51 protein-coding genes (2 of these 51 running past the window's edge) are annotated in these 56,999 nt (G+C 64.5%); 24 read left to right on the top strand and 27 right to left on the bottom strand.

Going from position 1 to position 56,999, the window contains the following annotated elements; genetic code table 11:
• Together risS and risA are read right to left on the bottom strand one after the other, a co-directional pair.
• Positions 1-1,011 carry the 5' portion of a sensor histidine kinase RisS gene (risS, locus tag V6F88_RS16280; RefSeq protein WP_006217983.1) on the bottom strand. Its footprint begins 384 nt before the window's first position, so only the first 1,011 of its 1,395 coding nucleotides appear in the window; its start codon is at positions 1,009-1,011; its stop codon lies off the left edge, out of view.
• Between the two features lie 34 nt (positions 1,012-1,045).
• Positions 1,046-1,780, bottom strand: coding sequence for a response regulator transcription factor RisA (gene risA / locus V6F88_RS16275; protein WP_003813882.1), 735 nt, complete (start codon positions 1,778-1,780; stop codon positions 1,046-1,048).
• 130 nt (positions 1,781-1,910) lie between these two features.
• Here risA and tsaB point away from each other — a divergent pair, with 130 nt between their 5' ends.
• Together tsaB and V6F88_RS16265 are read left to right on the top strand one after the other, a co-directional pair.
• Positions 1,911-3,305: a tRNA (adenosine(37)-N6)-threonylcarbamoyltransferase complex dimerization subunit type 1 TsaB gene (gene tsaB, locus V6F88_RS16270; protein ID WP_332610721.1), complete on the top strand. Its 1,395-nt coding sequence runs from the start codon at positions 1,911-1,913 to the stop codon at positions 3,303-3,305.
• On the top strand, positions 3,302-4,318 hold the full coding sequence (locus tag V6F88_RS16265; protein ID WP_332610719.1) for a uracil-DNA glycosylase: 1,017 nt from the start codon (positions 3,302-3,304) through the stop codon (positions 4,316-4,318). The genes tsaB and V6F88_RS16265 overlap by 4 nt, the downstream gene beginning before the upstream one ends.
• Before the next feature lie 140 nt (positions 4,319-4,458).
• Here the strand turns inward: V6F88_RS16265 and lplT are convergent, their stop codons facing one another.
• Positions 4,459-5,775 (bottom strand): lysophospholipid transporter LplT, encoded by a 1,317-nt coding sequence (lplT, locus tag V6F88_RS16260; protein ID WP_046802555.1) that lies wholly within the window; start codon positions 5,773-5,775, stop codon positions 4,459-4,461.
• Positions 5,776-6,038: 263 nt separating this feature from the next.
• Between lplT and smc the strand changes: the two genes are divergently transcribed.
• The 3 genes from smc to ligA are packed head-to-tail and all read left to right on the top strand — an operon-like array spanning position 6,039 to position 12,801.
• Positions 6,039-9,572 (top strand): chromosome segregation protein SMC, encoded by a 3,534-nt coding sequence (gene smc, locus V6F88_RS16255; protein ID WP_332610717.1) that lies wholly within the window; start codon positions 6,039-6,041, stop codon positions 9,570-9,572.
• A gap of 46 nt (positions 9,573-9,618) precedes the next feature.
• Positions 9,619-10,698, top strand: coding sequence for a cell division protein ZipA C-terminal FtsZ-binding domain-containing protein (locus tag V6F88_RS16250; RefSeq protein ID WP_104142985.1), 1,080 nt, complete (start codon positions 9,619-9,621; stop codon positions 10,696-10,698).
• Positions 10,699-12,801, top strand: coding sequence for an NAD-dependent DNA ligase LigA (ligA, locus tag V6F88_RS16245; protein ID WP_332610715.1), 2,103 nt, complete (start codon positions 10,699-10,701; stop codon positions 12,799-12,801).
• A 55-nt stretch (positions 12,802-12,856) separates the two neighbouring features.
• Here the strand turns inward: ligA and V6F88_RS16240 are convergent, their stop codons facing one another.
• The 4 genes from V6F88_RS16240 to msrB all read right to left on the bottom strand — a co-directional run bounded on the left by V6F88_RS16240 (position 12,857) and on the right by msrB (position 14,975).
• Positions 12,857-13,633, bottom strand: a complete 777-nt coding sequence (locus tag V6F88_RS16240; protein ID WP_054424114.1) for a peptidylprolyl isomerase — start codon at positions 13,631-13,633, stop codon at positions 12,857-12,859.
• 17 nt (positions 13,634-13,650) lie between these two features.
• Entirely contained in the window at positions 13,651-13,920 is a 270-nt protein-coding gene (locus V6F88_RS16235) for a BolA family protein (RefSeq protein ID WP_319303386.1), read from the bottom strand.
• Between the two features lie 80 nt (positions 13,921-14,000).
• Positions 14,001-14,576, bottom strand: a complete 576-nt coding sequence (locus tag V6F88_RS16230; RefSeq protein WP_332610713.1) for a septation protein A — start codon at positions 14,574-14,576, stop codon at positions 14,001-14,003.
• Complete coding sequence (msrB, locus tag V6F88_RS16225) at positions 14,577-14,975, bottom strand: peptide-methionine (R)-S-oxide reductase MsrB (protein ID WP_046802562.1); 399 nt, start codon at positions 14,973-14,975, stop codon at positions 14,577-14,579.
• A gap of 52 nt (positions 14,976-15,027) precedes the next feature.
• Between msrB and V6F88_RS16220 the strand changes: the two genes are divergently transcribed.
• From V6F88_RS16220 to V6F88_RS16190, 7 genes are all read left to right on the top strand, one after another.
• A complete protein-coding gene (locus V6F88_RS16220; RefSeq protein WP_332610711.1) occupies positions 15,028-15,705 on the top strand; it encodes an energy-coupling factor ABC transporter ATP-binding protein in 678 nt (225 codons plus the stop codon).
• Positions 15,702-16,298 (top strand): energy-coupling factor transporter transmembrane component T family protein, encoded by a 597-nt coding sequence (locus tag V6F88_RS16215; RefSeq protein WP_332610710.1) that lies wholly within the window; start codon positions 15,702-15,704, stop codon positions 16,296-16,298. Before V6F88_RS16220 ends, V6F88_RS16215 begins: the two co-directional genes overlap by 4 nt.
• 35 nt (positions 16,299-16,333) lie before the next feature.
• The gene (locus tag V6F88_RS16210) at positions 16,334-16,891 is read left to right on the top strand and encodes a biotin transporter BioY (protein ID WP_332610708.1); all 558 of its coding nucleotides are present in this window, start codon (positions 16,334-16,336) and stop codon (positions 16,889-16,891) included.
• A gap of 323 nt (positions 16,892-17,214) precedes the next feature.
• Complete coding sequence (locus tag V6F88_RS16205; protein WP_046802566.1) at positions 17,215-18,378, top strand: ABC transporter substrate-binding protein; 1,164 nt, start codon at positions 17,215-17,217, stop codon at positions 18,376-18,378.
• A gap of 166 nt (positions 18,379-18,544) precedes the next feature.
• Positions 18,545-19,582 carry a branched-chain amino acid ABC transporter permease gene (locus V6F88_RS16200; protein WP_332610706.1) on the top strand — a complete coding sequence of 346 codons (1,038 nt, stop codon included), beginning with the start codon at positions 18,545-18,547 and terminating at the stop codon, positions 19,580-19,582.
• Between the two features lie 5 nt (positions 19,583-19,587).
• Positions 19,588-21,426, top strand: a complete 1,839-nt coding sequence (locus V6F88_RS16195) for a branched-chain amino acid ABC transporter ATP-binding protein/permease (protein WP_332610705.1) — start codon at positions 19,588-19,590, stop codon at positions 21,424-21,426.
• Positions 21,423-22,184, top strand: coding sequence for an ABC transporter ATP-binding protein (locus tag V6F88_RS16190; protein WP_046802568.1), 762 nt, complete (start codon positions 21,423-21,425; stop codon positions 22,182-22,184). The genes V6F88_RS16195 and V6F88_RS16190 overlap by 4 nt, the downstream gene beginning before the upstream one ends.
• A 90-nt stretch (positions 22,185-22,274) precedes the next feature.
• On the opposite strand, the gene V6F88_RS16185 is transcribed toward V6F88_RS16190, so the two are convergent.
• From V6F88_RS16185 to fdxA, 13 genes are all read right to left on the bottom strand, one after another.
• A complete protein-coding gene (locus V6F88_RS16185) occupies positions 22,275-24,431 on the bottom strand; it encodes a phosphocholine-specific phospholipase C (RefSeq protein ID WP_332610703.1) in 2,157 nt (718 codons plus the stop codon).
• Positions 24,432-24,523: 92 nt separating this feature from the next.
• A complete protein-coding gene (locus V6F88_RS16180; protein WP_332610702.1) occupies positions 24,524-25,369 on the bottom strand; it encodes a branched-chain amino acid aminotransferase in 846 nt (281 codons plus the stop codon).
• A gap of 86 nt (positions 25,370-25,455) precedes the next feature.
• Positions 25,456-26,499, bottom strand: a complete 1,044-nt coding sequence (locus V6F88_RS16175) for an ABC transporter substrate-binding protein (RefSeq protein ID WP_332610701.1) — start codon at positions 26,497-26,499, stop codon at positions 25,456-25,458.
• A gap of 113 nt (positions 26,500-26,612) precedes the next feature.
• Entirely contained in the window at positions 26,613-27,596 is a 984-nt protein-coding gene (locus V6F88_RS16170) for a branched-chain amino acid ABC transporter permease (protein ID WP_332610700.1), read from the bottom strand.
• Positions 27,593-28,480, bottom strand: coding sequence for a branched-chain amino acid ABC transporter permease (locus V6F88_RS16165; RefSeq protein ID WP_104142996.1), 888 nt, complete (start codon positions 28,478-28,480; stop codon positions 27,593-27,595). The genes V6F88_RS16170 and V6F88_RS16165 overlap by 4 nt, the downstream gene beginning before the upstream one ends.
• Positions 28,481-28,576: 96 nt before the next feature.
• Positions 28,577-29,791 (bottom strand): ABC transporter substrate-binding protein, encoded by a 1,215-nt coding sequence (locus V6F88_RS16160; RefSeq protein WP_332610699.1) that lies wholly within the window; start codon positions 29,789-29,791, stop codon positions 28,577-28,579.
• Positions 29,792-29,852: 61 nt separating this feature from the next.
• On the bottom strand, positions 29,853-30,563 hold the full coding sequence (locus V6F88_RS16155; RefSeq protein ID WP_332610698.1) for an ABC transporter ATP-binding protein: 711 nt from the start codon (positions 30,561-30,563) through the stop codon (positions 29,853-29,855).
• A complete protein-coding gene (locus V6F88_RS16150; RefSeq protein WP_046802574.1) occupies positions 30,560-31,333 on the bottom strand; it encodes an ABC transporter ATP-binding protein in 774 nt (257 codons plus the stop codon). The genes V6F88_RS16155 and V6F88_RS16150 overlap by 4 nt, the downstream gene beginning before the upstream one ends.
• Positions 31,334-31,674: 341 nt before the next feature.
• Positions 31,675-32,310 carry an endonuclease III gene (gene nth, locus V6F88_RS16145; RefSeq protein ID WP_104142999.1) on the bottom strand — a complete coding sequence of 212 codons (636 nt, stop codon included), beginning with the start codon at positions 32,308-32,310 and terminating at the stop codon, positions 31,675-31,677.
• Positions 32,307-32,954, bottom strand: coding sequence for an electron transport complex subunit RsxB (gene rsxB, locus V6F88_RS16140; RefSeq protein ID WP_332610694.1), 648 nt, complete (start codon positions 32,952-32,954; stop codon positions 32,307-32,309). Before rsxB ends, nth begins: the two co-directional genes overlap by 4 nt.
• A gap of 112 nt (positions 32,955-33,066) precedes the next feature.
• Complete coding sequence (locus V6F88_RS16135; protein WP_332610693.1) at positions 33,067-34,293, bottom strand: polyhydroxyalkanoate depolymerase; 1,227 nt, start codon at positions 34,291-34,293, stop codon at positions 33,067-33,069.
• Between the two features lie 212 nt (positions 34,294-34,505).
• Positions 34,506-35,306 carry a ferredoxin--NADP reductase gene (locus V6F88_RS16130; protein ID WP_332610692.1) on the bottom strand — a complete coding sequence of 267 codons (801 nt, stop codon included), beginning with the start codon at positions 35,304-35,306 and terminating at the stop codon, positions 34,506-34,508.
• A gap of 49 nt (positions 35,307-35,355) precedes the next feature.
• On the bottom strand, positions 35,356-35,679 hold the full coding sequence (gene fdxA / locus V6F88_RS16125) for a ferredoxin FdxA (RefSeq protein ID WP_006389264.1): 324 nt from the start codon (positions 35,677-35,679) through the stop codon (positions 35,356-35,358).
• 123 nt (positions 35,680-35,802) lie between these two features.
• Here fdxA and pncB point away from each other — a divergent pair, with 123 nt between their 5' ends.
• Together pncB and V6F88_RS16115 are read left to right on the top strand one after the other, a co-directional pair.
• Positions 35,803-37,011 carry a nicotinate phosphoribosyltransferase gene (pncB, locus tag V6F88_RS16120; RefSeq protein ID WP_332610691.1) on the top strand — a complete coding sequence of 403 codons (1,209 nt, stop codon included), beginning with the start codon at positions 35,803-35,805 and terminating at the stop codon, positions 37,009-37,011.
• A 71-nt stretch (positions 37,012-37,082) separates the two neighbouring features.
• Complete coding sequence (locus tag V6F88_RS16115) at positions 37,083-37,433, top strand: RidA family protein (RefSeq protein WP_006218017.1); 351 nt, start codon at positions 37,083-37,085, stop codon at positions 37,431-37,433.
• A 68-nt stretch (positions 37,434-37,501) separates the two neighbouring features.
• Here V6F88_RS16115 and V6F88_RS16110 read toward each other — a convergent pair whose 3' ends face one another.
• Both V6F88_RS16110 and V6F88_RS16105 read right to left on the bottom strand, forming a co-directional pair.
• Positions 37,502-38,011, bottom strand: a complete 510-nt coding sequence (locus V6F88_RS16110) for an NAD(P)H-dependent oxidoreductase (RefSeq protein ID WP_332610690.1) — start codon at positions 38,009-38,011, stop codon at positions 37,502-37,504.
• On the bottom strand, positions 38,008-38,841 hold the full coding sequence (locus V6F88_RS16105; protein WP_332610689.1) for a zinc-dependent peptidase: 834 nt from the start codon (positions 38,839-38,841) through the stop codon (positions 38,008-38,010). Before V6F88_RS16105 ends, V6F88_RS16110 begins: the two co-directional genes overlap by 4 nt.
• Before the next feature lie 104 nt (positions 38,842-38,945).
• Here V6F88_RS16105 and V6F88_RS16100 point away from each other — a divergent pair, with 104 nt between their 5' ends.
• A complete protein-coding gene (locus tag V6F88_RS16100) occupies positions 38,946-41,255 on the top strand; it encodes a RelA/SpoT family protein (RefSeq protein WP_332610687.1) in 2,310 nt (769 codons plus the stop codon).
• Between the two features lie 37 nt (positions 41,256-41,292).
• Here V6F88_RS16100 and V6F88_RS16095 read toward each other — a convergent pair whose 3' ends face one another.
• Positions 41,293-42,606, bottom strand: a complete 1,314-nt coding sequence (locus tag V6F88_RS16095; protein ID WP_332610685.1) for an MFS transporter — start codon at positions 42,604-42,606, stop codon at positions 41,293-41,295.
• Positions 42,607-42,739: 133 nt separating this feature from the next.
• Here V6F88_RS16095 and argE point away from each other — a divergent pair, with 133 nt between their 5' ends.
• The 5 genes from argE (at position 42,740) to V6F88_RS16070 (ending at position 47,779) form a co-directional block, all read left to right on the top strand.
• A complete protein-coding gene (gene argE, locus V6F88_RS16090) occupies positions 42,740-43,891 on the top strand; it encodes an acetylornithine deacetylase (protein WP_332610684.1) in 1,152 nt (383 codons plus the stop codon).
• A 126-nt stretch (positions 43,892-44,017) separates the two neighbouring features.
• Positions 44,018-45,217 (top strand): tryptophan synthase subunit beta, encoded by a 1,200-nt coding sequence (trpB, locus tag V6F88_RS16085; RefSeq protein WP_332610682.1) that lies wholly within the window; start codon positions 44,018-44,020, stop codon positions 45,215-45,217.
• 4 nt (positions 45,218-45,221) lie between these two features.
• On the top strand, positions 45,222-46,085 hold the full coding sequence (gene trpA / locus V6F88_RS16080; RefSeq protein WP_332610680.1) for a tryptophan synthase subunit alpha: 864 nt from the start codon (positions 45,222-45,224) through the stop codon (positions 46,083-46,085).
• Between the two features lie 36 nt (positions 46,086-46,121).
• The gene (accD, locus tag V6F88_RS16075) at positions 46,122-46,997 is read left to right on the top strand and encodes an acetyl-CoA carboxylase, carboxyltransferase subunit beta (RefSeq protein WP_332610679.1); all 876 of its coding nucleotides are present in this window, start codon (positions 46,122-46,124) and stop codon (positions 46,995-46,997) included.
• Between the two features lie 233 nt (positions 46,998-47,230).
• Positions 47,231-47,779, top strand: coding sequence for an acyloxyacyl hydrolase (locus V6F88_RS16070; protein WP_332610678.1), 549 nt, complete (start codon positions 47,231-47,233; stop codon positions 47,777-47,779).
• 136 nt (positions 47,780-47,915) lie between these two features.
• Here the strand turns inward: V6F88_RS16070 and V6F88_RS16065 are convergent, their stop codons facing one another.
• Positions 47,916-51,113 (bottom strand): Rne/Rng family ribonuclease, encoded by a 3,198-nt coding sequence (locus V6F88_RS16065; protein ID WP_332610676.1) that lies wholly within the window; start codon positions 51,111-51,113, stop codon positions 47,916-47,918.
• A 524-nt stretch (positions 51,114-51,637) separates the two neighbouring features.
• On the opposite strand from V6F88_RS16065, the gene V6F88_RS16060 reads away from it, so the two are divergent.
• From V6F88_RS16060 to msrQ, 4 genes are all read left to right on the top strand, one after another.
• On the top strand, positions 51,638-52,600 hold the full coding sequence (locus V6F88_RS16060) for an RluA family pseudouridine synthase (protein ID WP_332610674.1): 963 nt from the start codon (positions 51,638-51,640) through the stop codon (positions 52,598-52,600).
• A 2-nt stretch (positions 52,601-52,602) separates the two neighbouring features.
• Positions 52,603-53,268: an HAD family hydrolase gene (locus V6F88_RS16055; RefSeq protein WP_319309263.1), complete on the top strand. Its 666-nt coding sequence runs from the start codon at positions 52,603-52,605 to the stop codon at positions 53,266-53,268.
• 112 nt (positions 53,269-53,380) lie between these two features.
• The gene (msrP, locus tag V6F88_RS16050) at positions 53,381-54,343 is read left to right on the top strand and encodes a protein-methionine-sulfoxide reductase catalytic subunit MsrP (RefSeq protein ID WP_332610673.1); all 963 of its coding nucleotides are present in this window, start codon (positions 53,381-53,383) and stop codon (positions 54,341-54,343) included.
• An 8-nt stretch (positions 54,344-54,351) separates the two neighbouring features.
• A complete protein-coding gene (msrQ, locus tag V6F88_RS16045) occupies positions 54,352-55,002 on the top strand; it encodes a protein-methionine-sulfoxide reductase heme-binding subunit MsrQ (RefSeq protein ID WP_332610672.1) in 651 nt (216 codons plus the stop codon).
• A 5-nt stretch (positions 55,003-55,007) separates the two neighbouring features.
• Here the strand turns inward: msrQ and V6F88_RS16040 are convergent, their stop codons facing one another.
• The 3 genes in view from V6F88_RS16040 to V6F88_RS16030 are tightly spaced (at most 3 nt apart) and all read right to left on the bottom strand, a layout consistent with a single transcriptional unit that may run on beyond the window.
• Positions 55,008-55,793, bottom strand: coding sequence for an N-acetylmuramoyl-L-alanine amidase (locus V6F88_RS16040; protein ID WP_332610671.1), 786 nt, complete (start codon positions 55,791-55,793; stop codon positions 55,008-55,010).
• Between the two features lie 3 nt (positions 55,794-55,796).
• Positions 55,797-56,507 (bottom strand): SAM-dependent methyltransferase, encoded by a 711-nt coding sequence (locus tag V6F88_RS16035; protein WP_332610670.1) that lies wholly within the window; start codon positions 56,505-56,507, stop codon positions 55,797-55,799.
• Positions 56,504-56,999, bottom strand: partial view of a Maf-like protein gene (locus tag V6F88_RS16030; protein WP_332610669.1) — the 3' portion only. Its footprint extends 107 nt past the window's final position; 496 of the gene's 603 nt are visible here — the last part of the coding sequence; the start codon falls outside the window, past its right edge; it ends in the stop codon at positions 56,504-56,506. Before V6F88_RS16030 ends, V6F88_RS16035 begins: the two co-directional genes overlap by 4 nt.

The following is a 56,999-nucleotide window of genomic DNA, read 5'->3' as shown; positions in this document are numbered from 1 at the left end:
CGCGCGCAGCCCGGGTTCCAGCGACGCTTCCAGTTCGCCGCCCAACGACGCGGTGTGGCTGCGTTCACGTTCATAGAGTTCGGCCAGCACAGCCGATATGTCGGTGGCCAACTGCGGCAGGGTGCCGGCCGGCCGCGCGTATTCCATTAGCTGGCCGATGCTGTGATCGATCTGGCCCAGGTCTTCGTCGATGGCCTGGCGGGCGTCTTCCGACACGCCGCTAAGCTCGATTTCCAGCCGCATGCGGGCCAGCGGGGTACGCAGGTCGTGCGAGATCCCGGCCAGCATCAACTCTCGGTCGGCCTCGGCCTGCCGCAGGTCTTTGGCCATGCGGTTGAACGAGGCGTTCAGATCGCGAATTTCCAAAGGACCCTGTTCGGGCAGTGGCGCGGGCGTCTCGCCGCGCGACAACACCTGCGCGGCGCGGGCAAGCCGGGACAGGGGCCGGTTCACGAACCCCACGCTGACCGCCGCGCCGACAAGGGAAAGCAGCAACGCCGTGGCGCCCCATCCCAGCCATTCGATACCGCCCGTCAAGCCAATCTGTTCTCGCTCGAACACCAGCCAGTACAGATCTTTTTCGATCTGGAAGCTGACCCAGAAGCCGGGCACCTGGTTGACGCCCCAGGCGATCTGCGTCTCGGGGCCAAAGCGCGTGCGGATGTGCTGCGCCACACGCTGCCAGTAGTCGTCGTCGGGAAGGGCTTCGGCGAAGTCGGTGACTTCGCGCGGGTAGACCTGAATGCCCTCGTTGGTGGCCAGGTCAAGCAGCAGCTTGCTGCGTTCGCCGTTATGAGAGTAGATCAGGGCCGTGCGCGTGATATTGACGGCCGTGATCACCCGCTGCGCCATTTGATTGGCGCGCGGTCCCAGCTCCATGCTGAAAAATACTTGTAGCCACGCGCCCAGGCTGACCAGCATCAGCGCTGCGAGCAGCAGGAACGTGCGGCCGAACAAGCCGAGCCGCAAACGTGAAGTCAGGTTCCTGAAGGTTCTGCGCAAGCGGGGCACGAGGCTGCGCTCCTGCCCAGGGCGGGCGAGCCGATCAGCTACCACCGTCCGGCACAAACACGTATCCGAGACCCCAAACGGTCTGGATGAACACGGGCTTGGACGGATTGGGTTCGATCAATTTGCGCAGGCGCGAGATCTGTACGTCGAGGCTGCGATCGAAAGCTTCGTATTCGCGGCCGCGAGCCAGTTCCATGAGCTTGTCGCGGGACAGGGGAATCTTCGGATGGCGCGCGAACACCTTGAGCACCGAGAATTCGCCGGTAGTGATCGGCACTTGTTCGCCGTTGCGCGTCAGCGTACGGGTGGACAAGTTCAGCACATAGGGGCCGAAGGCGATCGACTCGTTTTCCTGGCTGGGAGCGCCCGGATGTTCTTCGGTGCCGCGACGGCGTAGGATCGCGTTGATCCGTGCCAGCAGTTCGCGGGGGTTGAAGGGTTTGGACAGGTAGTCGTCCGCGCCCATTTCAAGGCCCACGATGCGGTCGATTTCTTCCGCCTTGGCCGTGAGCATGATGATGGGCGTATTGTCGTGGCCACCGCGCAGCCGACGACAGATGGACAGACCATCTTCGCCGGGCAGCATCAGATCCAGCACGAGCAGGTCAAAATGCTCGCGTTGCCAGAGTTTGCCCATCTCTTTGGCGTCTTCGGCAACGAAAACGTTGAATCCCTGCTCGGACAAATACCGGCGCAGCAAATCGCGCAAGCGCGGATCATCGTCAACGACGAGGATTTTTCGGGTGGGGGTGGTGTTTTGCGTATTCATGGCCGGAAATGTAACAGTGACAAGAACCAGCGGCTAGTGGGCGTTCACAAGATATTACACATTGCGAACCATGGTTGAAATCCCCCTTACAACCGGGGGCAGAGCCGCGTATTTCGTACAATCTGCACCTATGGAACTAAACCTGCTGGCTTTGGAAACGTCTTCGTCCCGTTGCGGGGTGGCTTTGCTGCGAACGGTCGATGGCCGTTTGCAGGTGATTACCCGCGAGCACGAGGGGTCCCAAGAGCATGCGGAACGACTCTTGCCGATGGCCAACGAACTGCTTGCCGAGTCGGGCATTGCGCCCACGGCCCTGCACGCCGTGGCGTTTGGCCAGGGGCCGGGCGGTTTCACCGGCCTGCGTGTAGCCTGCGGCGTGGCGCAAGGCATGGGCCTCGGGCTGGGCATTCCGGTGCTGCCCGTGGTGTCTCATCAGGCGGTCGCGGCGCAGGTGGCCGGGGCCACGCCCGTGGACGCCATCGTGGTGGCGCTGGATGCGCGCATGAACGAGGTCTATCTGGCGGTTTATCGCCCGGTGGCCGCGCAGGGGGCTGAGGACGCCGGTTGGGAGGTCCTGCAAGCGCCGCTGCTGATCGCGGCCGCCGAGGTCGTGCCCTGGACGGCGCACCACCTTGCCCGATGGTCGGAAACCGCGGGCCAGGCTTTGCGCCCGCTGCTGGCGGGCGATGCGTGGGATGCCTACGCGTCCGACATGATTCCGCGGGATGGCTGGACCCGAGCCGCAAACGCGTTGCGCCCTGAAGCCGCCAGCGTGGCGCGTCTGGCGCGCCAAGGCTGGCTGCGTGGCGAGGCCCTGCCACCGGAAGCGGCCGCGCCGCTTTATGTGCGCGACAAGGTCGCATTCACCACTGCCGAGCGCATGCGCGGGGAAGGCGGCAACCCGAAGGCAGAGCCGTCGCTGGCGCCAGAGGCCACGCAATCGCAGCCCAACGACCGATCCCAGCCCACCAAGCCATCGCAATCCGGTGCACGGCCACAGCACGCTAAGCAGCCGGAGCTTGGCCGCGTACCGCAACCTTCCGACCCGCTGGCGCCCGCCGAACAACCCCAGCCCTTGACGCACGACGACCTGGACGAGGTCGCCGCGCTGGAGGCCCACGTGCAGGCGTTTCCCTGGACGCGTGGCAATTTCGTGGACGCTCTGGCGGCGGGCTACGGCGCGTGGGTACTGCGCCGCGACGGCAAAGTCGCTGCCTTTTGCATTTTGATGTTTGCACCGGACGTCGCGCATCTGCTGGTCATCGCCGTGTCCAAGCACCTGCACCGGCAGGGGTTGGGCGGCATCCTGCTGCAATGGTGCGAGGCGCAGGCGCGGGCACGGGGGCTTGAAGGCGTGCTGCTGGAAGTGCGCCCGTCCAACGTGTCGGCCGTCAACTTCTACCGGCACCACGGCTATTTGCAGATCGGCGTGCGCCGGGGGTATTACCCGGCCGAAAGAGGCACGCGCGAAGACGCGCTGGTGATGCAGAAACGCTTTGATGCCACGCTGGAGGTGGCCGCATGAGCCTGCCGACGCCCACCGCGGCGCCCCGCGTCAATCCGCTTCAACGCATCTGGCTGCGCGAAATCGGCATGGAAAGGCTGTGGCTGCGCCCGGCTCCGGCCGATGCACGCGCGCCCGTTGCGCCGCAAGCCCCTGTTTCCAAACCGGTTTTGCCGGGTTCCGGAGTGCCGCTCCGTGCCCCGGATGCGCCGATCGCGCCCGTGAACCTGTCGCGGGAGCCTGCCGCTGGGCAGATGCCGGCGGCCGCCGCGCCGCCCGCCGCAGCCCCTTCGGAGCCGGCTGCTGCACCGGCCGCTGCCCCGACCGTCGTCGCAACCGAACGCAGTTCCGGACGCCCGGGCATTCCCGCTTCCATCCTGAACCGCACCGGCCCACCGCCGCGTCCTGTACCCAAGACGGCCGAAGAAGAAACCGTCGAGGCGCCTCGCATCCCCGTGGCCGAAGCGGTGAAAAACGCCAATCTGGACGAACTGCGCGAGCAGGTGGTGGCATGCACGGCCTGTGGGCTGTGCCAGGGCCGCCGCCACGCCGTCTTTGGCCATGGGGCAACGCCTACTCGCTGGCTGGTCGTCGGCGAGGCCCCGGGTGAGCAGGAGGATCGGCAGGGCCATCCGTTTGTCGGCCGTTCCGGCCAGTTGCTGGACGCGATGCTGGCCGCCGTGGGCATGAGCCGCGACACCGACGTCTTCATCACCAACGTCATCAAATGCCGCCCGCCGGGCAACCGCAACCCGAAGCCCGAGGAAATTGCCGCTTGCAGCCCGTATCTGATGCGCCAGATCGCGTTGCTCAAGCCGGAGCGCATCCTGGTTCTGGGTCGGTTTGCCGCCCAGACGCTGCTGGGCACGGACGCCACCATCGGCAGCCTGCGCGGCCGCGTGCATACGCTTAAGACGGAAGACGGCAGCCAGATTCCGCTGATTGTCAGCTATCACCCCGCCTACCTGCTGCGCAGCCCGTCCGAAAAGGCGCGCGCCTGGCAGGATCTGAAGCTGGCGTCCCGCCAGATCTGACCGCCCGGCTTGCCGCTGGCGGCGGACGATAAAAAGCCGGGCCCGGGCCCGGCTTTTTATCGTCCGTCTTTTATCGCCTATCTTTTTTATCGCCCGCCCTGGATTGCCCGTTTTTCGTTGCCGATCAACGGCTTGCCGTCTTAGTGGGTATTTGAATCCAGCGCACGCCCATGGCCTTCCTGCCCGATCTGGTCGTGCAGATCCGGGTTGGCCTGCATGTTGCGCTTGCTCCAGCGCATGAACACCACCATCAGCACCGCGACCACCGAGCCAAAAATCACGATGATGATGTTGATCGGCAGTTGCAGCCACAGCAGCAGCGTGTACATCGCCACCATCAGCAGGATGTTGAGCTGTTCATTGAAATTTTGCACCGCGATGGAATGGCCCGCCGACAGCAGCACGTGGCCGCGATGTTGCAGCAGCGCGTTCATCGGCACCACGAAGAAACCGGCCAGCCCGCCCGTGATCAGCAGCAGCAGGTAGACGCTCCAGGGCGAATAGACCAGCGGCATCAGCAGCACGACCAGCCCCATGGCGGCGCCCACCGGCAGCACGGCCAGCGCGCGGCGCAGCGGGATGCGGCCGGCCAGGATGGAACCCACGACCGTACCCAGCGCCGCCACGCCCATCAGCATCGACGCCTTGTCCAGCTGATAGCCCAGGTGGCTGCGGCCCCATTCGATAACGATCAGTTGCAGCGTGGCGCCCGCGCCCCAGAACAGGGTGGTGACCGCCAGCGAAATCTGGCCCAGCTTGTCTTTCCACAGCACGCAGACGTAGCCCCAGAACGTGCGGATCAGGCGCACCGGGTTTTTCTGCTGCGGCGGGTAGCGCACATGCGTGCGCGGAATCATCAGGTTGCACAGCGCCGCCAGCAGGTAGACGAAGGCGATGACCAGGATGGCGGCTTCGGCGGGCGTGTGCACCAGGCTGCCGATGAACGAATGGCTTAACAGGGCGGTCGAGACCGAGGACGAAATCAACAGGCCACCCAGCACCGTGCCCAGGATGATGGAGAAAACGGTCAGCCCTTCGATCCAGCTATTGCCCTTGACCAGCATGTGCGGCGGCAGCATTTCAGTGACGATGCCGTATTTGGCGGGGGAATAGGCTGCCGCGCCGATCCCGACCACGGCATAGGCGGCGCAAACCAGGTAGGTCTGGTATTCGGGGGCGACGCCGATGCTGGCGTACGAGAACATCAGCAGACAGCCGGCCACCTTCAGGGCGTTGGTGGAGAACATCACGCGGCCCTTGGGGAAAGAGTCCGCCAGGGCGCCGACAAAGGCCGCCAGCACCACGTAGGCCAGCGCGAACGACCATTTCATCATGGGCGCCAACCAGTCGGGGCCGTGCAGCTCCTGTATCAAGGCGATGGCTGCGATGAACAGCGCATTGTCCGCCAATGACGAGAAGGCCTGCGCGGCCATGACCAGATAGAAACCACGTTTCAAGAATGTCCCCGTTCTTTGGCCTGAGCCCGGCCAGTCCGCGTGAAAATTATGTGTCGTGCCAAAAAGTGTCAGGGAGTATAGCCGGTGCCCGAAGGCGCACCATTGAGCGTTTGCCCGTGGGTTGACCATTGCTGACGTTTAGCGACAGACTGCCTGCGGTATCATACGACCCATATGTGAGCCGGCCCTTCGTGGGCCGGTTTGCAATCTGTGCGGCAGGTCCGTTAACGCCTTTCGTCAACCCACCCCGTCGTCATCGTACTGTGCGTCTTACTCAGCTAAAACTCGCCGGCTTCAAGTCCTTCGTCGATCCCACCGTGATTCCCGTGCCCAGTCAACTGGTTGGCGTGGTGGGTCCGAACGGCTGCGGGAAATCGAACATCATCGATGCGGTGCGCTGGGTACTGGGCGAGGCCAAGGCCTCGGAACTGCGCGGCGAGTCCATGCAGGACGTCATTTTCAACGGCTCGGGCAACCGCAAGCCGGCGGCCCGTGCGTCGGTGGAAATGGTGTTCGACAACAGCGAAGGGCGGGCCGCCGGCCAATGGAGCACCTACGCCGAAATCGCCGTGCGCCGGGTCCTGACCCGGGACGGCACCAGCAGCTATTTCGTCAATAACCAGCAGGTGCGGCGCCGCGACATCCACGACATCTTCCTGGGCACCGGCCTGGGCGCGCGTGGTTACGCCATCATCGGGCAGGGCATGATCAACCGCCTGATCGAGGCGCGCCCTGAAGAACTGCGGGTATTCCTGGAAGAGGCGGCCGGCGTGTCGCGCTACAAGGAACGCCGCCGCGAGACCGAAAACCGCCTGTCCGACACGCGCGAAAACCTGACTCGCGTGGAAGACATCCTGCGCGAACTGAACAGCCAGCTTGAAAAGCTGGAAGCCCAGGCCGAAGTCGCCACGCGATACCGCGAGCTTCAGGCCGACGGCGAAAAGAAACAGCATTCCCTGTGGTTCCTGAAGGAAACGGGGGCCCGCGAAGAGCGCGCCAAGAAAGCCCAGGAAATGGCCCAGGCGCAAAACGAGCTGGAAGCCGCCATCGCCGGCCTGCGGGCGGGCGAAGCCGCGCTGGAATCGCGCCGTCAGGCCCACTACGCGGCCAGCGACGCGGTGCACACCGCCCAAGGTGCGCTGTACGAGGCCAATGCCCAGGTCAGCCGTCTGGAAGCCGAGATTCGCCACGTGGTGGATTCGCGCAACCGCCTGCAATCGCGCCGCGACCAGTTGCAGCAGCAGATCGCGGAATGGACCAGCCAGCGCGAGCATTGCACTGAACAAATCGCCCAGGCCGAAGACGACCTGGCCACCGCTGCCGCCCGCACCGAAGAGGCGCGCGCCGCCGCCGAAGATGCCCAGGCGGGGTTGCCCGCCGTCGAGCAGCGCGTGCGCGAGGCCGCCTCGGGCCGCGACGAAATGCGCGCCGCCCTGGCTCGCGTCGAACAGAACCTGGCGTTGGTCGCCCAGACCCAGCGCGACGCCGACCGCCAGATGCAGGTGCTGGAGCAGCGCCGCGAACGCCTGCAACAAGAGCTACGCGAGCTGCACGCGCCCGACCCTGTCCGCCTGGAGCAACTGGCCGGCGACCGTGTAGCCGGCGAAGACCAGCTGCAAGAAGCGCAGGAAGAACTGGCCACGCTGGAAGGCCGCGTGCCGGAAGCGGACGCCGAGCGCAGCCGCGCCCAGGCCGCCGCCCAGACCGACGCCCAGAACCTGGCCCGCCTGGAAGCCCGCCTGTCCGCGCTGGTGAAATTGCAGGAAGACGTGCAAAAACAGGGCGCGCTGGAACCCTGGCTGGCCAAGCACGAATTGGCCGGGCTGTCGCGCCTGTGGCAAAAGCTGCACGTGGAGCCGGGCTGGGAAACCGCCCTGGAATCCGCCCTGCGCGAGCGCATGGCGTCCATGGAAGTGCGCAACCTGGATTGGGCGCGCGCCTTTGCCGAAGACGCGCCGCCCGCCCGGCTGGCTTTCTATCAATTGCCCGTGGCGGCGCCCGCGCCGGCCGCCCCGGCCGGCCTGACGCCGCTGGCCAGCTTGCTGCGCATCACCGATCCGGACCTGCGCACGCTGCTGAACGACTGGCTGGCCGGCATCTACACCGCGACCGACGTGACGCAGGCCCTGGCCATGCGCGCGACCTTGCCTGCCGGCAGCGCCTGCGTGGTCAAGGCCGGCCACCTGATCGACGCGCATAGCGTCCGCTTTTACGCGCCGGATTCCGAACAGGCCGGCCTGTTGGCCCGCCAGCAGGAAATTGAAAACCTGCAACGCGAGATCAAGGCCCAGCAGCTGATCGCCGACCAGGCGCGCGCCGCCGTCGCCCGCGCCGAAGCGGCCTGGCAGCAGGTCTCGCAGGCCATCGCCCCGGCGCGTACGCGCGTAGCCGAGGTCACGCGCCGCGTGCACGACATCCAGCTTGAACATTCCCGGCTGCAACAGCAGGCCGAACAATCCGGCGAACGCGCCTCGCGCCTGCGCCAGGATCTGGAAGAAATCAAGGTTCAGGAAGAAGACCTGCGCGCCACCCGCGAAGAAGCCGAAGCCCGCTTCGAGACGCTGGACGAAGAGCTGGCCGAGCACCAATCCCGCTTTGCCGACGCTGAAATGGATGGCGAAACGCTGGCCGCCCAGGCCGAAGCCGCCCGCACGCGCCTGCGCGAGCTTGAGCGCGCCGCGCAAGAAGCCGAGTTTGCCGAACGCGGCATCCAGGTCCGCATTACCGACCTGCAACGCAACCAGCAGTTGGCCGCCGACCAAAGCCAGCGCGGCACGGTCGAACTGGAACAACTGATGGGCGATCTGGCCGAGCTGGATGCGTCCGCCTCGCAGGCCGGGTTGCAGGATGCGCTGGAAGCGCGCGCGGAGCGCGAAGAAGCGCTGTCGCGCGCTCGCCAGGAAATGGAAAACCTGGCGGCTCTGCTGCGCGGCGCCGATGAGGATCGCCAGCAGCAGGAGCAGACGCTGGAACCGCGCCGTGCCCGCATCATGGAATTGCAGCTGCAAGAGCAGGCCGCACGCTTGGCCGAAGAGCAGTTCACCGAACAGCTGAACGCCCGCGAAGTCGACCGCGAGGCGCTGGCCCAGGACCTGGCCAACCGCCCCGAGGAATGGCGCCGCGCCAGCTGGCTGCAACAGGAAGTGGGCCGGATCTCGCGCCAGATCGAATCGCTGGGGTCGGTCAACTTGGCGGCGCTGGACGAATTGAACACGTCGCGAGAACGCAAGGGTTTCCTGGATTCCCAGCACCAGGACTTGATGACCGCCATCGAAACCCTGGAAGACGCGATCCGCAAGATCGACCGCGAAACACGCGAGCTGCTGCAAGAAACCTTCAACATCGTGAACGGCCACTTTGGCGAGCTGTTCCCCAAGCTGTTCGGTGGGGGCGAGGCCAAGCTCAGCATGACGGGCGAGGAAATTCTCGACGCGGGCGTGCAGGTCATGGCGCAGCCGCCCGGCAAGCGCAACAGCACGATTCACCTCTTGTCCGGCGGCGAAAAAGCGCTGACCGCGACCGCGCTGGTGTTCGCGCTGTTCAAGCTGAACCCCGCGCCGTTCTGCCTGCTGGACGAGGTGGACGCGCCGCTGGACGACGCCAACACCGAACGCTACGCAAACCTGGTCGCCAACATGAGCGAGCAAACCCAATTCCTATTTATTTCGCACAACAAGATCGCCATGCAGATGGCCAAGCAGCTGATCGGCGTAACCATGCAAGAGCAAGGGGTTTCGCGTATCGTTGCGGTAGACATAGATTCGGCCGTGCAAATGATGGCCTCCGAAGCGGCATAAACCCCATATTTAGAAAGGCGCCGCCCTCCTGGCGCGGGATGTACACATGAGTGATTTGCAGATCGGGCTGATAGCCCTGGGCGTCTTGCTGATACTGCTGGTGTTGGGATTCAACTGGTGGCAGGACCGGCGCGTCCGGCGCAAGATGCAAAGCCATTTCCCCACGTCTGAACAGGATCCGTTGCTGGGCGCCGGCGCTGCCGGCGCAGCCGCTTCGGCTACTGCCGCGGGCGCGAGCCGTCGCGAACCCGGCATGGGCGGCGATGCGCCGCGCGCGCATCCCGGCCAGCCCGCGCCGGTGGATCCGGGCAGCGATGCCGACGACACGGAAGAACCCGATCCCGCCTGCGAAGTGGTCATTGAAATCAATTTCGCCGAACCCGTGCGTGGCGCCGACCTGCTGCCTTACATGCAAAGCCTGCGCCACGTAGGCCGCAAGCCGATGCGCGTGTTCGCCGAGACCGACCAGCGCCGCCATCGTGCCCGCGTGCATGCCGGCGAATCGTATGCGTCGATGCAACTGGCGGTGTTGCTGGCCAATCGCAGCGGCCCCCTGACTGCCATTGAATGGTCGCAAGCCTGGGCGCGCGCCCAGGACATGGCCGAACGTTTCGACGCCACCATAGAAGGCCCCGACCAGCAAGCCGTGCTGGAGCAGGGCGCCCGGCTGGACGACACCTGCGCCGCGCTGGACACCCAGGTCGGCCTGACGCTGCTGCTGGGCGCGGCCCAGCCTGCCGCTGAAGTGCTGTCCGTGGCCCGCGACACGGGCTTCGTGGCGGACGGCAACCGGCTGGCGTGGCCCGCGGAAAATGGCGTGACGCGCTTCACGCTGTCGCGCGCCGATGGCGCCGCCTTCGATGCCGGCATGGGTGGCGTCGAACGCCTGTACCTGCTGCTGGACGTGCCTTGTGCACCGGCCGATACGCGCGCCTTTGGCCGCATGGTCGACGTGGGCCGCGACCTGGCCGCCCGCCTGCGCGCCGAACTGGTCGACGACCAGGGCAAGCCACTGGCGGATGGTTCCGAAACGGTTATCGACGAACGCCTCCAAGTGCTGTTCGAACAGCTTGAACAAGCGGGCCTGCCCGCCGGAAGCGAGCGTGCTCAACGGGTGTTTGCATAAATGAGCCGCGCGTCTGGTGAAGTCAACCCGGCGGAAACCGCGGCGCGCCTGCGCGCCGAGCTGGAACAGCACAACGTCCGCTATTACGTCTACGACGAGCCCTCCGTCTCGGATGCCGAGTACGACGGGCTGATGCGGCAGCTTGAAGCCCTTGAGGCCGAGCATCCCGAACTGATCACCCCGGAATCGCCCACGCAACGCGTGGGCGCGGCGCCTGTTTCCGCCTTTGGCAGCGTGCGCCATGCCGTGCCGATGCTGTCGCTGAACAATGCGTTTGCCGAAGAGGAAGTGGTGGCGTTCGACCGCCGTGTCACCGACACGTTGCGGGGGGCAGGCCTATTGGGACCGGCCCAGCAAGCCGATTATTTCTGTGAGCTCAAGTTGGACGGGCTGGCGATCAGCCTGCGTTACGAAGACGGCCGTCTTGTGCAGGCCGCCACGCGCGGTGACGGCCAGACGGGCGAAGACGTCACCTCCAACATCCGCACCATCAAGGCCATTCCGCTGCAACTAAAAGGGTCCGCGCCGAAGGTGTTGGAAGTGCGCGGCGAGGTGCTGATGAATCGCGCCGACTTCGAAAAATTGAACGCGTCGCAGGCCAAGCGTGACGAAAAGATCTTCGTCAACCCGCGCAATGCCGCGGCCGGCAGCCTGCGTCAGCTGGACCCGCGCATCACCGCCAAACGGCCGCTGCGCTTCTTTGCGTATGGCTGGGGCGAAGTGCGGGGCCTGCCCGGCAAGCAAAGCGGCTTGTTCGACGAGGCCACGGCCGGCGCCGGCCAGGCGTCGCAACTGCCGGAAGCGTCGCATGGCGCCATGCTGGCGTGGCTGCACGAGCTGGGCCTGCCGGTCAACTTGAAGCACAACCATCGCGCGACGGGCGCCGAAGGCTTGATGGCCTTTTATGCCAAGGTGGGCGAACTGCGTGCCAGCCTGCCTTACGACATCGACGGCGTGGTCTACAAAGTAGATTCGCTGCCCGCGCAGAAAGTGCTGGGCTTCGTGGCACGCGCGCCGCGTTTCGCGCTGGCCCACAAATTTGCCGCTGAAGAAGCCACCACGACGCTGCTGGATATAGAAGTGCAGGTGGGCCGCACGGGCGCAATCACGCCCGTGGCACGCCTGAAGCCCGTGTTCGTGGGCGGAGTGACCGTCACCAACGCGACGCTGCACAACGAAGACGAAATCCGCCGCAAGGATGTGCGCAAGGGTGACACCGTCATCGTGCGCCGCGCGGGCGACGTGATTCCCGAAGTGCTGGGCCCCGTGCTTGAAAAGCGGCCCGACGACGCTCAGGAGTTCGTCATGCCCACGGCCTGCCCGGTCTGTGGGTCGGCCATTGAGCGGCTGGAAGACGAGACTATTGCGCGCTGTACGGGCGGCCTGTTCTGCGCTGCGCAGCGCAAGCAGACGTTGTGGCATGCGGCCAGCCGCAAGGCGCTGGACATCGAAGGGCTGGGCGAAAAGCTGGTGGACCAGCTGGTGGACAGCGGCCGGGTCAAGACCTTGGCTGACCTGTACAGCCTGCGTCCGCTGGAACTGGTGGGCCTGGATCGCATGGGCCAGAAGTCGGCCGACAACCTGGTCGCGGCTATCGACAAGGCGCGCGCCCCGGGCTTGAACCGCCTGTTGTTCGCGCTGGGCATTCGTCACGTCGGTGAAACCACCGCCCGCGACGTCGCGCGGCATTTCGGCAGCATCGACGCCATCATGGATGCCGATGAAGACGCCTTGTCGTCAGTGCCCGACGTGGGCCCGGTCGTGGCGGCATCCATCCGCCGCTTCTTTGCCGAACAGCACAACCGCGACGTCATCGAGCAGTTGAAGGCGCAGGGCGTGAACCCCGTGGCCGACGCCGCGCCGCAAGGCACGACGCTGGCGGGCAAGACGTTCGTGCTGACCGGCACGCTGCCCAACTGGACCCGCGAGGAAGCGTCGATGCACATCCAGGCAGCAGGGGGCAAGGTCAGTGGATCGGTCTCCAAGAAAACCGCCTATCTGGTGGCGGGCGAAGAGGCCGGCAGCAAGCTGACCAAAGCGCAGGAACTGGGCGTGACCGTGTTGGACGAGGATGCGTTGAAAGCGCTGTTAGGAATGTCCTAGTCCAAAAAAAACTGCCCGCGATAGCGGGCAGTTTCGATTTTGGCGCAGGGCAGGCTTACTGGATCTTGGCCTTGTCGCGCAGTTGCTTCTGGTAGTCGGCCAGGGTTTGCTGGCGCAGCATTTCTTCCAGTTGCGGACGCACTTGATCCAGCGGCGGGAATTCCACCGGGCGGGTGTCCTCGACCTTGATGATGTGCCAGCCAAATTGGGTTTGGACCGGCTTGTCGACCAGTTCGCCCTTCTTGAGCTGAGTCACGGCTTGCGCGAACGGCTGCACGTAGTTGGTCGGGGGAGCCCAACCCAGATCGCCACCCTTTTCGGCGCTGCCGGGGTCCTTGGAGTTTTTCTTGGCCAGGTCGTCGAACTTGTTCTTGTTGCTCTTGATCTGGGCCAGCAGGTCATTGGCCGTCTTCTCGTCTTCGACGAGGATATGACGGACCTTGTATTCCATCTTGCCGGCTTGTTCCTTCTTGATCTTCTCGTATTCGGCGGTGACCTTGGCGTCCGAAACCGGGTTCTTGGCCAGGTAGTCAGCCATCAGGGCGCGCACCAAAATGCCTTGGCGGGCCAGTTCGATTTCGGTTTGAACGTCGGCTTGCTTGGCGATGCCGCTGGATTCGGCGGCTTGCACGAAGATCTGGCGGTTAATCATTTCTTGCTTGACCTGTTCGCGCAATTGCGGCGAATCGGTCGCGCCCTGGCTGACCAGCAGCTTGACGAATTGATCCAAATTCTTTTGCGGAATGGCCTTACCGTTGACGGTGGCCACGTTTTGCGCGAAAGCGGGCACGGCGATGACGCAGGCCGCAGCCAGCATGACGATGCGTTTCATGAATATCCTTTTACTTTCTATTTGGGAGCCTGGGCATCTAGCGCAAGCGCATGAATCGGATAGGGGATCAAATCTTGCAAATGATGATACACCAGCCTATGTCGCGCCACGGCGGAGAGCCCCGCGAAGCAAGGCGCTACGATGTGGACGCGATAGTGGCCGGCGCCGTTTTTACTGCCTTCGTGGCCGGCATGCAAATGGGAGTCGTCCAGGATGTCCAGCGTTACAGGTTCCAGGGCGGCCAGGCGCTCTCGGATCAGGGTGATGCGATCGGTGTTGTCGGACATGGCGGCTACATGAAAGTTCCGACGCGCCCACCGCAGTGGGCGCGCCTATGATTGGACCGTGTGGTCGGGCGGCTGGCGCGTCAGGGCTTGCCCGGCGGCGTGCCGGAACCGGCGGTTTCGTCGGTCTGGATGTGTTTGCCCAGCCACACTGACTGGCCGATCACAAAGACGACCATCAGGCCCATCAGGCCGAATGCCTTGAAGCTGACCCATTGCGATTCGGTGAAATGACCCGAGAACGCCACATACAGGTTCAGCGCACCGGCGACCAGGAAGAAGGCTGCCCAGACCAGGTTCAGCTTGTCCCAGGCGGCGTCCGGCAGTTGGATCTGCTTTTCCATCAGGCGGCGGATCAGGTTGCGGCCGAACACCCAGCGGGAAATCAGCAGCGCGCCGCCAAACAGCCAATACAGCACGGTGGGTTTCCACTTGATGAAGACATCGCTGTGCAGCCAGATGGTGGCGCCGCCAAAAACCAGAATGACCGTCAGATTGATCCAGTGCATGGCCTCGGTGGCGCGGCCGGTAAGCTTGAGCCACACAATCTGCAACACGGCCGCCGCCATGGCAACGCCCGTGGCGATGAAGATGTCCGTGTACCGATAGGCAATGAAGAACAGGAACAGCGGGAACAGGTCGAACAGAAACTTCTTCATTCAGTCTTCTATGGGTTCAAACGTCATCGACAGGGAATTGATGCAATAGCGCAGCCCGGTGGGCGGAGGGCCGTCGGGGAAGACGTGGCCCAGATGCGAGTCGCATACATTGCACAGCACTTCGGTGCGAACCATGCCGTGGCTGACGTCGCGCTCTTCGCGCACCAGTTCAGGGTCCAGCGGCTGGAAATAGCTGGGCCAGCCACAGCCGGCGTCGAATTTGGTGTCGGATGCGAACAGGGCCGTGCCGCAACCCACGCAGCGGTAGATGCCCGGCGTGGTCGTATTCCAGTAACGCCCGGTGAATGCGCGTTCGGTACCCTTTTCACGGGTGACCACGTATTCTTCGGGGGAAAGTTGTGCGCGCCATTCGGCGTCGGATTTGCGTACTTTTTCCATATCAGCTCTTGGAGTCCCGATGCCCGAAATGGTTCGGGCATAATCCCGCCCCATGTTAATCGAGTTTGACCAGGCGGTAGTGGCCACGCCCCAGGCAGAAGTGTTGCGTGGGGTGAGCGCGACGCTGGCCGAGCGCCGCATCGGCATCGTCGGACCCAACGGCGCCGGCAAGAGCACGCTTGCGCGCCTGCTGAACGGGCTGGTGCTGCCGTCCTCGGGCAGTGTCCGGGTGGATGGGCTGGATACCCGGCACGATTTGAAGGCGGTGCGCCGCCGCGTGGGCTTTGTATTCCAGAACCCGGAAAATCAGATCGTCTTTCCCATCGTGCGCGAAGACCTGGCGTTCGGCCTGAAGCGGCTGGAACCTGACAAGGCGCTGCGCGAATCGCGCATCGATAGCCAACTGAAGGCGCTGGGGGTCGGGCATCTGGCCGACCGCAGCAGCCACACGCTGTCGGGCGGCGAACGGCAGCTGGTGGCGTTGGCGGCCGTGCTGGTCATGGCGCCGGCGCTGGTCGTCTTTGACGAACCGACCACGCAGCTGGACCTGCGCAACCGCAACCGGGTCCGCGACGCGATCGCGGCGCTGCCCCACGATGCCGTGGTCGTCAGCCACGACCTGGACCTGCTGGAAGATTTTGACCGGGTGCTGGTCGTGCGCGACGGCGTCATCGCCGCCGATGACGCGCCCGCGGCGGCCTTGCGCTGGTACCGGGAGCACTGCGCATGATGGAACCTCTTTACGTCGCCGGCCGCAGTCCGCTGCACCGGCTGCCTGCCTGGGTAAAGCTGGTGGCGCTGGTGGCCGCCGGGGCGGGGCTGTTCATGCTGCGCGACCCGCGTGGGCTGGGCGCGGCGTTTACCGTTTCGGCAATTCTGGTCTGGTCCACGGGCGTGTCGCCCGCCGCCGTCTGGCGCCAGGTGCGCGGGCTGCTGTGGGTGCTGCTGGCCGTGGCGCTTTTCACGGGCGTATTCCAGGGGCCGATCGACGCCCTGGCCGTCGTGCTGCGAGTGGGCGCGATGGTGGGGCTGGCGCTGGCCGTCACGCTGGCCACGCGCACGTCGGACCTGATCGCCGTCTGCGAACGGGCCTTGATGCCGTTCGAGCGGATCGGGCTGGTCGATGCCGGCAAGGTGGCGTTGGCGCTGGCGCTGGCCTTGCGGTTCGTGCCTGAGATCTGGCGCAATTTTCAGGAAATCCGCGAGGCCCAGGCGGCGCGCGGCTTGGGCGCCCATCCGGTTGCCCTGATCGTGCCCTTGATCGTGCTGACATTAAAGCGCGCCCAGGAAGTGGCCGAAGCCATCGACGCGCGCAGCCCCTGAGCCGCGCGCTGCCACCCCACCCAATAGGTAATGCCATGAAATCCCATAACACCGTGCTGATTGCGCTGTTCGCCGCGCTGGTCGTCGTCCTGAGCCTGATCCCGCCGATACCGCTGCCCGGCATTCCGGTGCCGATCACCTTGCAGACGCTCGGCGTCATGCTGGCCGGCGCCATGCTGGGGCCGGTGCGCGGCGCGCTGGCCTGCCTGCTTTATCTGCTGCTCGCGGCGATCGGCCTGCCGGTGCTGCCGGGCGGCCGGGGCGGGTTGGGCGCATTCATGGGCCCCACGGGCGGCTTTCTGGTCGGCATGGTGGTGGGCGCATTTGTCGTCGGCTGGCTGACCCGCACGCTGGTGGGCCGGGCCAACCGCGGTTGGGCAAAGGTGGGCGCGTATGTCGTGGCCTGCGGGGTCGGCGGCATTGTGGTGGTCTATGCCTTTGGCGTGCCGTGGCTGGCCTCGGTGACCAAGATGGGCCTGCCCAAGGCGGCGGCGGCTGTAGCGGTGTTCCTGCCCGGCGATCTGATCAAAGCCGTGATCGCCGCCTGGGTGGCATCGCGCGTGGAACGGGTGTGGCCGATGTTGGGCCGCTGACCTTGGGCCGCTGACAGATTTGTCAGTGCAAGGTGACAGTAAGGTAACCGGCCGGCAAGGCGCTTTGGGGCATGCTGCCCATTACAAGGGAATCCCCCAACTGACGCGCTGAAAGTTTTTCTAGTACAAGTTCGCCATCAAGTTCGCCATTAACGAATGCGTTTGCTGAAACAAGGTTTCCATAGCACATCAGGGATTTACCGTAGTTGCGTGACGTCATCTGATACTGTTTTAACCCTATAATATTTTTTTCTGTATAACTTTAACTAGGCTCGCTTCGCCTCGATCGAGGCACATAAGAGCCACCACAGGAGACAAAAAATATGCGCAAGCACTTCGGCTTGTCCGCGGCGGCTGCCGCTTTCGCCCTGGCCGTGCCGCTTCTGGCAAGCGCGCAGGTCAAGGTCGGCGTCACGGTGTCCAGCACCGGCCCCGCTGCGTCGCTGGGTATCCCCGAACGCAATACCGTGGCGTTGCTGCCCAAGGAAGTGGCTGGCCAGAAGATCGAATGGATCGTGCTGGATGACGCCACCGACACCACGCAAGCCGTCAAGAACTCGCGCAAGCTGGCCACCGACGACAAGGTCGACGTGCTGATCGGCACGTCGGTTACGCCGGGCTCGCTGGCCATGGTCGACGTGGCCGCCGAAGCCAAGGTGCCGATGATCAGCGTGGCCGCCAGCGCCAAGATCGTTGAACCCGTGGACGACAAGCGCCGCTGGGTGTTCAAGACCCCGCAAAACGACGCGCTGATGGCCGGTGCCCTGGCCGACGCCATGGCCAAGTCCAAGGTCAAGACGCTGGGCTTCATCGGCTTTGCCGACGCCTACGGCGACGGCTGGCTGGACGTGATGCAAAAGGCCGCCAAGGCCAAGGGCATTGAAATCGTCGCCATCGAAAAATACAGCCGTACCGACACCAGCGTGACCGGTCAGGTGCTCAAGCTGGTTGGCGCCAAGCCGGACGCCATCCTGATCGCCGGCGCCGGCACCCCGTCGGCGCTGCCGCAAAAGGAACTGAAGGCCCGCAACTACGGCGGCACCATCTACCAAACCCACGGCGCCGCCAACAACGACGTGCTGCGCGTTTGCGGCAAGGACTGCGACGGCATGTTCCTGCCGGCCGGCCCGCTGCTGGTGGCCGCCCAACTGCCCGATTCCAACCCGGTCAAGAAGTCGGCCCTGGCTTATGTTGAAACCTACGAAAAGGCTAACGGCGCCAACTCCACCAACACGTTCGGTGGCCACATGTGGGACGCCGGCCAATTGGTCGTGGCCGCGGTGCCCGTCGCGCTGAAGACGGGCGCCAAGCCCGGCACGCCGGAATTCCGCGCCGCCATGCGCGATGCGCTGGAAAACGTGAAGGACCTGGCCGCGTCGCAAGGCGTGTTCAACATGTCGCCTACCGACCACGCCGGCTTTGACGAGCGTTCGCGCGTCATCGTCAAGGTTGAAGGCGGCAAGTGGGTCTATCAGCCCGGCCTGTAATTCCCTTCGGATTGCCCGATCCACGGATGTGCCTTGCAAGGCCGCGCCACCTGACGGTGCGTGTCTTGCGGCACCCGAGCAATGCTTCGCACCGGCCTTTCCGGCCGGTGTGTCGTATCAGTGTCCCGGGCGGGGCCGGAACACCAAGAATCAATAAGGTTGTTAGATGGATTCCTCAATTGCGCTGATCCTGCTGCAAGACGGTATCGTCAACGGCGCCATCTATGCCCTGCTGGGCATGGCGCTGGTGCTGGTATTTGCCGTTACGCGCGTCATTTTCATTCCCCAGGGCGAGTTCGTGGCGTTTGGCGCCTTGACCCTGGCCATGCTGGTCGACGGAAAGATGCCGGGCACCGCCTACCTGCTGCCGCTGCTGGGCGCCCTGTGCCTGGCGATGGAACTGGTGCGCGGCTTGCGGACCCGCAGTTTCGCTGGCCTGCCCAAAACGCTGGTCACCTGCGTCGTCCTGCCGCTGGCGCTGTTCTGGGTGACCCAAAGCTACATCGGCCCCGACAACTCGCTGTGGCTGAACATGCTGCTGACGTTGTTGCTGGTGATCCCGATGGGCCCCATGGTTTATCGCATCGTCTATCAACCCCTGGCTGAAGCCACCGTGCTGGTGCTGCTGATTGTCTCGGTTGCCGTCCACTTCGCGCTGACCGGCCTGGCGCTGGTGTTCTTCGGCGCCGAAGGCTGGCGCACCCCGGCGTTCGTCAGTGGGCAAGTTGACCTGGGCTTCATGACTTGGTCCGCGCAAAGCCTGTTCGTGGTTGCCACCTGCGCGTTGCTGATCACCGCCCTGTGGTTGTTCTTCGGCAAGACCTTGTACGGCCGTGCGCTGCGCGCCACCGCCGTCAACCGCCGCGGCGCGCGCCTGGTCGGCATCAGCACCACCATGTCAGGCAGCCTGACGTTCACGCTGGCAACCGCCATCGGCGCCATGTCCGGCATGCTGATCGCGCCTATTACCACCGTTTATTACGACACCGGCTTCCTGATCGGCCTGAAGGGCTTTGTGGGCGCCATCATCGGCGGCCTGGCCAGCTACCCCGTGGCCGCCGCCGGATCGCTGCTGGTCGGCGTGCTGGAATCTTTCTCGTCCTTCTGGGCCAGCGCCTATAAAGAAGTGATCGTCTTTACCTTGATTATCCCGGTTCTGGTCTGGCGTTCGTTCAGCACCCATCACGTGGACGAAGAGGAATAAACGCCATGAACCGCATTCTGCTTGCCGTCTTCATCGTCGTCCTGGCGGGCCTGCCCTTGGTGCCTGTCACGCCCGAATTCTGGGTGACGCAACTTAACTACATTGGCCTGGCCAGCCTGGTCGTGCTGGGCCTGGTGCTGCTGACCGGCGTGGGCGGGCTGACTTCTTTCGGCCAGGCCGCGTTCGTGGGCCTGGGCGCTTACACCACCGCCTTCCTGACGACGCAATACGACGTGTCGCCGTGGCTGGCCTTGCCCGCCGGACTGGTGCTGACCGCCGTGGTGGCCTACCTGCTGGGCGCGATCACGTTGCGCCTGTCGGGCCATTACCTGCCGCTGGGCACCATCGCCTGGGGCCTGTCGCTGTACTTCCTGTTCGGCAATATCGACTGGCTGGGCAAGCATGACGGCATTGCCGGCATCGAACCCATCAGCATCTTCGGTGTGTCGCTGGCCAGCGGCCGCAACATCTATTACCTGATCTGGGTATTCGTGCTGCTGGCGCTGTGGGCTACCCGCAACCTGCTTAATTCGCGGCCGGGCCGCGCCATCCGCGCGCTGAAAAGCGGCGCCGGCATGGCCGAATCCATGGGCGTGAACACCGCGGCGTACAAAGTCGTGATCTTTGTCTGGGCAGCCTTGCTGGCCTGCGTTTCGGGTTGGCTGTACGCGCACATGCAGCGCGCCGTCAGCCCCAGCCCGTTCGGCGTGAACTACGGCATTGAATACCTGTTCATGGCGGTGGTGGGCGGTGCGGGTTACGTGTGGGGCGCCTTGCTGGGCTCGGGCGTCATTCTGGTGCTGAAAGACCAATTGCAGAATTGGTTGCCCAAGCTGCTGGACACCAACGCCAACTTTGAAATGATCGTCTTTGGCGTGCTGCTGATCCTGATGCTGCAATACGCCCGCAACGGTCTCTGGCCCATCCTGGCCACCTGGTGGAGCCGCATCACCGGCGCGGATGGTTCGCGCCGCAATCTGGCGCCGCCCGCGTCGGCGCCCGCGCTGCCGACGCGCATGCGTCCCGAAGCCGGGCAGGTGGTGTTGGAAGTGGATGCCATCCGCAAGGAATTTGGCGGCCTGGTCGCGGTCAACGACATTACGTTCAAGGTCCGTTCCGGTGAAATCATGGGTCTTATCGGCCCCAACGGCGCCGGCAAGAGCACCACGTTCAACCTGATCAGCGGCGTGCTGCCCGTGACCCGTGGCAAGGTCACGTTCATGGGCCAGCGCATCGACAATCGTTCCGCGCGCGAGATCGCCAAGCTGGGCGTGGGGCGCACGTTCCAACACGTGCAGTTGCTGCCGGGCATGACAGTGCTGGAAAACGTGGCCTTGGGAGCGCACTTGCGTTCTGACGTGGGCGTGCTGGCCGGCGCCTTGCATTCGGACCGTGCCCGTGAAGCGCAGCTGCTGCACGAAGCCGCCGAACAGATCAAGCGCGTGGGCCTGGGCGAATACCTGTACGAACAGGCGGGCAACCTGGCGCTGGGCCAGCAACGCATTCTGGAAATTGCGCGGGCGCTGGCGTCCGACCCGGTCTTGCTGCTGCTGGACGAACCCGCCGCCGGCCTGCGCTACAAGGAAAAACAAGACCTGGCGCGCGTGCTGGAGCAACTGCGCTCGGAAGGCATGAGCATTTTGCTGGTCGAACACGATATGGATTTTGTGATGCGCCTGACCAACCATCTGGTGGTAATGGATTTCGGTACCAAGCTGGCTGAAGGCGTGCCGGCCGACGTGCAAAAGAACCCGGCGGTGCTGGAGGCCTATCTGGGCGGTATCGATGACGACCTGCCCGAAGCGGACCAGGCCAAGCCGGTCTCGGCAGGAGGTGTGCAATGAGCGCGACGCAATCGCCCGTGCTGGAAGTCAGCAATCTGTCGGCGCGTTATGGCAAGGTCGGCGCATTGGTTGGCGCGTCGCTGACCGTGCCCGCCGGCAGCATCGTGACCGTGATCGGCGCCAACGGCGCGGGCAAGTCCACCATGCTGAACGCGATGATGGGGTCGCTGCCGCACACTGGTCATGCCGCCGGCACCGTGCACTACGCGGGCGCCGATGTGTCCGGTTGGCAAGTCGAAAAGCGCGTGGCTGCCGGCATGTCGCTGGTGCCCGAGCGCCGCGAACTGTTCGGCACCATGTCCGTTGAAGACAACCTGCTGCTGGGCGGCTTTCGCCGTTACCGCGCCCGTGAGGCCGGCTGGCGCGACACGCTTAATGAAGTGTTCGACCTGTTTCCGCGCCTGCGCGAGCGGCGCGGCCAGCAGGCCGGCACCTTGTCGGGCGGTGAACGCCAGATGCTGGCCGTGGGCCGCGCGCTGATGGCCAAACCCAACCTGCTGATGCTGGACGAGCCCAGCCTGGGCCTGGCGCCGCGTATCGTGCGCGAGATCTTCCACATCATCGCGCGCTTGCGGGAAACGGGCGTGGCGATTCTGCTGGTCGAACAAAACGCCCGCGCGGCGTTGCAAGTGGCCGACTACGGCTACGTGCTGGAAACGGGCGAGGTCATTCTGCACGGCCCGGCACGCGAATTGGCGGGCGACCCGAAGGTCATTGAAAGCTATCTGGGCCTGGGCAAGGGCGCCGAGAAAGAATAGGCCCGGCCGCCTTTGCTGACATGAAACCGGGCGCCGGCTCAGGCCGGCGCCCGGTTTTTTTTGCGCACAGGCTTGTTCCGCACCGCGCCGTCAGGCCGCCGGTTTCCAATGCAGGATCAACGCCTGCCCCATGGCGGGGTCGGACGTGGACGGGGCACCCGTTTCAATGCGGCCCGCCAATCGGCGCGTGAAAGACGGGTCATCTTCGTCGTGCACCGTGATGTCGTACCAGCCGCCGCTTGCCCCCATGTCCCAGGACAGGCTTGCTGATTCGCCCGCGGCCAACGTGGCCGAGGTCTTACCCGGAAAGTCATAGGCATTGGCCTCGATGCGGAATGCCCGTGGCGTGGCGCCCGGGTTGCGTACCGACACCTGCAACGATGCACCGACGCCCGCGTAGGCAGCCGTGACGTCCAACGCTGGCGGCGCATCCGGCGCGGCGCGGCCCGTACAGTGGCGATGAAAACCGTTAGGCCCCAGCACCCACAAGTCGTAGCGGCGGTCGCCTTGCGCTGCCGGCCATTGCCCTTGCAGGCGCGTGCCCGCTTCCAGCGTGTACCGACGCGGCCCGTCGGCCAGGCGCAAGCGGTCGTAGACGTGCAGAACCGCGCCGGCCGCCCCGGCATTGTCGAACTGCAAGAAGATCTGATCACCGTCGATGCGCGCATGCGTATGCAGCGCGTAGGGAAGCGCGCGTGACGGCCGCGTGCCGCCAGGCTGGCGCGCCAGCGCGGGCTGCGCGGGCGCCGGCGGAATTATCGTGCCGGCAAGCGCGGACGCTTTTCCCGCGCGTTCGGCGGTAGGGGGCAAGGCGCGCAGCAGGTCGTCGTTGTTGTTGGGCGTGGCGAAGTCGAAGATCGATGTCAGGTCTCCGCACACGGCCCGGCGCCATGCGGAAATGTTCGGTTCGGCCACGCCGAAGCGCTGTTCAACAAAGCGCAGCACCGAGGTGTGGTCGAACACTTGCGAATTGACCCAGCCCCCCTTGGTCCACGGCGACAGCACGTACATCGGCACGCGCGGCCCCAGCCCATACACGCCGTGCAGGTGCGCGGGGGTGTCGTCCTTTTCCACACCCGTGATGCGTTCGTGGTATTCGCCCTGCGTATCGACCGTGGACGCACCGGCCAGCGCGCCGCCGGCATCGTGCGATGGTGGGGCAGGGGGCGGCATGTGGTCGAAGAAGCCGTCGTTCTCGTCGAACATCAGCAGCAGGACGGTCTTGCTCCAGACCTCCGGGTTGGCGGTCAGTGCGTCCAGCACCCGGGCGGTGTAGTCCGCGCCCTGCGCCGGGCTGGACGGGCTGGGATGCTCGGACCCGGCCTTGGTGGCGCAGATCCACGACACCTGCGGCAGCTTGCCGTCCAGCACATCCTGGCGCAACAGGTCCAGGCCGCGTGTGGTCAGCGCCTTGTCCTTCAGCGCTGCCAAAGAGCCCGGCACGCCGTGATAGGCGTCGCGATAGGCCTTGAAGCCGGCGGTGGGGTTCAGCGAATAGTTGTCGGCCATGTCCTGGTAGATGCGCCAGCTGACGCCGGCCGCCTCCAGCCGTTCCGGGTAGGTGGTCCAGGTGTAGGCGCCGGCCGGGTCGCCGCCCGTCAGCTTGTTATAGACGTTGCCCAGGGCCGGGCCGTTGCCGCGCCCCGCGCCGTCGTTCGTGCCTGTCCAGACAAACAGCCGGTTGGTGTTGGTGCCGCCCGTGAACGAGCAGTGATACGCATCGCAAACGGTGAACGCGCGCGCCATGGCGTACTGGAACGGCATGTCGGCCGCTTCGTAGTACGCCATGGAATGGTTTTTCTTGGCGGCGGGCCAGCGGCCCATGCGGCCGGCATCCCAGGCGTCTTGCGCGTTGGACCAGGTGTGCGGCGTGCTGGCCACGCGCACGGTTTCAAAGGCTTCTTGCGTATCCAGCCGATAGGGCAGCACCGTGCGCGGAGCGCCTTCGTCGGGCTTGTCGTTGTATTGCGCCCAGACCGTGCGATGTTGATGGTCGGGGCTGTCAGGCACCGGGATCGGAAAGCGGTCACCAAACCCCCGCACCCCGGCGAGCGCGCCGAAGTAGTGGTCAAACGACCGGTTTTCCTGCATGAAGATCACGATGTGTTCTACATCGCGGATCGTGCCCGTGCGCTGATTGGCCGGGATGGCCAGCGCGCGCCGGATGGCGGCGGGGAACAAGGCCAGGGCGCTGCTGGCCCCGGCAAGGGCGGCGCTGTTGCGCAGGAAATCGCGTCTGCTGTGCATGGGCTTTGGCTCGCCTGACGGTCCAAAGCCCAATAGCCTACGCGCCTTTCCTTTTATCTGGCTGACTGCGATGGCGCCAGATGTGCGCGGGCTTATTTGCGGCCGGTGCTTTCCGCGTAGTCCATATACAGCTTGTGCGCGCGGCGGGCCATCGGGCCGTATTCCAGCGCGCGGTCTTCGACGCGGTTCACGTGGACGACCTTGCCGTAGTTGCCGGACGAGAACACTTCGTCGGCGGCTTCGATGTCGGCGCGGGTCAGGCTGCGTTCCTGCACGTCGACGCCATCTGCCTTCAGCAGCGTCAGCACGCGACGGCGTGTGATGCCGTTCAGGAAGGTGCCGTTGTCCACCGGCGTGGACACGACGCCATCCTTGGCGATCCACAGGTTGCTGGTGGCGAATTCGGCGATGTTGCCCGCGCCGTCCAGCATGATGGCGTTGTCAAAACCCTTGTCGGCGGCTTCGCGAATGGCGCGCTGGCCGTTGGGGTACAGGCAGGACGCCTTGGCGTCGGTGGGCGCCATGTTCGGCCAAGAGCGGGCGTAGCTGGAAAAGCAGGCGGAAAAGCCTTGTTCGCCGGGCATGGGCACCTTGAACACGTGCAGCACGAACTTCGTCTTGTCAGCGTCCGGAAGCAGGAAGCCGTCGGCGCAGTAGAACATCGGCTTGATGTAGAGCTCGGTGCCGGCCGGGAATCGGGATACGGCTTCCAGGCACAGCTTCTGGATCTCTTCCCAGCTGATCTGCGGCTTCATCAGCATTTTTTCGGCGGATCGCACGACGCGCTGGCAGTGCAGGTCGAGGTCGGGCGTCAGGCCGCGAAATGCGCGGGCGCCGTCAAACACCATGCTGGCCATCCAGAAGGCGTGGTCGGCCGGACCCAGCAGTTTGGGGTTGTCGGTGGTCCAGTGACCGTTGTGCCAATACAGGGCGTCCATGTCTATCTTCCTTTACTCGAATTGGGGTGGCGCGGCAGCGGCGCCGAAACGTCAGGATACATGAGGAGCCGGCCGCGAACGGGCGCTTATTCGCGCGCCAGCGACGCCTGCACGCGCTCGGCCACGTCGGCCGGCACCCATTGCCGCCACACGGGTCCGTATTGCTTCAGGAAATAGCGCGCCGCGTCCTCGGGTTCCTTGCCCTCGGTTTCCAGCCAGCCCAGCGTGGCGTTGATGGCGTCGTCCGGCACGGTCAGCTTGGTCAGGAATTCGGTGACCTTCGGCGCTTGCTTGGCAAAGGCCGCGTTTACGCCGGTCACCACCGGGTTGGGTTTGAATTCGGTGGCCACGGGGTTGGTGCACTTGGGGTCCGTCATGCAGGTGTAGGCGGCTTGGTCGAACGCGGGCAGTTGCAGCTTGACCAGGTCCAGCGCGCCGACCAGTGAGGTGGGCGTCCAGTAATAGAAAACGATATCGCGCTTGCGCTTGTAGGCCGACACGATGGCCGCCTTCTGGGCAGCGCCCGAGCCGGGCGCGAACAGCGCGTAGTCCTTGTCCAGCTTCAGCGCGCGCAGCAGGTTGTCGTTCAGCGTGCCGCAGGCCCAGCCCGCCGGGCACCCATAGATGCGGCCACGGCCGGGGTCTTCGGGGTCGGCAAAGACTTCCTTGAAGCGGGCCAAGTCGGATGCCGCCTTCAGGTCCGGGTGGCGCTCGGCCGTATAGCGGGGCACGTACCAGCCTTCGCCCGCGTCGTACACGTGGCCCACGCCCAGCACCTTGCCGCTGGCCAAGGCTTTTTTCCAGGCGCCCTCGATCTGGCCGGGCCAGACCTCCGGCGTGACGTCCACGTCGCCGCGTTGCAGGGCGGCCAGCATGGGCAGCGTTTCGCCGATTTCGACGGTGGTCTTGCAGCCATAACCGTGTTCAAGCACGTATCGCTCAATGCCGGCCAGCACCAGGTTGGACTCCCAGTTCAAGCCGCTGAAGCGGATGGGGCGGTCGACCTCGCAAGTGGCCGATGAGGCGGAGGCGGGGGCGGCATTGGCGGCGGGGGCAATGAAGGATGAGGCCAGCGCGGTGGCCAGCGAGATTGCGCCAAGAACGGGGGCGAGCGGATGCAGATTGCGCATGGTCAGGCACCTGTGGGGTTGGGTGCGTTTTATTGTACGAGCCATAGCGCCGGCGCCCAATGCAATCGGGGCCGCGCGATGCGGCCCCGAAGGAAAGACGGACAGCAGAAGGATCAGGCTCGGGCAGCGCGCCGCTTGTCGATGAACGCGCCGACCTCGCCCACGATGCCGCGCCGGAACGCCAGTACGCAGATAACGAAGATCAGGCCGATCACGATGGTCACCGATTCGCCCAGGCGCAGGAACCATTCCACGCCGGTCAGGCTGGCCATCATCTGACCGAAGTCGCCCACCTTGTTCTCCAGCAGCACCACGATGAAGGCGCCCAGGATCGGCCCGGTCAAGGTGCCCAGGCCGCCGATCAACGTCATCAGGATGACCAGGCCCGACATCTGCCAGGTGGCGTCCGACAGGGTGGCGGACACGAAGACCAGCGTCTTGGTGGCCCCGGCCAGCCCGGCCAGCGCGGCCGACAGCACAAAGGCCAGCAGCTTGAAGCGGTCGACGTCGTAGCCCAGCGAAATGGCGCGCGGTTCGTTTTCGCGCAGCGCTTGCAGCACCTGGCCGAACGGCGAATTCACCGTGCGCCAGATGATGAAGTAGCCGATGACGAAAATGGCCATCACCAGGTAGTACAGGTTGATGTCCTTGGACAGGTCCACCAGCCCCAGCAAGGTGCCGCGCGGCACGCTTTGCAGGCCGTCTTCACCACCCGTGAACTTGGCCTGAAGGAAGAAGAAGAACACCATCTGCGCCAGCGCCAACGTGATCATGGCGAAGTAGATGCCGCTGCGCCGGATGGCGATGGCGCCCATCGCCAGGCCCAGCAGCGCCGCCACGCCCACCCCAAACAGCAAGCCGATTTCGGTGGGAAAGCCCCAGACTTTCATCGCGTGCCCGGCCGCATAGGCCGCGCTGCCCAGAAAGGCGGCGTGCCCGAACGACAAGAGCCCGGTAAAGCCCAGCAGCAGGTTGAATGCGCAGGCGAAAAGCGCGTAGCACATGATCTTCATGGCGAAGATCGGGTACACCCCCAGAAAGGGAAGAGCGGCCACCACGACGGCCAATACCGCATAGCCCAGGAATTGACGATTCATTTTTCTTTTCCGAACAGCCCGGCCGGGCGGATCAACAGAACAATGGCCATGATGATGAACACCACGGTGCTGGACGCCTCGGGCCAGAACACCTTGGTCAGTCCTTCAATCACGCCCAGGCCCAGACCGGTGACGATGGCGCCCATGATGGACCCCATGCCGCCGATCACGACCACGGCGAACACGACAATGATGAGGTTGGAACCCATCAGCGGCGAGATCTGCAAGACCGGCGCGGCCAGCACACCGGCAAAGCCCGCCAGCGCCACCCCGAAGCCATACGTCAGCGTAATCATGCGGGGCACGTTCACGCCGAAGGCTTCGACCAGGCGTGGGTTTTCGGTCCCGGCGCGCAGCAAGGCGCCCAGGCGGGTGCGTTCAATCACGAACCAGGTCGCCAGGCACACCACCACGGACGCCGCCACCACCCAGCCGCGATAGTTCGGCAGAACCATGAACCCCAGGTTGGTCGCCCCGCGCAATGCCTCGGGCGTCGGGTACGGTTGCCCCGACACGCCGTAGAAGCTGCGGAACAGGCCTTCGATCAACAGCGTCAGGCCGAAGGTCAGCAGCAGCCCATAAAGGTGATCAAGCTTGTACAGATGCTTGAGCAGTAATTTTTCGATCAATATGCCGAACAGCCCAACGACCAGCGGCGCCAGGATCAGCATGACCCAGTAGTTCAACCCCAGGTACGACAGCCCCATCCAGGCGATGAACGCGCCCAGCATGTAGAGCGCGCCGTGCGCGAAGTTGATGACGTTCAGCAGCCCGAAGATAACGGCAAGCCCGAGCGACAACATGGCATAGAAGGAACCGTTGACCAGGCCCAGTAATAGCTGGCCAAACAAGGCCTGTATAGGGATGCCGAAAAGGTCAGTCATCTTGTGAAAATCCTGCGCGTACGGATAAAAGTGAGCGAATTCAAGGTGCGGCCACGGCCCGCGCCGGGCCGCACCCTGGGGTCACATGAGCCGAGATTACTTCTTGACCAGCTTGCAGGTGGATTCGGACAACTTGGTGTAGACCTCGTCGCCGGGCAGCGTGGCCACGACCTTGTAGTAGTCCCACGGGCCCTTCGATTCGGCCGGGGTCTTCACTTGCATCAGGTACATGTCGTGGACCATGCGGCCGTCTTCGCGCACATAGCCGCCCTGGGTGAAGAAGTCGTTGATCTTGTTCGACTTCATCCACTTGATGACGGTGTCGGCGTCGTCGGTGCCGGTGGCCTTGACGGCGTTCAGGTAGAACGACAGCGACGAGTAGTCACCGGCTTGCAGCATCGACGGCTTGCGGCCCACCTTGGCTTCAAACTTCTTGGACCAGGCGCGCGAGGCGTCGGATTGGTCCCAGTACCAGCCGTCGGTCAGGTACATGCCTTGCGTGGCTTGCAGGCCCAGCGAGTGCACGTCGTTGATGAAGACCAGCAGACCGGCCATTTTCATCGTCTTGGTCACGCCAAATTCGTTGGCGGCCTTGATGGTGTTGATGGTGTCGCCGCCCGCGTTGGCCATGCCCAGAATCTGGGCCTTGGACGCTTGCGCTTGCAACAGGAAGGACGAGAAGTCAGACGCGCCCAGCGGTGCGCGCACCTGGCCCTTGATCTCGCCGCCAGCGGCTTTCACCACCGCCATCGTGTCGCGTTCCAAGGCGTGGCCGAAGGCGTAGTCGGCCGTCAGGAAGAACCAGCTCTTGCCGCCGTCCTTCACCACCGCCGAGCCGGTGCCGCGCGCCAGCGCCACGGTGTCGTAGGCGTAGTGCACGGTGTAGGGCGAGCATTGCGCGTTTGTCAGGTCGGACGCGCCCGCGCCCACCGCGATGAACGGCTTCTTCTTTTCAGCGGCCACGGCCGCCATGGCCAGGCTGGTGGCCGAATTGGTGCCCGCGACGATGACGTCGACCTTCTGCTGGTCGAACCATTCGCGCGCGCGCGCCGAAGCAACGTCGGCCTTGTTCTGGTGATCGGCCGAGACGACTTCGATCTTCTTGCCGTTGATGCTGCCGCCGGCGTCTTCGATTGCCATGCGGATCGCGTCCAGCCCGGCCTTGCCGTCGATGTCGGAATACACGCCCGACATGTCGGTGATGAAGCCGATGCGGATGACATCGTCGGAGATACCTTGCGCGTGGGCGGTTACCCCCGCAAATCCCAGGCCCGCCATGGCCAGTGCAGCAGTGATGGTGTGCAGCTTCATGGGATGACTCCTCTTCCCTACGGTGTTGTGTTGCCGGGGTTCCGGCGGATGACAGGTTGTTTTAGACGCCCAACAGTTCGTTGAGCGTGTCCTGTTTTTCTGAAAGTTCCGCGGCTTCGAAATGCTCCACGATCTGGCCATGCTCCATTACATAGAAGCGATCGGCCAAGGGCGCGGCGAAGCGGAAATTCTGTTCCACCATGACGATGGTGTAGCCACGCTGCTTGAGCGTCGTGATCATGCGGGCCAGCGCCTGCACGATGACGGGGGCCAGTCCTTCCGAGATCTCGTCCAGCAGCAGCAGGTTGGCGCCGGTGCGCAGGATGCGCGCCACCGCCAGCATCTGTTGTTCACCGCCCGACAAGCGCGTGCCCGGCGAATTCCGGCGCTCTTGCAGGTTGGGAAACATGTCGTAGATTTCAGCCAGCGACATCCCCCCGCCCAGCGAGCCCACGACGGGCGGCAGCAGCAGGTTTTCTTCGCAGGACAGGCTGGCGAAAATGCCGCGTTCCTCGGGGCAGTAACCCACACCCAGGTGCGCGATCTTGTAGGTCGGCAGGTCGATGGCTTCGGTGCCGTGTATGCGCACCGACCCCTTGCGTGTGCCGGTCAGGCCCAGAATGGCGCGCAGCGTGGTCGTACGGCCGGCGCCGTTGCGGCCCAGCAGCGTGACGACTTCGCCTTGCGCCACGCGCATATCCACGCCGTGCAGGATATGCGATTCCCCGTACCAGGCTTGCAAGCCCGAAATTTCAAGTGCCGGGGTGCTCATGCGTGCGCTCCTTGGAGTTCGCCGTCGGTGGTGCCCATATAGGCCTGCATCACGGCGGGGTGGCGCGAGACTTCGGCGTACGTGCCTTCGGCCAGCACCGACCCGCGCGCCAGCACGGTAATGGTGTTGGCGATGGAGGACACGACGTTCATGTTGTGTTCCACCATCAGAATCGTTCGGCCGGCGCTGACGCGCTTGATCAGTTGAGTGACGCGGTCGACGTCTTCGTGGCCCATGCCCTGCGTGGGCTCGTCCAACAGCATCAACTCGGGTTCCATGGCCAGCGTAGTGGCGATTTCCAGCGCGCGCTTGCGGCCATACGGCAGGTTGACCGTGGTCTCGTCCGCGAAGGCGCCCAGGTCCACCTGTTCCAGCAACGCGCGCGCCGGCTCGTTCAAGGACGCCAGTCGCTTATCGCTTTGCCAAAAGTGAAACGACAGGCCGGTCTTGCGCTGCAAGCCGATGCGCACGTTCTCCAGCACGGTCAGGTGCGGAAACACCGCCGATATCTGGAACGAACGGATCACGCCGCGCCGGGCGATCTGCGCAGGGCGCTCGCCGGTGATGTCGATGCCGTTGAACTTGATGGTTCCCGACGTGGGAGATAAGAACTTGGTAAGCAGGTTGAAGCACGTAGTCTTGCCCGCGCCGTTAGGCCCGATCAAGGCATGAATCTGCCCCCGCTTGATACGCAAATCGACCCCATTGACCGCGACGAATCCGCGGAACTCCTTGGTGAGGCCTTTTGTCTCCAGGATTGTGTCATCCATGTCCGCTGCACCGGCGTTGTATTTATATGGTCTCTGCCTGCCGTCATTGCGCCAAGCCCCCGAAGGGCGGAAATCCTACTAAACATCCTAAGGAACTTTCGTAGTTTTCCGATGAGTTGCCGGCGAGTATGCGGACCTCTTTATTAAAATTCCATGAGGGTTTTACATAGGTTTTGCAGTGCGGAAAGGGCAATTGTCGGCGGGCCGACAATACGCACCGCGCAAGGCGGGAAAACCCTTTTTACGACGCAATGCGTTGCAGCAAATTTGCTTTGATTGTTATCAACGCGTCATGCAATCGTGGGTTGGGCGGCGCGCAGGGCACGCCGCCCGGGGCCGTGTCATGCCGGCGTCTTTTGCTTGAATTCGCACAGGTCCGAAATACCGCATTGCGGGCATTTCGGTTTGCGCGCCACGCAGATGTAGCGGCCGTGCAGAATCAACCAATGGTGCGCGTCCTGGATATATTCGCGCGGGATGAATTTCACGAGCTTTTCTTCAACTTCCAGCACGTTCTTTCCGGGCGCGATACCGGTGCGATTGGACACGCGGAAGATGTGCGTATCCACCGCCATCGTGGGCTGACCGAACGCGGTGTTGAGCACGACATTGGCCGTCTTGCGGCCCACGCCGGGCAGCGATTCCAGCGCCTCGCGCGTGGTGGGCACCTGGCCGCCGTGATGCTCCAGCAAGATCCGACAGGTGGCAATCGTGTTCTTGGCTTTGGTGCGATACAGGCCGATGGTCTTGATGTAGTCGGACAGGCCTTCTTCGCCCAGCGCCAGCAAGGCTTGCGGCGTGCCGTATTGCGGGAAGAACTTGCGCGTGGCGATGTTCACCGATTTGTCGGTCGCCTGTGCCGACAACAGCACCGCGATCAGCAATTGGAACGGCGTGTCGTATTCCAGTTCGGTGGTCGGGTTAGGGTTGGCCGCTTGCAGGCGGGCGAAGATCTCACGGCGTTTGGCTGCGTTCATGACTGCGTCGGATTGCGGCGGGCCCGGGCGCGGGCCAGCGCGGATTCAATGGCGGAGCGCTTGCGGTCCTGGCTTTGCGCGTCGTCCTCGGGGGCAGGCGGCGCGCTGGCGGCGGCGGCAGGCGCTTCCGGCGCCATCAGCCGCGCGTTGTCGGCGGCCAGGCGTTCTGCGCGGGCCAAGTGGCTGCGATGCCGTTGGCGGCTGATGTCCGCGTCCGCGCTGGTCCATGCGCGGCCCGCGGGCACCATCTGAATACAGTCCACCGGGCAAGGCGCCACGCACAGGTCGCAGCCCGTGCACCAATCCGCCAGCACGGTGTGCATGTGCTTGTTGGCGCCAACGATGGCATCGACGGGACAGGCCTGGATGCACAGCGTACAGCCGATGCAGTGCGATTCGTCGATGCGGGCGACCAGCAACGGGCCGGGTTCGCCGCGTTCCAGATCCAGCGGCAGGGCAGGGGTTTGCAGCAATTCGGACAGCGCGGCAATGCCGTCGTCGCCGCCCGGCGGGCAGCGGTTGATGGGCGCCAACCCTTGCGCGATGGCGTCGGCGTAGGGCCGGCAGCCGTCATAGCCGCACTTGGTGCATTGCGTCTGCGGCAATAAGGCGTCGATGCGGTCGGCAAGTGAGCGACAGGACATGTAAGGCCAATAAAAGAAAAAGGGGCCACTCGGGCCCCGTGGAATACGGATCAGGCTTGAGAAGGCGCGGGCCGGGCCCGCGCGTCAGGTGCAGGACGGCGCCGTGCCGTCGTCAAGCCGATTGCCGGATGAACTCGGCGATTTTAGGACAGATCATTTCACGCCAGCGGCGGCCCGAGAAAATGCCGTAATGGCCGCAATTGGGCGCCGTGTAATGCGACTTGCGCTCGGCCGGAATGTTCTTGCACAGCCTGATGGCGGCGCGCGTCTGGCCCTGTCCCGAAATATCGTCAAGTTCGCCTTCGATGGTGAACAGGGCAACCTTTTTGATGTCGGCGGGGCGCACGGTCTGGCCGTCCACTTCCCAGGTGCCGCTGGGCAAGGCGAAGTCCTGGAAGACCATCTTGATCGTGTCCAGGTAGAACTCGGCCGGCATGTCCAGCACGGCGTTGTATTCGTCGTAGAAGCGGCGATGCGCTTCGGCGTCGCTGTCGTCGCCGCGCAGCAAGTCCAGGTAGAACTCGTAGTGCGACTTCATGTGGCGATCGGGGTTCATGGCCATGAACCCGGCATGCTGCAGAAAGCCTGGGTAGACCTTGCGGCCGGCCCCCGGATAGCGCGGCGGCACCGGGTGGATCACCTGGTTTTCAAACCACGAATACGGCTTGGTGGTGGCCAGGCGATTGACCTGCGTGGGCGACTGGCGCGGGTCGATGGGGCCACCCATCATCACCATGCTGCGCGGCTGGCAGGGGTCGTTGGCGGTGGCCATCAGCGACACGGCGGCCAGCACCGGCACGGTGGGTTGGCAAACCGAAATCACGTGCACGTCGGGGCCCAGATGGCGGATGAAATCCTGCACATAGCGCACGTAGTCGTTCAAATGGAACGGCCCGGCGGACAGCGGCACCATGCGGGCGTCGACCCAATCCGTCACGTAGACGTCATGGCCGGGCAGCAGGGCGCGCACGGTGTCGCGCAGCAAGGTGGCGTGGTGGCCCGACAGCGGCGCCACCAGCAACACCTTGGGGTCGTCCTTGCCGGCGCCGCGCACGTCGCGGTGAAAGTGCACCAGGCGGCAAAAGGGCTTGTCCAGCGCAACGGTTTCGGTCACGCGGACCGATTCGCCGTTGATGTCGGTGGCGGGCAGATTCCAGGCGGGCTTCTGGTATTCCTTGCCGATACGCGTCATCAGCTCATACCCGGCGGCCATTTGGCGGGAAATCGGGGTGTAAGCGAGGGGGCTGTAGGGGCTGGAGAACAGCTGAGAACCGGCATCCGTGAATGCAGCGAACGGAGTCAGGAAGGCGCGCTGCATTTCGTGCAATTGGTACAGCATTTGGGTGATGTCCTTCTGGGTCGTGCGTGTGCCCCGATTATTGCGCCGAGGACTAAAGATATATCCAATCAGCCTAAAGAAACTGCCGCAAGAACCGGGAATATGTTGCTAAAAAGAGACCCGTCATCCCATTAAGCACCAGTTTAGGGCGTTTTACCGCCCTGCACAGAGACCAAACGGAGGAGTTATGCACTACGCCAAGCAGTGCGGGATCACCAGTAATTTTCCACCGCCAGGTTGCCGGGGATACCCCGGCGGCCGGGTTTGAAACCGCGTTCGCCCAGAAGCTTGCGGGCGTCCGCCAGCATGTCGGGGTTACCGCAAAGCATGATCTTGGCCTGCTGCGGATCCAGGGGTAGCCCGGCCAGTTGCTCCAGTCGGCCATCGGCGATCAGCGTGGTCAGGCGTTCTTGCGGCATGCCGGGTAGAGCCTCCCGCGTGGCAATGGGCAGGTAGACAAGCTTGTGCGGGTCGGCCGCGAACAGGTCAGCCAGTTCGGGGCGATTGCGTGACGATTGGATCTCTTCGCGGTAAGCAAGTTCCGCAACGGTGCGCACGCCGTGCACCAGGACGATGCGGCGGTAGGCGCGCCAGGTGGCCGGATCGCGCAACAAAGACAGGTAGGCCGACAGCCCCGTGCCGGAGGCCAGCAGCCAGAGGTCGCCGCCGGGCGCAAAGCGCTCCAGCGTCAGGAAACCGTAGGGCGTCTTTTCAACGTAGAGGGCGTCACCCGGGCGCAATTGCGCCATGCGCGGGCTGAACAGGCCGTCGGGCACAACGATGGAATAGAACTCCAGCCCGGACTCCTGGGGGGCGGAAACCATGGAATACGCGCGCCAAAGGGTGGGCGGACCATGGGGATCGTCGGCGCCGGGCAGACCGACCCGGGCAAACTGGCCCGGCACGAACGTATACGCGTCATCGCGCGTCACGCGCAAAGAGAACAGCTTGTCGGGCACCCAGGTGTGGACGTGGGTTACGGTCTGGCGCGTGTATTTGGAGTCGTCGGTCATCGGGGCATCGCACGAGGCCGGCCGCCCAGCGGGCGCCGGCCGTCGCGGATTATTTTTCCAGGTATTGCAGCTTGTCCTGCTTGCCGTTCCATTCGTCGGCGTCCGGCAGGGGCTTCTTGGCGCGGCTGATGCTGGCGAACTCGGGGGAAAGTTCGGCGTTCAGCGCGATGAAATTCAGTTGGTCCTGCGGTACGTCTTCTTCGGCGTAGATCGCGTTGGCCGGGCATTCCGGAATGCAGACGGCGCAGTCGATGCATTCGTCCGGGTCGATCACGAGGAAGTTCGGACCCTCACGAAAACAGTCCACCGGGCACACATCAACGCAATCGGTGTACTTGCACTTAATACAGTTTTCGGTGACAACGTGGGTCATTCAGGAACTCCGGGATCGGCGGCTTTTGTGTCTTGTTGGGCGGATTTTACCCAATGCGCGCCCGATGTGCCGGTAATACCCGTATTGACATCGTGGCCCATGGCCGTAAACGCCGGGTTCTCTATGCTATGGTGTCGCGAAACGATACGCGCAACCATGATAATCACTTCGCTGCTCGACACCGATCTGTACAAATTCAGCATGATGCAGGTGGTACTGCATCAGTTCCCCGCTGCACAGGTCGAGTACCGTTACAAGTGCCGCACCGCCGGGGCCGATCTGCGCCCCTATCTGGATGAAATCCGCGAAGAAGTGCACCAGCTGTGCCAGCTGCGCTTCACCGAGGACGAACTGGATTACCTGGGCGGCTTGCGTTTCATCAAAAGCGACTTTGTCGACTTCCTGGGCTTGTTCCACCTGCCCGAGCGCTGCATCCACATCAGCGAAGGCGACGCGCCCGGCGAGATCTCGATCGAGGTGAAAGGCCCCTGGCTGCACACGATCCTGTTCGAGATCCCCGTGCTGGCCATCGTCAACGAGGTCTATTTCCGCAACACGCGCAAGAATCCCGATTGGGAAGAAGGCCGCCAGCGCTTGCAGTCCAAGATGCACCTGGTGCTGGACGACCCCGCGCTGGCCGATTTCCGCGTGGCCGAATACGGCACGCGCCGCCGCTTCTCGAAGGTCTGGCACCAGGAAGTGGTGTCCACCATGAAAGCGCAGATGGGCGAACACTTCGCGGGCACCAGCAACGTGCTGCTGGCCAAGCAGCACGAAGTGCTGCCGCTGGGCACGATGGGCCACGAATACCTGCAAGCCTGCCAGGCGCTGGGGCCGCGGCTGCGCGATTCGCAAGTGTTTGCACTGGAGGTCTGGGCCAAGGAATATCGCGGCGACCTGGGCATTGCGTTGTCGGACGTCTACGGCATGGACGCGTTCCTGCGTGACTTCGACATGTACTTCTGCAAGCTGTTCGATGGTGCCCGCCACGATTCCGGCGATCCGTTCGTCTGGGGCGAACGCCTGCTGGAACACTACCGCAAGAACCGCGTTGACCCGCGCGCCAAGACCCTGGTGTTCTCGGATTCGCTGACCTTTCCGCGCGCTATCGAACTGGCACGCCAGTTTGCCGGCCGCTGCAAGGTGTCGTTCGGTATCGGCACCAACCTGACCAACGACCTGGGCCACGAGCCTTTGCAGATCGTCATGAAGATGGTCCGCTGCAACGGCCAGCCGGTGGCCAAGGTGTCGGACGCGCCCGAAAAAACCATGTGTGACGATCCCGCCTACCTGGCCTACTTGCGCCAGGTGTTCCAGCTGCCTCCCGCCTGAGAGCGGCTCGGGGTAAATTGCTGGTTTCTTGTTTTGATCCAACCCACCACTCGAATCCAAGGGGAATATTCATGAGCAGCATCAAGCGCTTCCACGTAGCCAAGCGCCTGTCGGACATGGCCGTGTACAACGGTGTCGCGTACCTGGCAGGCCAGGTGCCGGACGACGCCAAGCTGGACATCACCGGCCAGACCGAACAAGTGCTGGCCACGATCGATCGCCTGCTGGCTGAAGCCGGCACCGACAAGACCAAGATCCTGATGGCCCAGATCTACGTGGCCAACATCAAGGAATTCGATGGCATGAACAAGGCCTGGGACGCTTGGGTCGCCGACGGCAACTCGCCCCCGCGCGCCACGGTCGAAGCCCGCCTGGCCAACCCCGACTTCAAGGTCGAGATCATCGTGACGGCCGCTATCTAAGCAACATCCGTCCGCCAGCAAGAGCCCTTCGGCTTGCCGAAGGGCTTTTTTTATGTGCGCGTCTGCGCTCAGCCGCCCGTCAAAACCAGCGCCGCAATCAGCCCTCCCAGTTCCTCGCAGCGGTCAAGATCCGCCTGGGGCACGACCTTGTCCGCCAGGATCTGCTGCGCCGATTGCGCACCCAGGTTGACGATCAGCGCGGGCGCCACTGCCTTCAGCCGCCAGCCGGTGCAGATGCGGTCGACCTGCCGCGCCGCGCCCGTGCCATCGCTGCCCGCACTGATCGCGCAGGCGTAGGGCCGGCCCTGGATGCGGTCCAGCACCGCGTAGTAGTTGCGGTCAAAACACTCTTTCATTTCGCCGCTGAGGCTGGCCAGGTTCTCGGGCGCGCAGAATAAAAAGCCATGGCTGGCCAGGATGACGTCGGCGTCCACGTCCGCCGCGCGGCGCATTTCGACGTGCAGTTCGTCCGCCTGATGCAGCTGCGTGGCCGCCGCCGCCGCGCCACGCGCCGCCGCTTCGGCCATCTGCCGCGCGGCGCCGGTGCGAGAGTGCCAGGCGATCAGCAGCTGTTTCATGCGTAACGCCCCAACGTGTCCTGCCGGTAGTACGCCCTCAGCAGGGCGTGCCATTCGGGCAGCGCCTGCTGCAAGGGGGCAGGGTCGACGAAGAAGTGTTCCGAGCTGACGGCAAAGAACTCCGCCTCGTCGGTGGCGGCATACGGGTCCAGCGGCAACTGGCCGTACCAGGCGTCTGCCTCTTCGCTTTCAGGATCCACATCGGGCGGGATGGCCGCTTCGACGGCTTCCAGCGCGGCGATGAAGCGGTCCAGGCTGTCGTCCAGCACGCGGCGCCACACCTGCGGTTTCAGGTCGGGGTGCGCGGACAGCGCCGGCATGCCGTCCGCCATGCCCGAGCGCAGGTCCAGCTTGTGCGCGAATTCGTGGATGATCACGTTGAACCCGCCGTCGGAGAGCTGCGTGTCTTCCCAAGACAGCACCAGCGGGCCGCCTTCCCAGGCTTCGCCCGCGGCGTCTTCGATGAATTCGTGCACCACGCCGTCTTCATCCTGGCGTGTGCGCGGGATACGGAAGCTGGCCGGATACACGATGATTTCGTCCCAGCCTTCGTACAGTTCGGGCGACAGGTTCAGGATGGGCAGGCTGGCTTGCGCCGCGATCGACAGCCGCATGAAGTCCGAGACTTCCAGGCCCTGCGCGCCGTTGATGGTTTTGCTGGCCAGCAGCCAGGCGGACCGCGCCAGCAATTGCGCGGTTTCGTCGGCATTCAATGCCGCCAGGAACGGGTGGGCATCCAGCACCTGTCGCCACAGCCGAGGCGCGATGCGGGCTTGCATTTCGGCCACTTCCGAGGGGCGGGCGCCCCGGCCCTTGAGCCAGCGCAACATAAGCTTTGGTTCCTTGTATATGCCGGATATGGCAGGGGATTCAGCACGATCAAACGCTAGTGTAGAGTGTCGGGATATCAACTAACCCGTGCATTGCGCCAGTCATGTCCGCCCCGCCTGTTATCGACGCGCCTTCGCCTTTCGACGCTTCCTGGCGGCAGGAGGTAGGCGCGGGCCTGGACGCCGATGGCGTGGCGCTGATCGACCAGGCCGTCACCTGGGCCATTCCCCGATTTGAAGGCCAGCACGCCCTGACCGGCGAGCCGCTGGCCAGCCACGGCGCCGGCGTCGTGCGCATCCTGGCCGCGCTGCACACGGATGCGGCCACCCGCGCCGCCGCGTTGCTGGCTGCCTTGCCCACTGACCTGATGGCGCCCGCGCCCGCCTTGCGCAACGACCCCGTCGCGGCCGCGTTCGGCGCCGAAGTGGCGCGGCTGGTGCAGGGCACGCGCGCGCTGTTGCGCCTGGGCGTGGTGGCGCGCCAGGCCAGCGACGCCGAAGCCGAAAGCGGCTCGCAAAAAGAAATGCAGCGCAAGATGCTGTTGGCCATGGCGGCCGATCTGCGCATTGTGCTGATGCGTCTGGCCTCGCGGCTGCGCACCTTGCGCTGGCATGCCGAAAGCAAGGCCCCTTGCTCGACCGATTTTGCGCGCGAGACGCTGGACCTGTACGCCCCGCTGGCCAACCGCCTGGGCATCTGGCAAATCAAATGGGAAATGGAAGACCTGTCTTTCCGCTTCCTGGAGCCCGACCGCTACAAGCAGATTGCGCGCCTGCTGGAAGAAAAGCGGGTCGAGCGCGAGGCCTTCATCGCCGGCGCCATCGACCGCCTGCAATCGGCGCTGACCAAGGCGGGCATTGATGCCGAGGTCAGCGGCCGGCCCAAGCATATCTACAGCATCTGGAGCAAGATGCGCGTCAAGCGTCTGGACTTTGCCCAGATGTACGACCTGCGCGCGCTGCGCATCATCGTCGAGGACGTGCGCGCCTGCTACACGGCGCTGGGCCTGGTGCACGAGATGTGGACGCCGCTGTCCAACGAGTTCGATGACTACATCTCGCGGCCCAAGCCCAACGGCTACCGCTCGCTGCACACCGTGGTGGCCGACGATGACGGCCGGCCCTTTGAAGTGCAGATCCGCACGCGCGAAATGCACCAGTTCGCCGAATACGGCATGGCCGCGCACTGGCGCTACAAAGAAGCCGGCGCCAAGGGCGGGCAGGTGGCCGCGTCCAGCGAATACGACCGTCAGTTGGCGTGGATGCGCCAACTGCTGGCCTGGAACAGCGATGTGGAAGGCGGTGGCCAGCCGGGGCAAGACTCCGGCAAGCCCGATGCCGCCAAGGCAGACACCGGCAAGGCCACTTCAAGCAAGCCCGGGTCCAGCAAGAACCGCAACCTGGTCAAGACGCCCGCCCACACGGACGAACGCATCTACGTGCTGACGCCCCAGGCGCGCGTGATCGAACTGCCCGCCGGCGCCACGCCGGTGGACTTTGCCTATCACCTGCATACCGATCTGGGCCACCGCTGCCGGGGCGCTCGCGTTGACGGCCAGATGGTCCCGTTGCAGACGCATTTGTCCACGGGCCAGACCGTCGAGATCATCTCCGCCAAGTCGGGCGGGCCGTCGCGCGACTGGCTCAACCCGCAGCTGGGTTTTCTGGCCAGCCCGAGGGCGCGCGCCAAGGTTCGGATGTGGTTCAACGCCATTGAATTGCAGCAGCGCATTACGCAGGGTCAGGCGCTGGTTGAAAAAGAACTGCAACGGCTGGGCAAGACGGCCGTCAATCTGGAACAACTGGCGCAGACCCTGGGTTTTGCCCGCGCCGATGACTTGTACGTGGCGGCGGCCAAGGAAGAATTCAGCCTGCGCCAGATCGATAGCGTGTTCCAGCAACCTGCGCCGGCAACCGAACCGCAACCGGCCGCGCTGCGCCACGCCAGCGCGGGCAGCGCCGAGAAAAGCGGCAAGAGTGGCGTGTTGGTGGTGGGCGTGGGCTCGCTATTGACGCAATTGGCGCGCTGCTGCCGTCCGGCGCCGCCCGATGCCATCGCCGGCTTCGTGACGCGCGGGCGTGGCGTGTCCATCCATCGCTGCGATTGCCACAGCTACCAGGCGCTGGCCGCGCGCGAACCCGAGCGCGTCATCGAGGTTGCCTGGGGCGAGACGTCGGATACCTTCTATCCCGTGGACATCAGCGTGCGCGCGCACGACCGGCCCGGCCTGTTGCGCGACCTGTCTGAAGTGTTCGCGCGCTTGCGCTTGAATGTGGTGGGCGTGAACACGCAAAGCAAGCAATCGCTGGCGCATATGGTGTTCACGGTGGAAGTGCGCGGGGGCGAATCGCTGTCCCGCGCACTGGACGCCCTGGCCGAAGTGGCCGGCGTGTCCTCGGCGTCGCGCCGCTAGGGCACCCCCAAGGCCGGGTGGCCATGGGGGCAGTGCTTTAGTGATCCAGCTTTTCGTGCGCGCGCTCGCGCATGAAGAACGAGGCGATCAGGCCCAGTGCCACGCCGAACATCACGTAGTAGGCCGGGGCCATCGGCGAACCGGTGGTCTTGATCAGCCAGGTCACGATGAACTGCGCGAAGCCACCGAAGATCATCACGGCCACGTTGTAGGCCAGGGACAGGCCCACGGACCGCACGCGCGCCGGGAACAGTTCCGCCATCACCGTGCTGAACACGCCAAAGAACGCCGACACGAAGATGCAGACTACGATCTGCACGGTCAGCAGGCGGCTGATCGACGGCGCATCCGACAGCCAGTAGTACAGCGGATACAGCACCAGCAGATAGCCGATCAGCGAACCGATCACCAGCGGGCGGCGGCCGATACGGTCGGACCAGGCGCCCATGAACGGCGTCATCAGCACCATCAGCGCGGCGCCGGCCATCTGCACCATGAAGGTGTCCTTCAGCGGCAGCTTCAGGATCTGGGTCGAATACGTGACCAGATACGTGAAGGTGATGTAGATGGACACGGTGGCGGTCACCACCAGGCCCACGCCGATCAGCGTTTCGCGGGTGTGGGTCTTGACCATCTGCACCAGGCTCAGGCGCTGCACTTCACCGCGCGCGGCGGCCTGGCGGTCTTCTTCCTGCATCTGCTTGAAGACTTCGGTTTCGTCGATGTTCTTGCGGATATAGATGGCGATGGGAACAATGACCAGGCCGAAGGCAAACGGGATGCGCCAGGCCCAGGCCGCGATCTGTTCTTGCGTGAAGAACTCGGTGATCAGCGTGCCGCAGGCGGCGCCGATCAGCAGCGCCAGCATCTGGCCGGCCATTTGCCAGGACCCGTAAAAGCCGCGCTTGCCGTTTGGCGCCATTTCGATCAGCAGGGCCGTCGACGTGCCGAATTCGCCGCCCGCCGAGAAGCCCTGCAACAGGCGGGCGATCAGGATGAAGATCGGGGCCAGGATGCCGGCTGCGTGGTAGGTGGGGGCCACCGTGATCAGCGCAATCGACACGGCCATCAGCGAGGTCACCATCACCATGGCGGCCTTGCGGCCTTTCTTGTCGCCGTACATCCCCAGGATGATGCCGCCCACCGGGCGCATGAAGAAGCCCACGCCGAAGATGGCCGTGGTCATCAGGATGGCGTTCAGTTCACTGCCGGGCAGGTTGGGGTCGGTGGGGAAAAACAGCTTCGCGATGATCGGCGTCATGAACGCGAACACCAGGAAGTCATACCATTCGAGGGCGTTGCCTATGACTGCGGCCACGATGTTGCGTGTGGGAACTGCTTTGTGCTGCACGGTTTCTCCTTGGGGGCGTAATTCAATCCGGCGACATTCTAGGCGCTTAACCGGTGAACGGTCGGCCCCACCGTCCAAGACGCGGGCGCTTCCTGGCTTTACACTTGTCGCTTTTCCCCCAAAGAGAAGTGACATGAACGCGCGCACCTGGCTGGAAACGCTGGTGGGTTTCGATACCACCAGCCGCAATTCCAATCTTGCCCTGATCGAAACCGTCCGTGATTGGCTCAAGGGCCAGGGCGTGGACGCGTGGCTGGCGCACAACCCCGAGCGCACCAAGGCCAACCTGTTCGCCACTTTGCCGGCGCAAGACGGCAACCAGCAGGGCGGTATCGTCCTGTCGGGCCACACCGACGTGGTGCCCGTGGATGGCCAGGACTGGAGCACGGACCCGTTCAAACTTGTTGAAAAAGACGGCCTTCTCTATGGGCGCGGTGCCTGCGACATGAAGGGTTTCATCGCCGGTTCGCTGGCGCTGGTGCCGGAATTCATGGCCATGCCGCGCAAGAAACCGATCCACCTGGCGTTCTCGTACGACGAGGAAGTCGGTTGCGCCGGCGCGCCGTACATGCTGGCCGACCTGCACGAACGCGGCATCCGCCCGGAAGGCTGCGTGGTGGGTGAGCCCACCGGCATGCAGGTGGTAGTGGCGCACAAGGGCATCAACCTGTTCCGTTGCAAGGTCCACGGCAAGGCCGCGCATTCGTCGCTGACCCCGCGCGGTTGCAACGCCATCGAATACGCGGCGCGCCTGATCTGCCGCATCCGCGACCTGGCCGACAGCTTCAAGGCCAACGGCCCGTATGACCAGTTCTACGACGTGCCGTTCTCCACGATGACCACCAACCAGATCCGGGGTGGCATCGCCGTGAACACCATCCCCGAGCTGTGCGAATTCACCTACGAATTCCGTAACCTGCCGGGCATGCAACCGGACCAGATCCAGGCAGAAGTCGAAAAATACGTGCGCGATGAGCTCTTGCCGCGCATGAAGGCCGAATTCGACGGCGCCACCATTGAAATCGAAACGGGCGCCGCGGCCCCCGCGCTGGAAGCCTCCGAAGAAGCCGCCATCACCCAGCTGGTGCGGGCGCTGACCGAAGACCGCGGCACGCGCAAGGTGGCCTATGGCACCGAAGCCGGCCTGTTCCAGGGCATCGGCATCCCCACCGTGGTCTGCGGCCCGGGCCATATCGAACAAGCCCACAAGCCCAACGAATTCGTGGCGATCGACCAAATGGCGTCTTGCGAGACGTTCCTGCGTCGCCTGGGCCAGTCGCTGTAAGCGGGTGGCGGGCGGGGAGGGGACCGTTGCGCGGACCCCGGCCCCGGCCGGCTCAGGTAAAATGACGGGTTGCAAACCGGATTTGCGGCTGGCAGTGGCCTGCCGCGATACCGGGGGAGATGCTTGGTGAAACCTTACGACTTTCCGGATGCCCAGGGCCACTTTGGTCCCTATGGCGGTGTTTTCGTGGCGGAAACGCTGATGCACGCGCTCGATGAGCTGCGCGCCTCCTATGACCATTACCGTGTCGATCCCGCCTTCCTGGAAGAGTTCAACTACGAACTCAAGCACTTTGTCGGCCGGCCCAGCCCGGTCTACCACGCCCGCCGCTGGTCGGAAATGGTCGGTGGTGCGCAGATCTGGTTCAAGCGCGAAGACCTGAACCATACCGGCGCGCACAAGGTCAACAACTGCATCGGCCAGGCATTGCTGGCCAAGCGCATGGGCAAACCGCGCGTCATCGCCGAAACGGGCGCCGGCCAGCATGGCGTGGCAACGGCCACCGTGGCCGCGCGCTACGGCATGGAATGCGTCGTCTACATGGGTAGCGAAGACATCCGCCGTCAGGCCTCGAACGTCTACCGCATGAAGCTGCTGGGCGCGACGGTGGTGCCGGTCACCTCCGGGTCGCGCACGCTAAAAGACGCGCTGAACGAAGCCATGCGCGACTGGGTCACCAACATCGAAAACACGTTCTACATCATCGGCACGGTGGCGGGGCCCGATCCCTATCCGCGCATGGTGCGCGACTTCCAGACCGTGATCGGCAACGAATGCCTGACGCAGATGCCCGAAGCCATTGGCCGCCAGCCCGACTACGTGGTCGCGGCGGTGGGCGGCGGGTCCAACGCCATGGGCATCTTCCACCCCTACATCCCCTACGAAAACGTGCGCCTTATCGGCGTCGAAGCCGCGGGCGAGGGCATGGACAGCGGCAAGCACGCCGCTTCGTTGGCGGCGGGACAAATCGGCGTGTTGCACGGCAACCGCACCTACGTCATGCAGAACGCCGATGGCCAGGTACAGGAAACGCATTCGGTGTCGGCCGGCCTGGACTACCCCGGCGTGGGTCCCGAGCATGCCTGGCTGAAGGACTCGGCCCGCGCGGAATACGTGGGGATCACCGACGATGAGGCCCTGAAGGCGTTCCATGACTGCTGCCGCATTGAAGGCATCATGCCGGCGCTGGAGTCGTCGCACGCTATTGCCCAAGCCGTGAAGATGGCCGCCACGCTGCCGCGCGATGCGGTCATTCTGGTCAACTTGTCGGGCCGTGGCGACAAAGACATGCATACCGTCGCCGAACGTGCCGGTATCGAGCTCTAACACCATGACAACTCGCATTGATCGTATCGCGGCCGCGTTCGCGCGTACCGCCGAATCCGGCCGTTCCGCGGCCCTGATTCCGTATATCGCGGCCGGCGACCCGTCGCCCGTGGCCACGGTTGCCCTGATGCACGCGCTGGTGGAAGCCGGCGCCGACATCGTCGAACTGGGCGTACCGTTCTCCGACCCGATGGCCGACGGCCCCGTGATCCAACGCGCCGCCGACCGCGCCATCGCGCAAGGCGTGGGCTTGGCCCGTGTGCTGGAGCTGGTGGCCGAATTCCGTCAGCGCGATACCACCACGCCGGTGGTGCTGATGGGCTACGCCAACCCCATCGAACGCATGGGCCAGGCTGAATTTGCCGCCAACGCCGAGCGCGCGGGTGTGGACGGCGTGCTGGTCGTGGACTATCCGCCTGAAGAGGTCATCGACTTCGCTGCCACGCTGGGCAAGCATGGCATCGCCCCCATTTTCCTGCTGGCGCCCACCTCCACCGAAGCGCGCATCCAGGCCGTGGCAAAAGTGGCGCGCGGCTATGTGTATTACGTGTCGCTCAAGGGCGTCACGGGCGCCGGGTCGCTCAACACCGACGACGTTGCCGAGCGCGTGGCCGTCATTCGCCGCCACATGGGCGACATTCCGGTTGGCGTGGGCTTTGGCATTCGCGACGCCGAAAGCGCGCAGCGCGTGGCACGCGTGGCCGACGCCGTCGTCATTGGCAGCAAACTGATTGAAACAATGGAGCAGGCGGTGGCGGATGCCCCGGCTGCCCAGCAAACCAACGCTGCGGTTACCGCCGCCAGCGGCTGGCTGCGCACCATCCGGCTCGCGCTGGATCAAGTAAAACGAGACGACGCGTCGGCCTGAGCGGCCGGACGCGACCTCTAACGGGATGAAAAATCAATGAGCTGGATCGAAAAACTCCTGCCTCCTCGCATCAATAAAACCAGCGACAGCGGCGCTCGCCGTGTTCCCGAAGGCCTGTGGGTGAAATGCCCGTCGTGCGAATCGGTGCTGTACAGCGAAGACTTGGCGGCCAATCTGCACGTGTGCCCCAAGTGCGATCACCACATGCGTATCGGCGCTCGCGCGCGAATCGATTCGCTGCTGGATATGGAAGGCCGGGTTGAAATTGGCCAGAACACGCGGTCCGTGGATTCGCTGAAGTTCAAGGACACCCGCAAGTACCCCGAGCGCCTGCAAGAGGCCGTCAAGCAAACCGGTGAATCGGATGCGCTGGTGGTCATGAGCGGTTCGATTCGCGGCGTGCCGGCCACCTTGGCCTGCTTTGAATTTGAATTCATGGGCGGTTCCATGGGCTCGGTGGTGGGCGAGCGCTTCGCGCGCGGCGCCCGGGCCGCCCTGGATAACAAGACGCCGTTCATCTGTGTCGCCGCTTCGGGCGGCGCGCGCATGCAGGAAAGCCTGCTGTCGCTGATGCAGATGGCCAAAACCAACGCCATGCTGACCCGCCTGTCGGCGGCCGGGCTGCCGTTCATCAGCGTGCTGACCGACCCCACCATGGGCGGCGTGTCGGCCAGTTTTGCGTTCATGGGCGATGTGGTCATTGCAGAGCCCAAGGCGCTGATCGGCTTTGCCGGCCCGCGCGTGATCGAGCAGACCGTGCGCGAAAAGCTGCCGGAAGGCTTCCAGCGCTCGGAGTTCCTGCTGCAAAAGGGCGCGATCGATATGGTGGTGGACCGCCGCCAACTGCGCGAGGAAATTGCGCGCTTGCTGGCGCTGTTGACCAACCAGCCGGCGGACGTCGTTACTGCCTGAGCAACGGGCTGCAATGAACGATGCCGCCTGAAGCTTATGGCTTGAGGCGGCATTTTTTGCGGCGCGGCAACCGCTTTGTGACGCCGCATACCGGATCTGGTTTCGATTGTGACGGCGCTTTTCGGAACAGTGTTTTCCACGGCAAATATGTTGCCTTATTGCGACAAGGTTCAAGCCATCTGGCCCGTATTTTGCTATGTTGCCGATTAGACCCAAATCTTCGGAGTTACCTCATGCTGTCGACTAAAAAGAAACTGCTCGCAAGCCTGGTTGGTTTGGCAATGGCGGGCGCCGCCACGTTGGCCAACGCCCAATCGTCGGAAGGTACGCAGGGTGGCGTGAGCATGCATTACGGCATCGGTGACCATTACCAGCGCATTACCCTGAACTACGAAACGCCTTCGGTCTGGACGCACCAGTTTGGTGGCAATTGGGGGCGCCTGGACCTCACGCCGGAATTGGGCGCCTCGTACTGGTGGGCGGATGGCTCGCGTTCCCCCGGCCATGTGTGGCAGCTCAATGCCATCCCGATGTTCCGTTGGTGGACCGGTGAGCGTTTCTACCTCGAAGCCGGTATTGGCGCGACCGTGTTCTCGAGCACGCGCTTCGCAGACGAAAACATCAGCACCGCCTTCCAGTTTGGCGACCACGTCGGCATGGGCTTTCTGCTGACGCCGAACAACCGAATCGGCGTGCGTTATTCGCACTTTTCCAACGCCAGCATCAAGCGCCCGAATCCGGGGCTGGATTTGGTGCAGCTGACCTACACGTATCAGTTCTAAACCGCTTTCCGGCAAGATCAGAAAACCCTCGTCATCGAGGGTTTTTTTTCGTCTGTTGATAGTGGGTGTGGTGGCGACGGACGAAAAAAAAGCCCCCGTCATGCGACGGAGGCTTTTTGGCGCTCTAGCTAGCGGCTTAGTGACGCGTTTCGACTTGAACCAGGGGTTCGTTCGAGACGGACGCAACCGGCTTGCGCTCGCGACCAAGGCGGGTCGGCGTATGCGCGGCGGCAATGCGCAGCTGGGTCTGGGCGTGGCGGTCCGGATCGGTTTCCACCCACTTCAGGCCAGCGGCGTTGACGACGTCATGCAAGGCCTGGGCCTTGGCCGACGGCGTCGCTGCCGGCACCACGATAGGCTGCGACACGGCAGGAGCTGCGGCAGCCGGTGCTGCGGCAGCCGATGCTGCGGCAGCCGATGCTGCGGCAGCCGGTGCTGCGGCCGGGGCTTCAGCGGCCGGGGCTGCGCGTTCGACAACCGGAGCGGGCGCCGCCACGACGGGTTCCACCTCGGCGGCCTTCACCGGCGTTTCCGCCGGGGCTTGGGCCGGTTCAGCGGCTTGTACGGCAACCGGCTCGGTCACCGAAGCAGCCGTTTGCACGGGCTGGGCGACGGGTTCGGCGGCTTGTACGGCGGTCGGCTTGGCAGTCTCGGCAGGAGCGTCGACGGCGGCAGCTTGGGCCGGGGCCTGCGCCGGAACCTGCACCGGGGCTTGAGCCGGGGTGCGGGCGGGCGCCTGGGCCTGGGTTTCCACCGGAGCCTGATCCGCAGTCTGAGCCGGTGCTTCGGCCTTGGCGGGCTGCGCTTCGACAGCTTGTGCTTCCGTTACCTTGGTGTCGACGGCGTCCGTCTGCACCGGGGCGGCAGGAGCCGTTTCTACAGGCGCTGCCGGGGGGGCGATGCCTTCAGCTTGATCGGCGGTGTCGTCGTCGGAACCGTCGTCCAGTTGCTCGTCGCTACCGGCCAGACCTGCTTCGTCCTGGCTGCGGCGGCCACGGCGGCTGCGGCGGCGGCGGCGCTTGCGTTCCGGATCGGCAGCGCCTTCGGCACCTTCGGCCAGCGGCATGCCATCGGCGGTTTGCTCGGCGGCGTCAAGGGTGTCCATCGACGGTTCGGCAGCGGGCTTGGTGGTGTCGGGCAGGGCGGTCGCAACGGACTGCGCCAGCGCGGCCACCATGCTTTCCTGTTCGCTCATCGGCGCGTCGGATTGGCCTTCTTCGCGGCGGTTGCGGCCACGGCCACGGCGGCGGTTACGACCGGCGCCGGTATCGTCACCATTGGCCAGTTCAGCCTGGTCGGGGCGGTTGGATGCGAGCACGGCTTGTGCCGTCTGGCCGTCGCGCTCGCCACGGCTGGTGCGATCGCCGCGTTCCTGGCGGTCGCCGCGTTCGCCTTCGCCACGGCGGTTGCCACGGGCGTGGTGGCGGCTGCCTTCGCCGCCCTCGGCGCCTTCACCGCGCGATTCGCCACGGCGATTGTTGCGGTTACGGTCCGAGCCATGGCGTTCGCCACGGCGTTCCTGGCCATCGTGGCCAGTTCGGCCCTTGCCACGGCCGGAGGCGGCGCGCTTGGCGCTGTCTTCCTGGGCGGTGGGGGCCGGCTTGGCGGCTTCGGAACCGCCGGTCAGCCAGCCGACCAGGCGCTTGAACAAGCCGCCCAGGCCGCCCGTTGCGGCTGCCGGTGCGGCGGGCGCAGCGGCGGGAGCGGCCGGCGTGGACGAAACCGGGGCCGGCTGCGAGGGCGTGATGCCCTTGACCAATGCTTCCGGGCGCGCCTTGATTTCGCTTTCGCGCGGTTGCCACGGCGCGTTCGTGGCGGGAGCTTCCACCAGTTCGAAACTGGTCTTCAGCTCTTCCAGACGCGGGTCGTCATGGCGCAGGCGTTCGATGTGGTGATGCGGCGTTTCCAGATGCTTGTTCGGGATCAGCATCAGGTTGACCTTCAAGCGGGCTTCCATCTTGGTGATGTCGGCGCGCTTTTCATTCAGAAGGTAGGTGGCAACATCCACCGGCACCTGGGCGTGGACCGCCGCGGTGTTTTCCTTCATGGCTTCTTCTTGCAGCAGGCGCAGCACGTGCAGGGCGCTGGATTCGGCATCGCGGATCACGCCGGTGCCGTTGCAGCGCGGGCAGGTGATGTGCGAGCCTTCGTTCAGGGCCGGGCGCAGGCGCTGACGCGACAGTTCCATCAGGCCAAAGCGCGAAATCTTGCCCATTTGCACGCGGGCACGGTCGAAATGGAGAGCATCGCGCAGGCGCTGTTCAACGGCGCGCTGGTTCTTGCTGTCTTCCATGTCGATGAAGTCAATGACGATCAGGCCGCCCAAGTCGCGCAAGCGCAACTGGCGGGCCACTTCGTCGGCCGCTTCGGAGTTCGTGCGCAGCGCGGTTTCCTCGATGTCGGCGCCGCGCGTGGAGCGGGCGGAGTTCACGTCAACGGAAACCAGTGCTTCGGTGTGGTCGATCACGATGGCGCCGCCGGACGGCAGTTGCACCGTGCGCGAATACGCCGTTTCAATCTGGTGTTCGATCTGGAAGCGCGAGAACAGCGGGATGTCGTCGCGGTAGCGTTTGACGCGCTGGACGTTGTCCGGCATCACCACGCTCATGAAGGCGGTGGCCTGATCGGCGATCTCGTCGGTATCGATCAGGATCTCGCCGATTTCGGGCGAGAAATAATCGCGGATGGCCCGGATGACAAGGCTGGATTCCAGGTAGATCAGGATCGGCGCGGAGTTGTCGCGGGCGGCGCCATCGATGGCGGTCCACAGCTGCAACAGGTAGGACAAGTCCCACTGGAGCTCTTCGACGTTGCGGCCGATGCCGGCGGTGCGGGCAATGATGCTCATGCCCTGGGGCAGCTCAAGCTGCTCCATCGTATCGCGCAGTTCCTGGCGATCTTCGCCCTCGACGCGGCGCGAAACGCCACCGCCACGGGGGTTGTTGGGCATCAGGACCAGGTAGCGGCCGGCCAGCGAGATGAACGTGGTCAGGGCTGCGCCCTTGTTGCCGCGTTCTTCTTTTTCGACCTGAACGATCAGTTCCTGGCCTTCGCGCAGCGCATCCTGGATGCGGGCGCTACGGACATCGACGCCTTCCTTGAAGAAGCTGCGAGCAACTTCCTTGAAGGGCAGAAAGCCGTGACGGTCTTCACCGTAGTTGACGAAGCAAGCTTCCAGGCCGGGTTCGATCCGGGTAATGACACCTTTGTAGATGTTGCCTTTGCGTTGTTCGCGGCCGGCGGTCTCGATGTCGAGGTCGATGAGTTTTTGCCCATCAACGATAGCGACGCGTAATTCTTCCTGATGCGTCGCATTGAACAGCATGCGCTTCATGAGAGGGTTTCTCCGTTGTCATGACGCGCCGATATCGGCGCGTGACCTCGGGTCACTCGGGCTGCGGCTGAAGCGGGCAAGAAATGCGGACCGTACCTGGGCGGCGCCCAGGCGTATCCGCCGCGGGTCAGGCGGGCACGTCGTGCCGTGGGGCACGGGGTTCTGTCAGCAGGAGGGTCAGCTTCACTGAATGTGGTTTGACGGAAAAATTGCTGTGAACGGCAGTTGCGGTCGGATTGGTTGCCTACACGCAGCTGGTGCTTTAAATATGCGACGATTCTTGCAGTGCTTCAGAGCCGCTTGCGGCATGCAACGGACCTGCTGGGACAGCGGGCAAAGTGAATGCCACACCACTATCCGGCAGGGCGCGGTTGCGCCGGCGACCAAGAGACCCAGGGGTTGAATCAGCAGGCAGTACAATAGCGGCCCGCGCGCTCGACGGAGTTGCGTACTTGTTTGCATCTCTACGCCAGGCGGCTAGTTCAGCCCCTTAAGGCTGTCCCGATTATATGTCGCTTTCCGCAATGCGCAAAGAAACTTCCTCCCCCATATCCCCCTCTAAAGCCGCCCCCGCCGTTCGCATGGTGGAGGTCGATGGCGAACACGCCGGCCAGCGTCTGGACAACTTCCTGATGCGCTTGTGCAAGGGCGTCCCCAAGACCCACATATACAAGGCCATCCGTGGCGGCGAGGTGCGCGTAAACAAGGGACGTATCTCGGTCGACTATCGCATCGTGGCCGGCGACATCGTCCGCATTCCGCCCTTGCGCCTGCCCGATCCGGGTAAGCCGCGCCCGGTGCCGGGCGCCGAGTTCCCCGTGGTGTTCGAAGACGACGCGCTCTTGGTGGTGGACAAGCCTGCCGGGGTGGCGGTGCATGGCGGCAGCGGGGTGTCGTTCGGCGTCATCGAGCAACTGCGCGCCGCGCGGCCTGATGCCAAGTTCCTGGAACTGGTGCATCGCCTGGACCGCGAGACGTCCGGGCTGCTGATGGTGGCCAAGAAACGCAGCGCCTTGCTGGCGCTGCACGCGATGCTGCGCGAAGGCAAGGGCGACAAGCACTATCTGGCCCTGGTCGAGGGCGATTGGGTGAATGACCGCCAGCACATCAAGCTGGGCCTGTCCAAATGGACGACGCAATCCGGCGAGCGGCGCGTTAAGGTCGACCCGGACGGCCAGGCCGCGCACACCATCATCACGCTCAAGCAGCGTTTCGGCGGTTACAGTCTGGTTGACGCGGAACTGCGCACCGGTCGGACTCATCAAATCCGGGTGCACCTGGCGGCCAGCGGCTTTCCCATTGTGGGGGATGACAAATACGGGCATGACGACGTGCGCGCGGAATTTTCGCGCAAGGGTTTTGGTCGGATGTTCCTGCATGCTCATCAATTGACCCTGGCCCACCCGGTCACGGGCGAACCCATGACCCTGACCGCCGAGCTGCCACCCGCCTGCCAAAAAATACTGAAACAACTGGAGTCGGTCTGATTATGTCGTCGTATTCGCTGGTCGTTTTTGACTGGGATGGCACCCTGATGGATTCCACGCACAGCATCGTGGCCGCCATCCAAGGCGCCTGCCGGGACCTGGAATTGGCGGTGCCGTCGGCGTCCGAAGCCAGTTGGGTGATCGGTCTGTCCCTGGAAAGCGCCTTGCGTCGTGCCGTGCCGGAGCTGACCCAGGCGATGATGCCGCGCTTTCTTGAGCGCTACCGCACCCACTACCTGCTGCGCGATCCCGAACTGCGCCTGTTCGACGGCATTCCCGAGCTTTTGCAGACCCTGGCCGACCAGAACGTGCGCCTGGCGGTGGCCACCGGCAAAAGCCGGGTGGGCTTGACCCGCGCACTGGCGGCCACGGGCCTGGGCCCGCTGTTTGATGCCACCCGCACGGCAGACGAAACCTTCAGCAAGCCGCATCCCGCCATGTTGCATGAGCTGATGCAGGAACTGGACGTGGACCCCGCCCGTGTGGTGATGGTGGGCGACACCTCGCACGATCTTCAGATGGCGGTCAATGCAGGCGTGCACGGGCTGGGTGTGACCTATGGCGCGCATACCATGAAGGAGCTTCAGGGTTGTGCGCCGCAAGCGGTGCTGGATAGCGTGCCGCTGGTGCGCGAATGGCTGCTGCCCCGGGTGTCGGCCGGCGCCTGATCCGGGAAAGATCGCACGCGGGGAGCGCCGCGGCGGAATATCATGGGGCGGCGCAACGTCTATGACCTGTACCCGGCGGCTACGGCCGACGATTGCTGAACCGGAGACCACGATGTTGATACGCAAGCCCCACGATGTTCTTCCGTCCGAAATCACGGACGAAGCGGTCTGGCGTTCGCGCCGCGACCTCATGTTGCGCGCGGGGCTCACGGCCGCGGCCGTGGGGCTGCCAGGCTGGGCCGCGCGTAGCGCGTTTGCCCAAGACGCCGGCACGTTGGCCGGCAAGCCCAACGGTTCGCTCAGTGTCATGGACAAGCAGACCTCGCTTGCCGACATCACGTCCTACAACAACTACTACGAATTCGGTGTCGACAAGGGCGACCCTGCCGCCAATGCCGGCAAGCTGAAGACGCGTCCGTGGACCCTCAGCGTCGAAGGCGAGGTAGGCAAGCCGCGCACGTTCTCTATCGACGACCTGCTGAAGCTGGCGCCCATGGAAGAACGGGTCTACCGGCTGCGCTGTGTCGAAGGCTGGTCGATGGTGATTCCCTGGGTGGGCTATTCGGTATCCGAATTGCTTAAACAGGTAGAACCGACCGGCAATGCCAAATACGTGGAATTCGTCACGGCAGTGCAGCGCGAGAACATGCCCGGCGTGCGCGCCGCGATCCTGGAATGGCCTTACGTCGAGGCGTTGCGCATCGACGAGGCCATGAACCCCTTGGCCATGCTGGTATTCGGCGTCTACGGCAAAGTGCTGCCTAACCAGAACGGTGCGCCGCTGCGTCTGGCCGTGCCCTGGAAGTATGGCTTCAAGTCGGCCAAGTCGCTGGTCAAGATCCGCCTGGTGGAAAAAATGCCGGAGTCTTCCTGGATCAAGGCGGCGCCGCAGGAGTACGGCTTCTACGCCAACGTGAACCCGAACGTGCCGCATCCGCGCTGGAGCCAGGCCACCGAGCGCCGCATCGGCGAAGACGGCCTGTTCAGTCCCAAGCGCAAGACGCTGATGTTCAACGGCTATGGCGAACAGGTGGCATCGCTCTATCAGGGTATGGATCTGAAGGCGAATTACTGAATAACACCATGTCCGAGGTTTCCACCCGGCGCGCTGCCGCAACGCCCGCCAAGACGCAGCTTTCCGCCAAGACCATCGGGCGCTTCAAGCCGCTCCTGTTCCTGCTGGGTCTGGCGCCGTTCGCGCGCTGGATGTGGTTGGGGCTGAACAATGGGTTGACCGCCAACCCGGTCGAATTCCTGACTCGTTCGTCGGGCACATGGACGCTGGTCTGCCTGCTGGTAACGCTGTCGATCACGCCGCTGCGCCGCCTGACCGGACAGCCCGCCTTGGTGCGCGTGCGTCGCATGTGCGGCCTGTTCGCATTTTTCTATGGCGCCATGCACTTCATGGCCTGGGTCTGGTGGGATCGTGGGTTGGACCCCGCCGCGATGTTGCAGGATATCGGCGAGCGCCCCTTCATCACGATGGGTTTCGCGGCCTTTGTGCTGATGACGGCGTTGGCGGCAACGTCCACCCAGTGGGCAATGCGCCGCCTGGGCAAACGCTGGCAGCAATTGCATCGCGCCGTTTATGCGATCGGTCTGCTGGCGGTGCTGCATTTCTGGTGGCACAAGGCAGGCAAGAACGACTTGACCCAACCGGCCTTGTACGCCGGCGTGCTGGCGCTGCTGCTGGGCTGGCGCATCGTGGCGTGGTGGCGCCGCCGCGCGCGCTGACGCGCCTACAGCATCGCGAGCATGATCGCGGCGGTTTCCAGGTCAGGCTGGCCGTCGTGCAACGCGGGCCGGTAGTGCATCTGGAATGCGGCCAGCGTATTGATCGTGGCGGGGTCCAGCTTGCCCTCCTGTCCACAGGCATAGCCCAGGCGCTGCAACTGCTTCTGAAACCACGCCACGTCGGGCAAGCCTTGCGCCTGCAACCGAGCCAGGTGCTGCGCCGCGCCGGCCTCGTCGTACCAGCGCCCGATACCGGCCGCCGCGAGGGCCTTCCAGGGAAACAGCGGGCCGGGATCGACTTTGCGCTGCGGCGCGATGTCGCTATGCCCCACGACGTTTTCCGGCGCGACACCGTGGCGTTGGATCAGATCGCGCAGCAGGATCGTCAGCGCCCGCACCTGGCGGTCGTTGTAGGCGTGCCAGACCGGCTTGCCGTTCTGGCCTTCGGTCCAGCCCGGGTTGACGATTTCGATACCGATCGACGTGCTGTTCATGGCGATGTTGCCGTACCAGGAGCTGGCCCCGGCGTGCCAAGCGGCACGATTTTCATCCACCAGGCGGTAGGCGCGGCCGGCGTCGTTGATCAAGTAGTGCGAACTGACCTTGCCCTGCGATAGCAGCTTGAGCGAGGTAGCGTCATCCACGGTGGTGTAGTGCAGCACGATGCTGCGTACGCGGCTGGCCTGGCCGACGGCGGTGATGGAGGTGTCCAGGTCCAGGCCAGCAGGGCCGCGCGTGGCGCAGCCGGCCAGCACTGCGGTGGCCAGCAGGGTGGCGATCAGGCGAAACATGAGTCAGCGGGCCAGATAAAGGAAAAGCGTGGGCAGCTTGTCGAGTTGAGGGGGCGGCAGTTTCTTCCAGTCGGCGACGGTATGCGTGACGACCCATTCGTCCGCGGTGGTGACCGACCGGGCCACGCACAGCTTGGTGTCGCCTTTCAGCGTGGCCAGCAGGGTAGAGAACATGGCGGCGTTGCGATAGGGCGTTTCGATCAGCAACTGCGTCTGGTTGTGCTTGGCGGAGTGCTGCTCCCAGGCTTTCAACTGCTTGGCGCGCTCGGCCGAGTCCACCGGGGCGTAGCCGTGGAAGGCAAAGCGCTGGCCGTCCAGCCCACTGGCCATCAGGCCCAGCAGGATGGACGACGGGCCCACCCACGGCTTGACCGTGATGCCCAGGCGGTGTGCGGCGTCCACGACTTTTGCGCCAGGGTCCGCGACGGCGGGGCAGCCGGCTTCGGACACCAAGCCGATCTCGGCGCCGTGCTTGACGGGTGTGAGCCAGACGTTGATCTGCCCGGCGTCAATTTTGTCCGTCAGGGTGTGAATCGTGATTTCCTGCAGCGGGCGGGTCGTGCCGATCAACTTGAGAAAGGCGCGCGCCGTCTTGGCGTTTTCGGCGATGTAGGTGTCCAGCCGTCCGGCCAGCGCACGCACGTCGGTCGGCAGCCAGCGTTCGGGTGGGGCGTCGCCCAGGCCGACGGGAATCAGGTGCAGGGCGCCGCTCATGCGGGCGCGCCCGGTGCGTCCAGCGGATCCAGGCCGAACTGCGCCAGCATGCGCGTCAGCGCGATCAGCGGCAGCCCGATAATGGCGGTCGGATCATCGCTCTGGATGCTTTCCATCAATGCAATACCCAGGCTTTCCGCCTTGGCGCTGCCTGCGGTATCGTAGGGTTCTTCGGCGCGCAGATAGGCGTCGATGGCGCGGTCCGACAGCTGGCGAAAGTGGCAACGCGTGACGATGTCTGCTTTCTCGATACGCTGGCCGTCCGTAACCGCCAGTGCGCTATGAAATTTCACGATTTGGCCCGACAGGGCGCGCAGTTGCTCCTTCGCGCGGGGGAAGTCGCCCGGTTTTCCGATAGGCTGGCCGTTGATGGTCGCCACCTGATCAGACCCGATGATGATGCTGCCCGGATGGTTCGCCGCCACAGCCATGGCCTTGGCCACCGAGAGCCGCAGGGCCAGCGCTTCGGGCGTTTCGCCGGGTTGTGGCGTT

Origin of the sequence: Achromobacter sp. ESBL13, from assembly GCF_036668755.1 — a bacterium.
Taxonomy (GTDB): Bacteria; Pseudomonadota; Gammaproteobacteria; order Burkholderiales; family Burkholderiaceae_B; genus Achromobacter.
The sequence above is the reverse complement of the archived record's forward strand: the minus strand, read 5'-3'. Positions and strand labels throughout refer to the sequence as shown.

Bases quoted from the DNA above. Each gene is read 5' to 3' on its own strand.
- risA (WP_003813882.1), bottom strand. From the start codon at position 1,780: ATGAATACGCAAAACACCACCCCCACCCGAAAAATCCTCGTCGTTGAC.
- tsaB (WP_332610721.1), top strand. From the start codon at position 1,911: ATGGAACTAAACCTGCTGGCTTTGGAAACGTCTTCGTCCCGTTGCGGG.
- V6F88_RS16265 (WP_332610719.1), top strand. From the start codon at position 3,302: ATGAGCCTGCCGACGCCCACCGCGGCGCCCCGCGTCAATCCGCTTCAA.
- V6F88_RS16250 (WP_104142985.1), top strand. From the start codon at position 9,619: ATGAGTGATTTGCAGATCGGGCTGATAGCCCTGGGCGTCTTGCTGATA.
- ligA (WP_332610715.1), top strand. From the start codon at position 10,699: ATGAGCCGCGCGTCTGGTGAAGTCAACCCGGCGGAAACCGCGGCGCGC.
- V6F88_RS16240 (WP_054424114.1), bottom strand. From the start codon at position 13,633: ATGAAACGCATCGTCATGCTGGCTGCGGCCTGCGTCATCGCCGTGCCC.
- V6F88_RS16235 (WP_319303386.1), bottom strand. From the start codon at position 13,920: ATGTCCGACAACACCGATCGCATCACCCTGATCCGAGAGCGCCTGGCC.
- V6F88_RS16230 (WP_332610713.1), bottom strand. From the start codon at position 14,576: ATGAAGAAGTTTCTGTTCGACCTGTTCCCGCTGTTCCTGTTCTTCATT.
- msrB (WP_046802562.1), bottom strand. From the start codon at position 14,975: ATGGAAAAAGTACGCAAATCCGACGCCGAATGGCGCGCACAACTTTCC.
- V6F88_RS16220 (WP_332610711.1), top strand. From the start codon at position 15,028: ATGTTAATCGAGTTTGACCAGGCGGTAGTGGCCACGCCCCAGGCAGAA.
- V6F88_RS16215 (WP_332610710.1), top strand. From the start codon at position 15,702: ATGATGGAACCTCTTTACGTCGCCGGCCGCAGTCCGCTGCACCGGCTG.
- V6F88_RS16210 (WP_332610708.1), top strand. From the start codon at position 16,334: ATGAAATCCCATAACACCGTGCTGATTGCGCTGTTCGCCGCGCTGGTC.
- V6F88_RS16205 (WP_046802566.1), top strand. From the start codon at position 17,215: ATGCGCAAGCACTTCGGCTTGTCCGCGGCGGCTGCCGCTTTCGCCCTG.
- V6F88_RS16200 (WP_332610706.1), top strand. From the start codon at position 18,545: ATGGATTCCTCAATTGCGCTGATCCTGCTGCAAGACGGTATCGTCAAC.
- V6F88_RS16195 (WP_332610705.1), top strand. From the start codon at position 19,588: ATGAACCGCATTCTGCTTGCCGTCTTCATCGTCGTCCTGGCGGGCCTG.
- V6F88_RS16190 (WP_046802568.1), top strand. From the start codon at position 21,423: ATGAGCGCGACGCAATCGCCCGTGCTGGAAGTCAGCAATCTGTCGGCG.
- V6F88_RS16185 (WP_332610703.1), bottom strand. From the start codon at position 24,431: ATGCACAGCAGACGCGATTTCCTGCGCAACAGCGCCGCCCTTGCCGGG.
- V6F88_RS16180 (WP_332610702.1), bottom strand. From the start codon at position 25,369: ATGGACGCCCTGTATTGGCACAACGGTCACTGGACCACCGACAACCCC.
- V6F88_RS16175 (WP_332610701.1), bottom strand. From the start codon at position 26,499: ATGCGCAATCTGCATCCGCTCGCCCCCGTTCTTGGCGCAATCTCGCTG.
- V6F88_RS16170 (WP_332610700.1), bottom strand. From the start codon at position 27,596: ATGAATCGTCAATTCCTGGGCTATGCGGTATTGGCCGTCGTGGTGGCC.
- V6F88_RS16165 (WP_104142996.1), bottom strand. From the start codon at position 28,480: ATGACTGACCTTTTCGGCATCCCTATACAGGCCTTGTTTGGCCAGCTA.
- V6F88_RS16160 (WP_332610699.1), bottom strand. From the start codon at position 29,791: ATGAAGCTGCACACCATCACTGCTGCACTGGCCATGGCGGGCCTGGGA.
- V6F88_RS16155 (WP_332610698.1), bottom strand. From the start codon at position 30,563: ATGAGCACCCCGGCACTTGAAATTTCGGGCTTGCAAGCCTGGTACGGG.
- V6F88_RS16150 (WP_046802574.1), bottom strand. From the start codon at position 31,333: ATGGATGACACAATCCTGGAGACAAAAGGCCTCACCAAGGAGTTCCGC.
- nth (WP_104142999.1), bottom strand. From the start codon at position 32,310: ATGAACGCAGCCAAACGCCGTGAGATCTTCGCCCGCCTGCAAGCGGCC.
- rsxB (WP_332610694.1), bottom strand. From the start codon at position 32,954: ATGTCCTGTCGCTCACTTGCCGACCGCATCGACGCCTTATTGCCGCAG.
- V6F88_RS16135 (WP_332610693.1), bottom strand. From the start codon at position 34,293: ATGCTGTACCAATTGCACGAAATGCAGCGCGCCTTCCTGACTCCGTTC.
- V6F88_RS16130 (WP_332610692.1), bottom strand. From the start codon at position 35,306: ATGACCGACGACTCCAAATACACGCGCCAGACCGTAACCCACGTCCAC.
- fdxA (WP_006389264.1), bottom strand. From the start codon at position 35,679: ATGACCCACGTTGTCACCGAAAACTGTATTAAGTGCAAGTACACCGAT.
- pncB (WP_332610691.1), top strand. From the start codon at position 35,803: ATGCTATGGTGTCGCGAAACGATACGCGCAACCATGATAATCACTTCG.
- V6F88_RS16115 (WP_006218017.1), top strand. From the start codon at position 37,083: ATGAGCAGCATCAAGCGCTTCCACGTAGCCAAGCGCCTGTCGGACATG.
- V6F88_RS16110 (WP_332610690.1), bottom strand. From the start codon at position 38,011: ATGAAACAGCTGCTGATCGCCTGGCACTCTCGCACCGGCGCCGCGCGG.
- V6F88_RS16105 (WP_332610689.1), bottom strand. From the start codon at position 38,841: ATGTTGCGCTGGCTCAAGGGCCGGGGCGCCCGCCCCTCGGAAGTGGCC.
- V6F88_RS16100 (WP_332610687.1), top strand. From the start codon at position 38,946: ATGTCCGCCCCGCCTGTTATCGACGCGCCTTCGCCTTTCGACGCTTCC.
- argE (WP_332610684.1), top strand. From the start codon at position 42,740: ATGAACGCGCGCACCTGGCTGGAAACGCTGGTGGGTTTCGATACCACC.
- trpA (WP_332610680.1), top strand. From the start codon at position 45,222: ATGACAACTCGCATTGATCGTATCGCGGCCGCGTTCGCGCGTACCGCC.
- accD (WP_332610679.1), top strand. From the start codon at position 46,122: ATGAGCTGGATCGAAAAACTCCTGCCTCCTCGCATCAATAAAACCAGC.
- V6F88_RS16070 (WP_332610678.1), top strand. From the start codon at position 47,231: ATGCTGTCGACTAAAAAGAAACTGCTCGCAAGCCTGGTTGGTTTGGCA.
- V6F88_RS16065 (WP_332610676.1), bottom strand. From the start codon at position 51,113: ATGAAGCGCATGCTGTTCAATGCGACGCATCAGGAAGAATTACGCGTC.
- V6F88_RS16060 (WP_332610674.1), top strand. From the start codon at position 51,638: ATGCGCAAAGAAACTTCCTCCCCCATATCCCCCTCTAAAGCCGCCCCC.
- V6F88_RS16055 (WP_319309263.1), top strand. From the start codon at position 52,603: ATGTCGTCGTATTCGCTGGTCGTTTTTGACTGGGATGGCACCCTGATG.
- msrP (WP_332610673.1), top strand. From the start codon at position 53,381: ATGTTGATACGCAAGCCCCACGATGTTCTTCCGTCCGAAATCACGGAC.
- msrQ (WP_332610672.1), top strand. From the start codon at position 54,352: ATGTCCGAGGTTTCCACCCGGCGCGCTGCCGCAACGCCCGCCAAGACG.
- V6F88_RS16040 (WP_332610671.1), bottom strand. From the start codon at position 55,793: ATGTTTCGCCTGATCGCCACCCTGCTGGCCACCGCAGTGCTGGCCGGC.
- V6F88_RS16035 (WP_332610670.1), bottom strand. From the start codon at position 56,507: ATGAGCGGCGCCCTGCACCTGATTCCCGTCGGCCTGGGCGACGCCCCA.